The organism is Myxococcus sp. CA023 (assembly GCF_010998615.1).
Classification (GTDB): Bacteria; Myxococcota; Myxococcia; order Myxococcales; family Myxococcaceae; genus Myxococcus.
On the sequence record NZ_JAAEAH010000036.1, the window covers coordinates 1 to 57,019 of the forward strand.

Genomic DNA, 57,019 nt, shown 5'->3' on the forward strand with positions numbered 1-57,019 from the left:
ATGTGTATAAGAGACAGGTCCCGGTCCCCCCACCGAAAACCTGCGCGGCTTCGTGTACCTCCCCCTCGCCATGGAGGACCTGATGAGCGAACTGCGCTTCATCGGCTTCCAGGAGACCATCGACCTGGAGGTGTACGACGGGACGGAGGTCCGCGACGACGCGCTCCTCTACGCGTCCAGCCTCCCGGCATCGCGGGGTGCTCCCGTCCTCCAGCAGGACGTGAAGATACCCGTGGCCGGCCAGACCTGGACGCTGCGGTTCAACGCGCGCCAGGCCTTCATCGCCGCCAGCACCACCGAGCAGCCTGGCACCATCGTGGGCGCCGGGCTGCTGGTGACGCTGCTGCTGTTCTTCATCACCCGCTCGCAGGTCCGCGCCCGGACCGCGGCCGAGGCCGCCAACACGGAGCAACAGCGGCTGACCGGCGAGGCCCGCGACGCCGTACAAGTGCGCGACGACTTCCTCAGCATCGCCGCGCACGAGCTGCGCACGCCCCTCACCAACCTCAAGCTCCAGCTCCAGTTGCTGTACCGCCAGCTTCGCGGCGAGGAGCCCCTGGACGTGGAGAAGCTCGCGCAGCGGGTGCTGTCCTGCGAGCGTCAGACCTCGCGCCTGGCGACCCTGGTGGACAGCCTGCTCGACGTGTCCCGGCTGGCGCGCGGCCGCATGGAGCTGAACCTGGAGCCCGTGGACCTGGACGAACTGGTGCGCGAGGCCGTCCGCCGCTTCGAGACGGAAGCCAGGACCGCGGGGGTCCAGGTGACGGTGGACTCGCCGGCCCCCGTGACGGGCCAGTGGGACCGGATGCGGCTGGAGCAGGTGCTCACCAACCTGCTGTCCAACGCGCTCAAATACGGCCACGGAGCCCCCGTGGACGTGCGCGTGCGCTCGGATGAAACACAGGCGATGGTGGAGGTGGAGGACCACGGCATCGGCCTTCCGCCGGAGGACGCGCAGCGCATCTTCGGCCGCTTCGAACGCGCCGTCTCCAGCCGTCACTATGGCGGGCTGGGTCTGGGCCTCTTCATCACCCGCCAACTCGTGGAGGCACTGGGAGGCCACATCAGCGTGGCCAGCACCCCGGGCCAGGGCGCCACGTTCACCGTCGTGCTGCCCTTGAGCGGCCCACCGGCCGTGGCTTGACGCACCCTGCTTTGCGGAGAAGCACGGCAAAGCCCTTCAATGACAGGCAGGAGGAGGAATCCGGGACGCGCGCAATGTGCTCGACAGCCACGGACACCACCGCTGAGCCTCGCGGGCCTCCCGTCTGCTTCTTGACTTTTCATGAATTCCGCCTAAACAACTCCTGAAATTGAGAATGCGTATCGTTTTCACAGCAACCCACAACTTGGCTCCGGGTGAAACGGCGCCCCACTCCACTTCCAGGAAGGCCGCCTTCATGAAGCATCTGTTTGCCCGCTCGGGTTTCCGACTCTCCGCCGCTGCGCTCGCGCTGTCCCTGATGGGCGGCTGCGACGACTCCGGCGACGACTACACCGGCCCGCTGTACGCCATCACCACGCAGGACCTCAACGCCGACCCGGCGGCGAGCTACGTGGTGGTGACGCGTGAGGCGGAGCAGACCGCGCAGCTGTCGCTGGACGGCGCCATCAAGGTGTCCGGCCGTGCGCTGGGCGTGGGCATCCGCAAGTCGGGCAAGGTCTACGTGGTGTCGGATGACAGCCCCGTCGTGACGCGCTACTCGCTCACCGAGGACGGCGGCCTGGAGCAGTCGGGCACGGTGAGCTTCGCCAGCCTGGGCGTGATGTCGCTGGGCGAGTACCAGGCGAACTTCCAGTTCGTGTCGGCGACGAAGGCGTACTTCTTCGACGGCATCACCGCGCAGGCGGTCATCTGGAATCCCACGGAGATGACCGTCACCGGCAACATCGCGCTGGGCGACCTGGAACTCGAAGGCACGGAGATGGCCTTCTCGGGCTCGGTCGTCTCGGACAACGGGCAGCTCATCATTCCCGTGGGCTGGCGTCCCGTGGCCGGCGTGGGCATCACCCCGAGGACGGGCGTGGTGGCCGTCGACACGGCGACGGACACGGCGACCCTCGTCACGGATGAGCGGTGCGGCTATGCGCACGACGCCGTGCTCGGCCCCGACCGCAAGGTCTACGTCGCGACGGAGGCCTACGGCGCGGCGGTGCACCGGGTGTCGGCCGACGCGGCGCCGGAGCCGTGCCTGCTGCGGTTCGACCTGCAGACGCGCACCTTCGACGCGGGCTTCCACCGCTCGCTGTCGGAGCTCGTGGGCGGCGGCACCGCGGGCTCGCTCGTCCCCGGCCCGTCGGGCACGGCGTACCTGCGCGTGCTCGATGAGAGCGTCGCCCCGGTGCAGGAGGGCGCGCACCCCCGCGGCATCGCGAGCGGCGCCGGCTGGCAGTGGTGGGCGCTGAATCTCAACACGCTGACGGCGACGCGGAACACCCAGTTCCCGGCCACCTCGGGCAGCAGCTTCCTCTTCCACACCGAGAACCAGACGCTCTACACCGAGTTCGGCGCGGGCTCCGCGTCCACGACGCTGCACGTGCTGGGCGACAACGGCCGGCCCACGCTGACGACGCGGGGCCTGTCCTTCTCCCTGCTCCAGCTGCGCTAAGCACCGACGCCAGCGGAAGTCCCCGGGGCTCCGCTCACGCGGGGCCCCGGCTGTAGCACCACCGGGTTTCACCCATCTTCTGGAGTGTCCATGCGTCTTCCATTCCGCATCGCGGGCGTCGTCGTCGTGTCATCGCTGTGGTCCATTCCCGCCTTCGCCACCAGCACGGGCGTCACCGGCCAGACGGGCAAGGGAGGCCCCACGTGCAGCACCTGCCACCAGGGCGGGGAACTCCCCACCGTCGCGCTCGAAGGGCCCGCCACGCTCGCGCCGGGCGGCACCGGCCAGTACACCTTCATCATCCGGGGCGGTCCCGCCAGGACGGGCGGCGTGGGCATCGCCGTGGACAGCACGGCAGCCACGCTCCAACCCGGTGAGGGAATGAAGAAGCTCGGCGCCGAGCTGACCCATTCGCAGCCCCAGCCCTTCGCGAACAACGAGCTGCGCTTCAACTTCAGCCTCGTCGCCCCCGCGACGGACGTCACCCTCACCCTCTTCGGCGCTGGCAACTCCTCCAACGCGGACCTCCATACCGACGGAGACCGGGCCGCCGCCACGAAGCTGAGCGTGAAGGTGGGCCAGGGCACGCCGGGCATGGAGCCGGATGACAAGGGCGAGGAGAGCGGAGGCTGCGCCGCCGCGGGCAGCGCGCCGCTGTGGGCCCTGCTGATGGCCGCCTCGCCCATGGCCCTGCTGCGCCGCCGCCGGCGCTGAGACACCCCGCCACGCCTCATCCATCGTGGAGGTGAAGATGCGCCAGGCCCCATGCGCCTCTTCACCCGGCTCCAATCACTATGCAAACTGCGGAGGTTTACATTCCAAAGCCGGGAGTCTCCGTGCCCACCCACCCCACGAAGCCCAGCCTCCACCCGATTACCGAGGAGGAGCGGGCCCGGGCGCATCCAGCGCGACGGCCGACCCGATGGCCGTAAGGAAGCCGCCGAGGAATTCGCCCGCCTCATCACCGAGGCCAGCCAGAACCGCGACGAGGCGGAGCCTGGCGACGAGCGGTTCTTTTCCTCCGGGCTGGAGGCCCATGAGCTCGGAGCGGCCACTCCCGCTGTGACGACCGAGCCCTGACGCCCCCTATCGGGTCAGCGCGCGGGCCATCGTGACGAGCGCCTCCAGCTTCGCATCGTCCAACTCACGCGCCAACGTCACCAGCCGGCGCAGCAGCGGCGGCTCCTTCTCCAGCTCACGCCGCTCGTCCTTGCCGGGCCGGGCCAGCCCCAGCAGCTCATCCGTGGAGATGCGGAGGACCATGCTGAGGCGGCGCAGCATGCCCGCGCTGGGGACCATCTTTCCGCGCTCCACTCGGCTGTAGACCATGGGGTGCATATCCACCAAGGCCGCCACCTCCACCTGGGTCAACCCCAGGCGCGCACGCGCCTCCCGCGCCGCCTTTCCCACCATCATGCCCAGTTGTTCGTCCATGCGCGGGAGAACGTAGCGCATCCGGAGGAGATGGCTGGAGTGGAAGCCACGGCCCGGCGCCTGGCGAAGCGAAGGGCAAGACTCTACCTTCGGGGTTCTGGGGAAGATAAATTCCCACTTCCGCCCAGTGGCCCGCCTTACATCCATTCCGCCACGCCCCGTCCCTCCAGAGACAAGCCCCATGCGACAGGGAAGCGATGACCTTGACAGGAGGAGCTCGCGGCGGAGCGGGCCCCCAGGGGGGCGTATGAAGGCCCAGCGCCTTCGGGGAGACGTGGCCATCGGCACCCAGGTGGGGGGCTTCGTCGTGGAGGGCTTGCTCGGGATGGGCGGCTGCGGCGCCGTCTTCCGCGCCCGGCAAGGCGACGCGTGCTTCGCGCTGAAGCTCCAGTCGATCTCCGCGCTGGGCGGTTGGGCCCAGCGGGAGGTGGACATCCTCCGGAGGATGAACCACCCCAATGTCGTGCGATTCCACGCGTGCGGCCTGTGGCTGGACACCGCCCCCGAGTGGTTCTACCTGGCCATGGAGCTGGTGGAGGGGCGACCGCTGAACCGGTGGGTGGACGAGGAGAACCCCAGCTCGCGGCAGGCGGCGGCGCTGGCGCTGGGGTTGGCCCGAGGGCTCGCGGCGGCGCACGCGAAAGGCGTCCTCCACCAGGGCCTCAAAGAGTCCAACATCATGGTGCGGGATGCCACCGGGGCGCCCGTGCCGGTGGACTTCGGCGTGGGCTCCTATCCCGGCGCGCCTCGCCTCACCCGGGGGGTGCTTCCCCCCGGGCACACCGCAGTACCGCAGCCCGGAGGCGCTGGCTGCCCGGGCCTTGACCAGCTCCGCGCGCTGGACGTGCGTGAAGGCCCGAGTGCGCACCATCAACGTGCCCTGACTCCGCAGCGCCAGCTCGCGGGCGAGGACATGGCGGCGCCGCATGGGGCTGGTTTCCAGCGCCTCCACCAGGACGCTGCCATTGAAGGGGCGGCCGAGAAGGTACCTCGTCCCCTTCGCGAAGCGCTTCTTCTCCGCGTCCCACCAGCCCCGGACGGCGGCCACGTTCGGCCAGGGCAAGTCGTCCTCGGGCCTGGGCACCAGGTCCGCGTCCAGGTCCTCCTGCAACTCCGGCGGCGGCGGAGCACCCTCGGGCCTTTCGCCAGGGAGCAGGGCGTAGGGCGCCTCCAGCCGAAGGCCTGTCATGGCCGAGAAGGCTTCCCCGGCCAGTTGTGCCACCGCGGGCACCTCCAGGTGCGCGACGCACGCCTCCATGGCCGCCACCCGGCCGCTGAAGCCCAGGGCCCAGAGTGCATGGGGTCGGAGTTGCTCCGCGTCCAGCAGCCCCAGTAGCAAGGAAATGTCCGTCTCACTGCCGCCCATGGCGAGCAGCACCATGGCCTCAAGGCTGTGTGCATCGCGGGCGCGCACGGCAGCGCGGCACGTCTCCCAGGCTGGCCTCACGCCAGACGCAAGTCCCGCCCCCATCGCCGCCGCGCGAATGCTGGGGTGGGGGGAGTCCAGCAGACTGGGAAGCAGCCCTCGCGCAGCGTCTTCCGGCAAGGGCAGGGCGGCACGCAGGGCCGTAACCCGCACCCGCTGCTCGTCATGGGTGAAGAAGTGCGCCAGCACCTCCGGAGGTGCCTCCTGGCGAAACGCCAGCGCCTCCAGCACCTCGGCCTGCGGCACGGTGTCCTCCCGCTTCAACACGTCGAGTAGGCGGGTGCCCATCCCTGGGGCCTCGCTGAGCTCCAAGGCCCGTCGAATGGCTGCACGCGCTTCGGGCTCGGCCTCGCGGAGTCGCAGCAGGACTTCGTCCACCTCGCCGAGGGCCAGCAGCGAAAAGGCCGCCGCGCAGATGCGGAAGGCGTCCTCCGTCGCGAAGGCGGGGCGCAGCACGGATTCAACCGAGGTGGATGCACCCACCACCGCCCGTCCAGATGCGCGAGGAGAAGCGCCTCCAACCTCGCAATCTCACTCAGTGAAATGTCTGGCGCCCCCAGCGCCTTCTCCCACTGCAGCCACCGGAACTCGGCCTCGTCGAGGTGCTCCTCCAGCACGTCTACCAACACCATGGTGCCCGCTCCCCCTCGGCTCAGCGAAGCGCCGCTGCAAGGGCTGACATGAACGCGCGAAGGATTTCTTGCTTCGCTTGCGGCTGACGCGTGAGAGCCATTGCTTTGAATGCAGTGGCGATGACGAGCATTAAGTGGAGAACGCGAGGCCGGGACAACGCGTGCCAAACCCCGTACGGCAAGTCGCCGTCAGCCTGTGAACGGAACGGGCGGTGGCGTGGCTTGATTGGAGCAACGCCCGTCAATGACATCGCCCTTCGGGGCAACGCAACTCACTGTCCAATGCCGCCCAGGGCACCAGCCCGTGGCCGACGTCTTTCGGCCCGGACTGGGGAGTGCAAGTCGACGGACGCGGGCGCGAAGCCGTCGCTCGTCGCCTGGGAGATTGAGCGACCGTTCTCCCAGCCCCACCCGCACGCGGGAGCCTCCGTCCAGGCAGGGGCACAGCGGGCACCTGTCGTGTTCCACCGAACCATGGGCCCCTCCCCCTGCCTCCACTGAGGACTGGTGGACACCGCGACCGCGGGCCGACATCAACGTTCGACAGTGGCCACGTCCACGTCTTATGTCCCAGGACATGACCCCCGCACCCACGGAGGTGCTGCTGTTCACCCTGAACGGCCAGCGCTACGGACTGCCCGCCCCCGACGTCCGCGAGCTGGTACGCGCCGCGCGCCTGACGCCCCTGCCCCGCGCGCCCGCCGTGGTGGAGGGCCTGCTGGACCTTCGGGGGGAGCTACTGCCGGTGCTGGACCTGCGCCTGCGCTTCCGCCACCCGCCCCGCCCGCTGTCCCCCATGGACCACTTCATCGTGGCCTCCGCGGGCTCGCGCAGCGTCGTGCTGCGCGTGGATCGCGCCGAGGGCCTGCGCGTCCTCACGCCGGATGAGTGGGACGCCACGCCGCGCCAGCTGCCGGGCGTGGGCTATGTGGCGGGCGCCGTGAAGCTCAAGGACGGGCTCGTCCTGGTCCATGACCTGCGCACCTTCCTGTCCGAGGCCGAGTCCCTGGAGCTGGATGCCGCCCTGGCCGCGCCGCAGGAGCCGGAGCCCGCGTGAATTGGGGTCCCTGGAGCCACCCGGGTTATGCGGCGGTGCTCGCGCTCGTGGAAGAGCGCGCCGGGCTGGTGCCACCCAGCTGCCCCGCGTCCGCCGAGGAAGGCATCGCCCGCGCCATGGAACGGGCCGGGCTGAAGGACTTCGACGCCTACCGCGTGCGGCTCACGGAAGACCCCTCCGCGCTGGATGACCTGCTCATCGAGCTCACCGTCGGAGAGACGTATTTCTTCCGCACGCCCGAGCACTTCGAGCACCTGCGGAGCGTCGTGCTTCCGGAGCTGCGCGAGCGCCATGGCCCGGACCACACCGCGCGGATGTGGAGCGCCGCGTGTTCGTCCGGCGAGGAGCCCTACTCCATCGCCGCGCTGCTGCTAGGCGAAGGCTGGAACGAGCACATGGCCGTGTACGCCACGGACGTGTCGCGCGGCGCGCTCGCCCGGGCCCGGAAGGCCCACTACGGCGACTGGTCCCTGCGCGGCGGATGGGCGGACCGGATGCGCACCCACCTGCGCGCCGAGGGACGCCGGTACGTGCTGTCACCCGAGGTGCGGAAGGGCGTGCGCTTCAGCTACCTCAACCTCGCGCTCGACACCTGGCCGTCGGCGGACAGCGGCATCTGGAAGCTGGACGTCATCTTCTGCCGCAACGTCCTCATCTACTTCAACCGGCCCACCATCGAAGCTGTCGCGCGCCGGCTCCATGACGCGCTGGATGAGGGCGGCTACCTCTTCACCGGCCCGTCGGACCCGCCGCTCGGTGGGCTGGCGCCGCTGGAGTCCATCCTCACCGAATGGGGCGTGCTGTACCGCCGGCCCCTTCCTGGAGCCACCCTCTCCCTGCCCGTCCCGGCCGAGTGGAGCCCATCCTCCACCGGCGTACCCGGTACCGCGACGGGCACCACGTCCCTGGGCACCACCGCGCCGGGCCTGCCCTCCGGTTCCGACTCCTCCACGGGGACCGCGCTCCCGGGTGCATCCGCTCCGGGCCGTCCAGGTGGATTCGCGGCCAGAACGACGGCACCCGCCTGGAGTCCCCCCGGAGCGGGCGGGACCTCCGCCCAGGCGGAAGGAACGCGCGCGGCGGGCCAGCCCCAGGCCGGCGCGGGGCCCGTCCTCGGGAACACAGCGGGCACCGGTGCGCCCGCCTTGCGAAGCGGCGTCCTCCCCGGGGCCGAGACACCGACACACGCCCCCAGCGCGGCGGCCATGCACGCAGCCCAGCAGGCCCTGGCGCGGGGCCACTGGCGCGAGGCGGCCCAGCACTTAGGGGCATTGGATTCAGACGCGGACACCTCCGCCCTGGCGGTGCGCGCGCTGGCGAACCTGGACGCCGCCGCCGCCGTCTACGCCTGCACCGAAGCGGCCGCCCGGCACCCCTTGGTGGCGGGGCTGCGCTACCTGGAATCCCTGCTGCTGCTGGGCCAGGGGCGCGCGGTGGACGCGGAGCGCGCTGTCCGGCAGGCGCTGTACCTGGAGCCCACACTCATCGTGGCGTGGCTCATCCTCGGGCGCGTGCTACGCAGGCACGGCGACACGTCCGGTGCCCTGAAGGCTTGGCGCGAGGCGGAGCACCTGTGCAACGCCCTGCCTCCGGACGCGCCCGTGCTCCACGCGGACGGCGAGAGCGCCAGCAGGCTGGCGGAGGTGGCGCGTGGAGAGCGGTCACGCATGGAGGCAGCCCTGGCTGCCGGTGAGGAGCTGAGCTGATGCCGGGTTCCGGCAAAGTCGACTGGGAAGCCACGCGCGCGCGGCTGGCGCGGCTGGCCAACCTGGTGAAGGAACAGGGCACCTTGTCGCCCGAGGAGGCCACGGCGCTGCTGGAGGCCCGCGCCCGGGCACTCTCGCGCGAGCCCCGTCCCCAGGTCGACCCCGGCACTCTGCGCGAGGTGGTCCGCTTCAAGGCCGCCGGCCAGCGCTATGCCCTGGAGTCCCGCTTCGTGCTGGAGGTGGTGCGCGCGCCGGAGTTGGTGACGCTGCCGGGCGCGCCCCCCGCGCTGCGCGGCCTCACCCTGATGCATGGCGAGGTGCTCCCCGTGGTGGAGCTGGCGCCGCTCTTCGGACGCGCGCCTTCGGACGCCGCGGGCCCGCTGCTCGTGGTGGGCGTGGGGCGGGCGGAGTTGGGCGTGCGCACCGAGGAAGTGGAGGAAGTCACCGTGCTGGCGGGCAGTGAGTTGCTGGCGCCGCCCACCTCCCTGAACGACGCCGCCGGACACCTCGTGTCCGCGGCCGACAGGGAAGGCACCCTGGTGCTGGAGGGAGAGGCGCTCCTGGGTGACAGTCGCCTCATGTTCGATATGTCCGGCGAAGGAGCAGCATGAGCATCGGGAACCGCATCGCACTCGGATTCGGACTGTCGCTACTGATGTTGCTCATCGTGGCGGGTGTGGCCTTCCTGGGCGCCAATCAGCTCACGACGAGCACGGCGGGCCTGCTGAAAGCCCATGAGAACTTCCGCGTCATCCGCGAGGTCCGCGCGCTGCTGATGGACGCCGAGTCCGGCCAGCGCGGCTTCATCCTCACGGGGGATGAGTCCTACCTGGTGTCCTACCGGGAAGCGGCGGTGGCGCTCCAGAATGACCTGTCCCGCCTGCGCGACGCCATGACGGACCACCCCCACCAGCGGGCGCGCCTGAACCGGCTGGAGCCCATCGTCACCCAGCGGGTGAACCGGCTGGAGGAAGGCATCCGCCTGCGCCGCCAGGAGGGCCTGGAAGCCGGAGCGAAGTTCATCCAGGCCGGCCACGGCCGGGAGGCCATGCTCCAGGTCAAGCAGGTCATCGACGAGATGCTGGTGGCGGAGCAGGAGCGCTGGGACGAGCACGCCACCGCCGCCCGGGACATGGCCCAGCGCATCCTCTGGGTGCTGGGCATCGGCACGCTGCTGGGCGTGGTCATCGTCGGCGGAGGCAGCTACATCATCACCCGCGGCATCACCACGCCGCTGCGCGCGCTCATGGTGGGCGCCGAGCAGTTGGGGCGCGGGAAGCTGGAGCACCGCATCGACGTGAAGGGCCAGGACGAGACGGCCCAGCTGGCGCGCGCGTTCAACGACATGGCGGAGAAGCGCCAGCAGAACGAGGTCCAGTTGGAGAAGGAATCCGAGCAGCGCGAGCACACGCTCCGCACCGTGGCGGAGTTCGTCAACCAGCTCGCCGGCGCCAGCGCGGAAATCCTCTCCAGCACCACCGAGCAGGTGGCCGGCGCCCAGGAGCAGGGCAGCGCGGTGACGGAGACGGTGAGCACCATCGAGGAAATCACCAAGACGTCCGAGGAGGCCGCGGGCCGCGCCCGCGCGGTGAGCGACTCCGCCCGCCACGCCGAGGACGTGGGCCGCAGCGGCCGCCGCGCCGTGGAGGAGGCCGTGGGCGCCATGGGCGCGGTGCGTGAGCAGGTGGAGTCCATCGCCTCGCGCATCCTCGCCCTGGCCGAGCAGGCCCAGGCCATTGGCGACATCATCACCACCGTCAACGACATCTCCGAGCAGACGCACATGCTGGCGCTCAATGCCTCCATCGAAGCCAGCCGCGCCGGCGAGCACGGCCGCGGCTTCGCGGTGGTGGCCTCCGAGGTGAAGGCCCTGGCGGACCAGTCCAAGAAGGCCACCGGCCAGGTGCGCCAGATTCTGGGGCAAATCCAGAAGGCCACCCACGGCGCGGTGATGACCACCGAGGAAGGCACCAAGAGCGTGGCCACCGCCACCCGCGTGGTGTCCGAGGCGGGCTCCAACATCCAGACGCTGTCGGACCTGCTGGCCCAGGCCTCGCTGACGGCGGCGCAGATTGCCGCCTCCGCCAACCAGCAGGCCACCGGCATCGGTCAGATTCGTCAGGCCATGCATGACGTGAATCAGGCCACGCAACAGGCCCTCATCTCGTCGCGGCAGACCGAGCGCGCCATGCAGGACCTCAACGGCATGGGCCAGAAGCTCAAGGGGCTGTTGGGAGAGTACGGGCGCTGATGGACCGCGACCGGTTGGCCCAAGCGCTGCTGGCCACGTTCCTCGAGGAGCTCGAGGGCCACGTCGCCTCGCTCAACCGCGAGTTGCTGGCCCTGGAGCGCGAAACCGTGCCCGCGCGCCTGGCGGAGCTCGTGGCGTCCCTGCTGCGCACGCTGCACAGCGTGAAGGGAGCTGCGCGCGCGGCCAGCGCCACGCTGGTGGAGACGGCCTGCCACCGCATGGAGGAGCTGCTGGAGCAGGTGCGGGACGCGGGCGCCGGCACGCCCGACGTGTACGAGCTGTGCTTCACCACCGTGGACGCGCTCGACGACGCGGGCCGGCGTCTGGCCGCGCGGGTGGACCTGACGGGCTCGCCCCTGGAGAGGCTGCTGCCCCAGTTGGAGCGCGCCGCCGGACGCCGGGCCGGCGCGCCCGCCCCCACGCGCGGCGCGCCGCCACCGTCGCCTCCGCCCATGCTGACGGACGCGGTGCCGTCACCACCGGCCGCCCCGGCCAGTGTGGAGCCGCATCCAAGCGGCGGCGCGTCTGCCGGAGCCGAAGCGCTGCCCGTGCGCGTCTCCGCGCAGAAGCTGGACGCGCTGCTGGCACGCAGCGGTGAGCTGCGCGTGGCGACGCTCCGGCTGGAAGGCCGCGCGGACGCACTGGAGTCGGTGCGCGAGGCGCTGGCGCAGGCCCGCGAGGCGGTGCTCGGCACGCCCGGCGAACAGGCACTGCTGCGCGCGGAGACGGAGCTGGCGCGGGTGACGCTGGAGCTGGCGGCGGACCGCCGGACGCTGGGCGGCGTGGCCACGGGCCTGGACGACGAGGTCCGCCGCGCGCGCACCCTGTCCTTCGAGGAAGGCTGCGAGGGCCTGGAGCGCGCCGCGCGCGACGTGGCGCGCAGCCTGGGCCGGCAGGTGCGGCTGGAGATTCATGGCGGCGCGTTGGAGCTGGACCGCTCGCTGTTGCAGGGGCTGCGCGAGCCACTGCTGCACCTGGTGCGCAACGCGGTGGCTCACGGCCTGGAGAGCCCCGAGGAACGCCAGCGACTGGGCAAGCCCGCCGAGGGACGCCTCACCCTCAACGCGCGCCTCAAGGGCAGCCGCGTCGAGGTGACGGTGGATGACGACGGGCGCGGCCTGGACCTGGGGGCGCTGCGGGAGCAGGCGCGCGCCCGGAGCCTGCGAGTGCCTGAAAGTGACGAGGAGGCCGCGCGGCTGGTGTTCCTGGCCGGCCTGTCCACCGCGACGAAGGTGACCCAGGTGGCTGGCCGTGGCGTGGGCCTGGACGTGGTGCGCATGCACGTGGAGGGGCTGCGCGGCAACGTGGAGGTGACGACCCGGCCAGGTCAGGGCACCCGCTTCGTCGTGGACGTCCCCCTCACGCTGAGCACGCTGCGGGTGCTGCTGGTATCGGCGGGCGGGCAGACGCTGGCGCTGGCCAGTGAGAGCGTGGCGCGGCTGGTGCGCCTGGCGCCCGACGAGGTGCGCGACGTGGAGGGCCGCCCCGCGTGGGCCTCCGGTGACGCGCTGGTGCCGTTGGCCTCGCTGGCGGAAGTGCTGGGGCTGCCGCCCGGCCCGCCTCGCGCGCGCCGGGGCGCGGTGGCGCTGGCCGCGGGCAGCGCGCGCGCCGTGGTGGTGGTGGATGAAGTGCTCGCCGAACAGGAGGCGCTGGTGCGCTCCCTGGGCCACCGCGTGCGCCGGGCCCGGCACGTGTCCGCGGCGGCGGTGCTGCCGGACGGACGGCTGTCGCTTCTGCTCAACCCCGTGTCCCTGGTCCGCGCGGCGGGTGGCCGCCCGGCGGCCTCGCTCTTCCCCGCCCCCGCCACCCAGCGGACGCGGCAGAGGGTGGTGCTGGCGGACGACTCGCCCACCACGCGTGCGCTGGAGCAGAGCATCCTGGAGAGCGCGGGCTATGAAGTGGTGGCCTGCGTGGACGGCGCGGACGCCTGGGAGCGGCTCCAGTCGGGCGGCGCGGATGCGCTGGTGCTGGACGTGGAGATGCCGCGCATGGACGGCTTCGCCCTCACCGAGGCGGTGCGGGCCTCGCCGCGCTTCTCCCGGTTGCCGGTGGTGCTCGTCACCGCCCGTGGCAAGCCAGAGGACAAGGCGCGCGGCCTGCAAGCCGGCGCCAGTGCCTATCTGGTGAAGAGCGCGTTCGACCCGACGAGCCTGCTGGAGACGCTGAGACGACTGCTATGAAGAACGATCCGTTGCGCATCCTGGTGGCCGAGGACTCGCCCACCGCCCGACGCCTGCTGGTGGAAATCGTCCGCGCCGACCCCGCTCTGACGGTGGTGGGCGAGGCCAGGGACGGTGTGGAAGCGGTGGAGCTGGCCCAGCGCCTGCGGCCCAGCCTGGTGACCATGGACATCCAGATGCCGCGGATGGACGGCCTGGAGGCCACCCGCCGCATCATGACGGAGGTGCCCACGCCGGTGGTGGTGGTATCCACCCTGGTGGAGCGCGACATCCAGACGTCCATGGCCGCGCTGCGCGCCGGCGCGCTCGCGGTGCTCCAGAAGCCCCTGGGCCCGGAGTCCCCGGACTTCGACGCGGACAGCCGCCGCCTGCGCGACACCCTCAAGGCCATGGCCGAGGTGAAGGTGGTGCGCCGCTGGCCGGACCGCACCGCCCCCCACACGCCCGTGCCCACCCCGCCCGCGCCGCCCGTGTCGCCCACACGCCCCGGCGTGGTGGCCCTGGCCGCCTCCACGGGCGGTCCGGCGGCGCTCTTCCGCCTTCTGTCCGAGCTGCCCGCCAGCTTCCCCGTCCCCCTGCTGGTGGTGCAGCACATCGCCATTGGCTTCAGCGAGGGCCTGGCGCAGTGGCTGCGCACCGCGGGGCCCTTGCCCGTGAAGGTGGCGGAGGATGGCGAGCCCCTGCTCCCCGGGCATGTGTATCTGGCGCCGGATGATCGCCACCTGGGCGTGCGAGGCGAGGGCCGGGCGGAGGTCTCCCGGGCCGCGCCGGTGAATGGCTTCCGGCCGTCCGCGACGTGGATGTTCCGCTCGGTGGCCCGCGCCTACGGGCCCGCGTCGCTCGCCGTCATCCTCACCGGCATGGGCCAGGACGGACTGGAAGGCGTGCGTGACCTCCACGGCACCGGAGGCCGCATCCTGGCCCAGGACGAGCAGTCCTCCGTCGTCTACGGCATGCCCGGCGTGGTGGTGGGCGCCAACCTGGCCCACGAAGTCGTCGCCCTGCCCGACCTGGCGAGCCGGCTCACCTCGGCGTTCCGGGGTAACGGGGGCGTCTGAGTTACACGCTGCAGAACATTGGATTTTGAAACATCCACAGGATTCTCCCGGTGCCGGGATGGTCCGGCGCCCGGGCGGTGTCATGATGGGGGCCCCTTCCAGCCAGTCCCCTTTCATGGCAGCTCGACTCCCCGCATCCCTCGCCACTGTCTTCGCCGCGCTCCCCGACCCGTCCTACGTCCTGGATGATACGGGGCGGGTCCTGGTGTGTAGCCAAGCGGGCGCGAGGACGGTGGGCCGGCTCCCCGAGGAGCTGGTGGGCAGACACTGGGGGGAGCTGGGCTTCCCGCCCGAGGAGCTGGCGCGGCTGGAGACGGCGCGCGCGCGGGTGATGCGCATCCAAGACACCTGCGAACTGGAAGCACCCTGGGCCACGCAGACGGGCCCCCGGCGTCACGCGCTGATGCTCAGTCCGCTGCCCTCGGAGGATGGGGGGCCTTGCTGCGTGCTGGTGACGGCGCGCCCCCTCACCGACGCGGAGGCCGTGTTCTCCCGCGCCATGGAGCTGGAGCTGACCGCGCGGGCGGAGGTGGAGCAGGCCGAGCGCCGCCGCTCCTTCCTCTACCAGGCGATGACGACGCTCTTCACCCACCCGCCGGACCCGCAGGGCATGTACACGCTGCTGGCACACCTGGCGGTGCCCGACGTGGCGGACTGGTGCCTGGTGGACGCGCTGGAGCAGGGCCCCTGGGTGACGCGCGTGGCGGCGGCCTGCCTGGACCCGACACAGCAGGAGCGCTCGGGCGCGCTGCCCACCCGCACCGAGCTGCGGGACGACGCCGCCGTGGGCCTCTTGCGCGTGCTGCGCACCGGAGAGCCGGAGCTGGTGCCGGCGGTGACGGATTCCCTGCTGCGCGCCGCCGCGGCCGAGCCCGCGCACCCCGCGCTGCTGCGGCTGCTCCAGGCGCGCTCGTACATGATTGTGCCCCTGCGCGCGCGCGGCCACACGCTGGGCGCCGTCACCTTCGTGTCCTCGGGCTCCGGGCGGCGCTACGGCCCGGACGACCTGGCGCTGGCGGAGGACTTGTGCCTGCGCGCCAGCCTCGCCATCGACAATGCGCGGCTGGTGGGTGAGTCGCGGCGCGCGGCGCGAGCCCGCGAGGATTTGCTGGCCGTGGTGTCGCACGACTTGAAGAACCCGCTGGGCGTGGTGCAGCTGGGCGCGGCGCTGCTGCTGCGCGGCGCGGGGGCGAAGCCGGGCGGCGAAAGCGTGGCCAAGCAGGCCACCCGCATCCAGGACGCCACCGAGCGCATGTCGCGCCTCATCTCCGACCTGCTCGACTGGGGCCGGCTGGAGGCGGGCGGCCTGCCGCTGGAATGGGGCGAACACGGCGTGGCGGGGCTGCTCACCGAAGCAATGGACTCCGTCCGTCCGCTGGCGGAGGCCAAGGGCCTGCACCTGTCCGTGGAGCTCCCCGCCGCGGACGTGCGCGTGCGCTGCGACAAGGTGCGGGTGCTCCAGGTGCTGGGCAACCTGCTGGGCAACGCGGTGAAGTTCACCACCGCGGGGGGCGACCTGATGCTGGGTGCCCGGGCGCGCGGCGGTGAGGTGTCCGTCCACGTGCGCGACACCGGCTCCGGCATCGCTCCGGACGCGCTGCCCCACATCTTCGACCGCTACTGGCAGGCCCGCGACGCGGCCAGCCGCGGCACCGGACTGGGCCTGGCCATCGCCAAGGGGCTCGTCGAAGCCCACGGCGGTGGCATCCAGGCGGAGAGCACCCTGGGCGAAGGCAGTGTGTTCACCTTCACCCTGCCCTCCGCGGGTGCCTCGGCGTCCCACGCTGGACACCCGCCGCTCGCACGCAGGGCCACGGACGCCTGAGCCCGCGGGGCCCCGCGCCCGCGCCGAATTGCCGCCACGCGGACGTCCGTGCAAGGAAGCCGCATGTCCTTCCTGCAGCAGGCGCTCGTGTTCCTCGCGGCGGCGGTGCTGGCGGTTCCTCTCTCGCGGCGGCTCGGACTGGGCTCCGTGCTGGGCTACCTGGCGGCGGGCGCGGTCATCGGCCCCTGGGGACTGAAGCTCATCAGCGACGTGGAGCACATCTTCCATGTGGCGGAGCTGGGCGTGGTGCTGCTGCTGTTCGTCATCGGCCTGGAGCTGCAGCCCAGCCGGCTGTGGGCGCTGCGCCGCTCCGTCTTCGGCCTGGGCGGCGCGCAGGTGCTGCTCACCGGCGCGCTGCTGGCCGGCGTGGGCCTGCTGTGTGGCCTGACGCGAGGCGCGGCTATCGTCACGGGCTTTGGCCTGTCGCTGTCCTCCACCGCCTTCGCGCTGCAACTGCTGGCCGAGCGCAACCGGCTCACCACGCCGTATGGCCAGCTGGCCTTCGGCATCCTCCTCTTCCAGGACCTGGCCGTGGTGCCGCTGCTGGCCCTGCTGCCGATGCTGGGTGACGGCGGCGCGCCCACCCCGGGGCCGGTGTGGCTCCTGCTCTTGAAAGACGTGGGCGTGCTGCTGGCGGTGGTGCTGGGCGGCCGCTACCTGGTGCGCCCGGTGTTCCGCGCCGTGGCCGCCACCCACAGCCAGGAGCTGTTCACCGCCACCGCGCTGCTGCTGGTGGTGGGCACCGCGTCGCTGGTCAACGCGGTGGGCCTGTCCATGGCGCTGGGGGCCTTCCTCGCGGGCGTGCTGCTGGCGGACTCCGAGTACCGCCACGAGCTGGAAGCGGACCTGGCGCCCTTCAAGGGCCTGCTGATGGGCCTGTTCTTCATCAGCGTGGGCATGTCCGTGAATCTGAGCCTCATCCTCCAGAAGCCGCTGCTCGTCTTCGGACTGGTGCTGGGGTTGGTGGCCCTCAAGGGCGCGGTGCTCTACGGGCTGGGGCGGATGGCCCTGAGGCAGCGTGAGTCGGCGCTTGACCTGGCCGTCGTCATCTCCCAGGGCGGTGAGTTCGCCTTCGTGCTCTTCTCGCTCGCCACCGCCCAGCACGTCATGGAGCGCTCGCTGTCAGAGCTGCTCGTGGTGGTGGTGGGCCTGTCCATGGCCACCACGCCGGTGCTGTATGCCGCGCACGAGCGCTGGGTGCGCCCGCGCTTCAAGCCGAAGGCCTCGGGGCGCGAGTTCGACGTGGCGCCCACGGAGGACAAACCCGTCATCATCGCCGGCTTCGGCCGCGTGGGGCAGGTGGTGGGCCGCCTGCTGCGCGCCAAGCGCATCGGCTTCACCGCGATTGACGCCAGCCCGGAGCAGATTGACTTCATGAAGCGCTTCGGCAGCCAGGTCTTCTACGGGGACGCATCACGTCTGGACCTGCTGCGCGCGGCCCGCGCGGACAAGGCGAAGGTGTTCGTGCTCGCCATCGACGACATCGAGGCGTCGCTGCGCACCGCGCGGGCCGTGCAGCAACACTTCCCCCACCTCAAGCTGTTCGCCCGCGCGCGCAACCGCGTGCATGCCTACGAGCTGCTGGACATGGGAATCGAACGGGTGATGCGTGAGACGTTCCTCGACAGCCTGGAGATGGGCACCGGGGTGCTCCAGGAGCTGGGCCTCACGTATTCGGAGAGCCGGCGCGCCCAGGAACGTATGATGGAACACGACGAGCGCCTCCTGCGCGAAACGGCCCGGTTCCACCGCGACGAGCAAAAGCTCGTGGAGTTGGCCGACAAGGCCCGCCAGGAACTGGAGAGCCTCTTCGAGAAGGACGAAGCGGAACACCCCGACAGAAGCGCGTGAGCCACCGCGTGCCTGACTTTCTCCACCCTCCCTCGAAAGTGACTTCCTGAAATTCTTGTTTCACCCAGGGCTGCATCCACCCGGGTCGCATTCCTCTGTCACGGGTGCACCCTGGAAGCGGGGGTCGCCTCCCTTCCAGGCAACGGGGGCGACACACCGTGCGCTGATGCCTGCCTGGCATCGCGCGGGGCGGAGAGCGGGGTATGGTTCCATCTCCACCGCTGAAACAGAAGAGGCATGCCCCCCACCCCCGCCAAGAAGCGCCAGCGTCCTCTGCCCGAGCCTTCCGCCGAGGCCCCCTCCCCCGAGCTGCTGCAAACGCTCCTGGAGGCGCTCCCGGACGCCTTCTTCCTGCTCGATGCGCGGTGGTGTCTGGCATACGTGAATCCAGACATGGCCCGGCTGCTCGGCGGCGCGGCGCGGTTGCAGGACGACGTGCGCCGGGTGTGCCCGGAGCTGCTGGAGCTGAGCCGTCACCTGAACTTCGAACAACCCGTATCCGAGCAGCCCTCCGTCCGCTACGAGCACGCCTGGCCGGATGCGGAGACCTGCCTCGACGTGCGCGTGCGCCCGGTGGAGGGCGGCCTGCTGGTGCACTGCCGTGACATCACCGAGGAGCGCAAGGGGCGCGAGGCGCTGCGCCGCAACGGCGAGGTGTTCCGCGCCATCCTCGAAGGCACCACGGACGCCGTCTACACGAAGGACCTGGACGGCCGCTTCACGATGATGAACGCGGCGGGCGCGAAGGCCGTGGGCTACCGCTCCGAGGACGTGGTGGGGCGCACGGACCTCGAGCTGTTCGACCCGGCGGTGGCGCGCACCAACGCGGCGAACGACCGCGAGGTGTTCGCCTTCGGCCGCACCGTCACCTACGAGGACGCGCAGCCGGGCGTGGACGGGCCGCGCGTGTGGCTGTCCACCAAGGGCGTGCTGCGTGACGCCGAGGGCAAGGTGTTCGGCCTGTTCGGCATCAGCCGCGACATCACCCAGCGCAAGTGGGCGGAAGAGGAGGCCCGGCGACACTCCGAGTTCCAGGAGCAGCTCATGGGCATCGTCACCCATGACATCCGCAGCCCGCTGGGCGCCATCATGAACTGGTCGCGCGTGCTCGCCGCGGGCGGCACCGATGAGGATGCGCAGCGCACCAGCCAGCGCATCGCCACCGCGGCGGTGCGCATCGAACGGCTCACCCGGCTGCTGCTGGACTTCACGCGCACGCGGCTGATGGGCGGCGTGGCCATCGAGCCCCGGCCGGTGGACCTGAAGGATTTGGTGGCCAAGGTGGCCCACGAGTTCGGCGTGGCCTTCCCCCAGCGCACCGTCGAGGTGGACCCCAAGGGCAACACCCAGGGCGTGTGGGACCCGGACCGGCTGGCGCAGGTGACGTCCAACCTGGTGGAGAACGCGCTCAAGTACAGCCCGCCGGAGACGCCGGTGCGGCTGACGGCGCGCGGGCTGCGCACCCGGGTGGTACTGGAGGTCCACAACGCCGGCCGCCCCATTCCGGACAACCTGCTGCCCCACCTCTTCGAGCCCTTCCGCGGCGGGCCCCAGAGCTCGCGCACGCTGAAGATGAGCTACGGGCTGGGGCTCTTCATCGTCCGGGAAATCGTCCAGGCGCACGGCGGCACCATCGAGGTCCGCTCCGATGAGGCGGAAGGCACCACCTTCACTGTGACGCTGCCGCGCCGCTCCATGCCGGCCCGGCCGCCCCTGCCTCCCACCGGAAGCCCGCGCGACTAATCCAGGTAGCGCCGCAGCAGGGCCACCAGCGCGGCGCCGTCGAAGGGCTTGGCCACGAAGTCGTTGCAGCCGCTGTTGAAGCACGCGCGCACGCTGCGCGCCTCGGCGCGGGCACTACAGAGGATGATGGGCGTGCGCCGCGTCGGCTCCCGGCCGCGCAACATCCGGCACGTCTCCAGTCCGTCCAGGTGCGGCATCAGCACGTCGAGGAAGACGAGGTCCGGCCGCTCCTGCTCCGCGCGCGCCAGCGCCTCCAGCCCGTCCCGCGCGACGATGGCGTCGTGGCCCAGCTCCGCCAGCAGCATCCGCTGGAGCAACAGAACGGTGTCCGAGTCATCCACCAGCAGGACCTTCTTGCGCCTCGGTGCGCCTTGCGCTGTCACGGGCGCACCTCCGCCTGGCACAGCTGGCGCAGTTGCATGAGGCGCGGTGGGCCCATGCCCAGGAAGCGCACGCCCATGCCGTAGGGGTGGGACACGCCGTTGCGAGGCGCGTAGGCGTGGGCCCAGGCCACCACGCCGTGTGTCTCCAGGCGTTCGCCCAGGGTGGGCAGCAGGATGTGCAGCTCCACCGCCGTCCCCGCCTTCGCCGGCACCAGCGTGCGCACCAGGAGGCCGCCCGGGCTCAGCGCGCTGGACACGCCGGAGCGCCACTCCGCGCCGCGCTGCCCCGCCTCGCCGAAGGACACCGGACAGCAGAAACGCACCCGCGCCTCGACACGCAGCGAGGCGTCCTCCCGTCCCAGCAGCGCGTGGAGGCGGGGCAGCAACGAGGCCGGACGCACCGGCGCGTCCGCGTCCAGCGTGAGCGACGGCACCCCGGCCAGCAGCGGCTGCGAGCGTGGAGAGGGCGGGCCCCTGGGCACACCTGGCGCGCCTTCCCGCGACAACACCAGGTCGGGCCGCTCACCATGTTCGGCCACGCGCGCGGCGCCACCGCCCACGGTGGCGCTGTAGAGGATGCGATGACCACACGCCTCCAGCAGGGCGCCCAGCCCGCTCCACGCCAGGGGGCCACTGGCGCCGGCCAGCAGCAGCAGGCGCGAACGCACACGGGATGCACGCACCGGCGCGGCCGGGACGCCGTCACCCGCCAGCATCGCCAACCGCGCGCGCAACTCGTGCGTGCGCAGGGGCGACAGCAGGCAGTCCTCGACGCCCTCCGCGTCGCCCACCTCGAGCACCTCGGCGGGCGTCTCCGGCTCCGCCACCAGCACCACCGGCGGACCATCCCCCCCCAGGCGCAGCCTCAGCGCGCGCAGGCCCATGCCCGCGCCGGCCACCAACTGCCGCCAGTGCACCAGCACCAGGGAAGGCCGCGTGTGCTGCACCTCCAGGAAGGCGGACTCCAGGGAAGGCACCTGCAAGGCCACGCAGCGCAATGGACGCAGGGCTCGTGACAGCGCCAACCAGGATTCGCTCGTGGCCCCTACACACAGCACCCGCGGCGTTGCTTCCACCGGCCCTGGTGAAGGACGCACGCGTCCTGGAGCCGTCATCATGCGGAGCCTCCCTTGTCTTCGTCCCCCCCGGCCCGCCCACCGCGCTCATCCTGCGACTTCGAAGTATGAGTATGAGAAACGGCCACTCAGAGAAAATCCCCCTGGGCCAGATTCCAATGACAGATGGGAAATAAAGGACACCAGCCTCCGACTGGGGCCGCAGCCGGTGTCCACGGCGCCACGAAGGAGCGTCAGACGCGGGCGACGTTGACGCCCGAGTCGACGGCCTGCAGGTCGTCCCCGAAGCGCACGTCCAGCGCGACACCCGCGGGCGGCTCATAGGGCGCGCGCCCCACCTGCGCCGTTCCGAAGCGGGGCAGGAAGGGTGCCACCACGTACGAGCGGAAGCACCAGGCGAAGAAGCTCACCGGCTTGAGGGCCGGGTCCATGGCGGCCTCGATTTTCGCGTGCGCCTGGGGCAGCAGACTCCAGTGCAGGCCCGGCGTCTCATGGTGCACGGCGTGGAGGCCGTTGTTGAAGAGGAAGAAGTTGATGAGGCGGCCGGTGAAGCTGCGGCTGTGGTCGTGCTCGCTCCAGGGGTCCGTGTGGACGTGCTGGATGTAGTTGAAGAACATGATGGTCCACAGCGAGAAGAGCGCGGGCACCAGGAAGGCGAACGCCCAGATGCGCGCGCCGCCGGCCACGCCGTGCATCGCCATGGCCAGCCCCAGCAGCGCCGCGTGCGTGCCGCCCCAGACGGCGTACTGGGTGAGAATCTGGCGGTACAGCGGACGGTTGCGCTCGCGCGCCTTGTCGATGAACGCCTTCGTCGGCTCCTGCTGCCAGTACGTGGAGACGAAGGGGAAGAGGAAGGCCACCAGGAAATTGTGCTTCTTCGAGTAGCGCCAGGTGATGGTGGCGTCGCCCGCCTTGTTCACGAACTTGTGGTGGTTGAGGTTGTGCGTCGGAATCCAGACGAAGGTGGGGTACCCGTAGAAGAGCGACAGCCACATGCCCATGGCCTCGTTCAGCTTCCGGTCGCGGAAGGTGGGGCAGTGGTTGTGGTTGTGCGCGATGACGCCTGCCGACAGCGCCAGGTAGCACGCCAGGGGGCAGAGATAGGGAATCCACCCGGGGGCCACGTACATCGACAGGGCCACCACGGGCATGGCCAGACACCACAGCATCGTCCGGCGGTCAGCGGCGTATCGGAGCATGCCGGCCATCCTGACCCAGCCGACGCTCCGGGACCATCACCCGCCCGTCCTTAGGAAAGGTCGGCCTTCAGCGCACATGACGCCGCAGCAGCGCCAGCATGCCCTCCAGCGGAGCGCTGGCGGTGGCCAGCCCGGCTTCCTTCACGGCGCGCGGCATGCCGTACACCACGCAGGAGGACTCGCTCTCCGTGAGGACGGTGCCTCCGGCCTCGCGGATGGCCCGGGCGCCCGCGACGCCGTCGTCCCCCATGCCAGTGAGCACCAGGCCCACCACGTCCGAGCCCCAGCTTCGCGCGGCGCTTTCGAAGAGGACGTCCACGCTGGGGTGGTGCGCCGTGCGCAGCGGCTCCCGGTCCAGCCGAGCGAGCGTCACCGACCCATGGCGCTCCAGCTTGAGGTGCTGCCCGGAGCGCGCCAACACCACGCGGCCGGGGCGCAGCTCCAGCCCGTCCACCGCCTCGAACACCTCCAGCGCGCAGTGCGCGTTCAGGCGCCGGGCCACCGCCTCCGTGTAGCCCGTGGGGATGTGGAGCGCGAGCGCCAACGGCGCGGGGAAGTCCACGGGCAGCTCGGACAGCAGCCGGGTGAGCGCCTGCGGCCCGCCGGTGGAGGTGCCCACCACCACCAGGCTCTTCGCGACCGCGCGAGCCACCGGCGCGGAGGAGGCCTCCGGCGAGGGTGCCGGCTCCGGCGGCGCGCGAGCCACCGCGCCCGCGGCCGTGCGGACCTTCGCCACCAGCTCTCCGCCCAGCTCATACAGCCGCTCGGTGGCGAGCGCGGTGGGCTTGTTCACCAGCTCCACCGCGCCGGCCTGGAGCGCGGCCACCGCCAGTTCGCTCTCCTCGCCCGCGCTGCTCACCACCACCACGCGGGGCGCGGCGGCACTGGAGGCGAGCGCGCGCAGCACGCCCAGCCCGTCCAGGCCCGGCATCACCAGGTCCAGCGTGAGCACGTCCGGAGAGAGCTCGGCCACCTTCTCCAGCGCGTCCAGGCCGTCGCGCGCGACGCCCACCACTTCCAAGCCCTCCGCGCTGGAGAGCACCTGCCGCAGCACCTTGCGGGCGAAGGCGGAGTCATCCACCACCAGCACGCGAATGGGAGACACCGCCGTCATGGCCCTGCCTTGGTATAGAAGAAGGCGCCGCGCCGCTCCTCGCAGGCGAGCGCGGTGCCGAAGCGCATCAGGGACTCAGAGGTCCCCACCAGCAGGCGTCCCTCCGGAGCGAGCGCGCGCGTCAGGGACGACACCACGCCGCGCGCGGTGTCGTCCTGGAAGTAGATGAGGACGTTGCGGCAGAGGATGGCGTCGAAGGTGCCCAGCTGCGCCACCGCGCTGGCATCCACCAGGTTGACGCGCCGCCAGTCCACCGCGCCCACCAACTCCGGCCGGACGCGTGGGCGCCCCTCGCGCGTCTCCAGCCACCGGCCCTCCACGCCCGGAGGCAGCGCGCGCAGGGAGCGCAGGTTGTGCTCGCCGGTGCGGGCCCGCTCCAGCGCGCGGGCGCTCAGGTCGCTGGCCAGCAGTTCCACCTCGTCGAGCACGCCCAGCTCCGCGAGAATCATCGCCAGCGTGAGGGGCTCCTCTCCGGTGGAGCAGGCCGCGCTCCACACCCGGGGCCGCCGTCCGGCGCGCACGGCGGGCACCAGCAGGTCCTCGGCCAGCACCCGCAGCGGCAGAGCCTCCCGGAAGAAGTACGTCTCGTGGACCAGCAGCGAGTCCACCAGCGCGTCCAGCGCCTCGGAGCCCGCCGGGTCGTAGCGGAGGAAGTAGTAGTAGTCGAGCAGCGAATCGAAGCCCGCGTCCAGCGCGCGGGGCACCACCTTGTCGGCGAGCAACTCCCGGTCCTCGGGGGCGTAGTGCACCCCGGAGCGCTGCTCGATGAGCGCGGCCAGGATGGCGAACACCTGGGGAGACATGGGCAGTGAGAACATGGCGGGGCGTCAGCGGCTCAGCACCAGCCGGCAGGCCCGCCGGACCTCGGGGTCCTCGTCCTGATTGGAGGCGCGCTCCAGCGCCTCGCGTGCCTCCAACGTCCCCAATGCCGCCACCGCGGGCACCGCGGCGCGACGGCCCGCCGGACTGGCGGACGCCAGGAGCTGCATCAGCGCGGCGCGCGCGTCCGCCCGTCGCATCCGGGCCAGGGCCGCCACCAGCAGCGGCGCCGTGACTTCGTCCGCCGCCTCCAGCGCGGCCAGCAGTCCCGGCAACCGTCCCTCCAGGGGCAACGCCAAGGCGCTCACCACCCGCTCGCGCAGCGTCATGTCCCCCAGCAGGGACACCAGGGCCTGCGTGGCCGGGACACCGGGGCGCGTGGCGATGAAGCCCACCGCGGCGCTGCGCACGCTGTCGTCGCCGTCACCCGCGGCATGCAGCAGCGCGGGCAGCGTCTCCGGCGCCTCGTATTCGGCCACCGCGGACAGCGCGACGAGCCGCGTGGCCGCGTCCTCCGACTTCGCCGCCTCCAGCAGCACGGGCAGCGCGTCCGGCCGCCGGCCCACGCCCAGCCCCAGCAGGGCGGCGCGCCGCACATCCGCGTCCGCGCTGGCCGCCGCGCGCTGGAGCGCCGACATCGCGCTCTCCGTGTGCATGTGCGCCAGCGCGTCCACCACCGCCACGCGCACCTGGCCCGCGGCGTCGTCCGCCAGCGCGACGATGGCGTCCGCGGCGGCCTCCTCGTTCAGCTTCCCCAGCGCCTGGCACGCGTAGTAGCGCACCCAGGGGTCGCGGTCGTTGAGGCCCCGCAGCAGCGTGGAGGTGATGCGCGCCTCCTTCTCCGTCTGCCCCAGCGCGCGCATGGCCGCCGCGCGCGTGCGCTCCGACTCGTGATTGGCGGCCGTCAGCAGCGCGTCCACCGCGCGCGGGTCCTCGATGAAGGGCAGGCCGTAGATGGCCGCGTCGCGCAGGCGCTCATCCGGGTCCCGCATGGCCTGGAGCAGCACTTCCAGTCCCTTGGAATAGCCGAAGTAGGAGATGATGCGCAGCGCCGCGCGGCGCAGGCGCACGTCGGGGGAACGGGCCGCCTGCAACGCCAGCTTCTCTGTGGTGTCGCTGCCCAGGGACTGGATGGCCCCCACCGCGGCCTGCACCACGCGCAGGTCCTCGTCCACCAACCGCTCGAACAGGGCCGGCACCGCGGCCGGGCTGCCAATGCGGGACAACGTGTCCGCCGCCAGGGCGCGCACCGACGCATCCCGGTCCTCCAGGCACGACATGACGTCCGGCACCGCCGCGGCCCTGCGGCCCACCAGCGGTAACAGCACGCGGCGCCGGAGGCTGTCGCCCTCGCGCAGCGCCTGGAGAATCTGGGTGTCCGCGTCCGCGCCCAGCTCCGACAGCGCGCCGGCTGCCGCGCGCGCCACCGACGGGTCCGGCCCGTCCAGGAGCTTCAGCAGCCCGAATGCGGCGTCCTGCCCCCCACCCAGCCCAGCAGGCGTGAGAGGGCCGTCTTCTCCGTCGTGTCCGCGCTCGAGACACACTGCGACAGCCGCCGTCCCAGCACCGCCGACTCCGGCCCCCGCACCGCGGTGTGCACGGTGCGCGAGCCGCCGAAGCGCTGCACCTGGGCCTCGTGGATGTCCACCAGCGCCACCGCCGCCGCGCGCACCGACGCGTCATTGCCCTTGCGCAGCAGCCCCACCAGCGAGGGCACCGCGGCTTCCTGACCGGTGCGCCCCAGCGCGCGTGTCGCCTCCAGGGTGTAGAAGGGGTCTGGCAGCAGGCCCAGTAGCGCGGGCACCACCACGGGGTCTCCACACCGGCCCAGCACGTCGATGGCGGGGAAGATGCGGAAGAAGTTCCCGCTGCCCAGCGCCGCCAGCAGCGCGTCCACCGCCGCGCCGCCGCCCACGCGGCCCAGCGCCTCGATGGCCGCCACCGCCACGTTGTCGTCCGGGTGCACGGTGAGCCGGGCCAAGAGCGGCACCGAGCGCCGGCTGCGGCGCCGGCCCAGCACCTGGGCGACGTCACAGACGATGGCGGGGTTGGCGTCTTCCCCCAGCGCCTCCAGCGTGCCCTCGACATCACCGGTGGAGGCCACCAACGCCTCCACGGCGGCCGCCAGTCGCGCCTCACTGTCGCGGCGGTGGAGCAGCACGTCGCGCAGCGGCGCCACCGCGGGCGTCCCCAGCTTCGCCAGCGCGCCCACCACGGCGCGCCGCACCGCCCAGCTCTGGGCATCCAGCCCGCCCACCAGCAGCGCCAGGCTGGCGGTGCCGCGCCGGGCGAGCTGCTCCACCTCATCCACCTGGGAGCGGTCCTCCGCCGACAGCGTCAGCGGGTGCACCGACGTCGAGGACGCGACCGTCATGCCCGCTGCTCCCGCGGCGAGGCCGCCGCGGCCTCCGGGCTGTCCTTCACGCCACCCAGCGCGCCTCGCAGCCGCGAAAGGCTCTCCGACTGCGCGCCTTGCAGCCGCGTGAGGTGGGCCAGCCGACCCGCCACCTCCTGCACCTCCGTGGCGGTGGTGGCCGTCGCGCGCGCCTGCTGCGCGGTGGCGGTGGTGATGTCCCGCGCCCGGAGGCGAATCTCCTCCACGCTCTTGGCCAGGCCCTCCATCACCGCCGTCGCCTCCGCGCTGGCGCGTGCCACCACGGCCACGCCCGTGGCCTGGCGGCTGGCGGAGGCCGTGAGCGTACCGAGCGCCTCCGTCTGCTCGTCCAGCGCGCGCGACGTCTGCCGCGCCACGCGCCGCACCTCGTCCGCCTCCCGCACCAGCCCGCTGAGCGCCTTCGACTGCTCTTCGGCGGCCCGCGTCACCGACGCGGCCAGCTTCGCCACCTGGCGGCTGGCCGTCTCACTCTGCTTGAGGGCGCGGGCCTGCTCCGTCATGCCGCGCGCGGACTGGGCCACCTGCTTGCGCGTCTCCTCCATGGCCCGCGTCACCTCCTGGGCGGCCGTGGCCTGCTCGGCCAGCCCCACCAGGGTGCGCTGGGTGGACGCCGCCGCCTCCTGCGCCAACGTGCCCACGCCCGCCACGTCCCGGCTCTGGGTGGTCACCGCCACGCTCACGCCCTGGACGAGCTGGCGCATCTGGGATGTGCCCTTGGCCAGGTCGGCCGCCGCCAGCGCCTGCTCCTGCACGGCGCGCGACACCTTCTGTGCCGCCTCCGCGAGCTGACCGTTGGAGCGCACCACGTCGCGCAGCGCGCGCGCCTGCTCGGAGGTGGCCTGCATCGTCTGCCGCGCCATACGCCGCATCTCCGCGCCGCCCTGCGCCAGCGACTGGGACGCCTGCGCCTGCTCCGCCGCGGACGTGGCGATGGCCCGCCCCTGTTCGCTCACCTTCGCGGTGCCCTGAACCAGCGCCTGCGTGGCCTGCACCTGCTCGCTGGAGGCGCGCGACACCTCGCGCACGTTGTTCCCCAGGTCCTCCACCCCCTTGAGGATGGTGGACAGCGCGCGCTCTGCGTCCCCAGCCAGCGCCGCGCCCTCGTCCGCCGCCCGCACGCCTTCGCCCGAAGCGGTGGCCGCCTCGCGCGCCGTCGTCTGCAGGCCCCGGACGATTTTCGCCACGTCCGCGCTGGCCGCCGCCGCGCGGTCCGCCAGCGCGCGAATCTCCTCCGCCACCACTGCGAAGCCCCTGCCGTGCTCACCGGCGCGCGCCGCCTCGATACTGGCGTTGAGGGACAAGAGATTCGTGCGGTCCGCGATGAGGTTGATGGTCTGCACGATGTCGCCAATCTCCTCGGCGCGTCGCCCCATCTCCTTCATCACTCCGGCCGACCCGACAATGGACTCGCGGATACGGCCGAAGCCGGCGATGGAGCGCGTCACCGTGGCGCCCCCCTCCCGCGCGGTGCTCCCCACGCGCTCGGCGGTGGTGCGCGCCTCCTCCATCATCTGCGCCACCCGCCGCGTGGACGCCTCCAGTTGCGCGGAGGCGGTGGCGCTGCCAGCCGCCAGGGAATTGATTTGCTCGGAGGCCTTCGCCACCGTCTGCGCGGAGCGGGCGAGCTGCTCGATGGTGGCCGCGTTGGCCTCCACTGTCGCCGCGTTCTTCTCCGCCGTGGCGGCCACCTCCTCCACGCTGGCGGCCACCTCCTCCACGGTGGACGCGGTGGTGGCGGAGTGGGCCTCCAGCGCCCGGGCGTTCTCCGCCACACCCTTCACGCTGCGCGCCAGCTCCTCCACCGTGGCCGCCGTGTCCTCCACGCTGGAGGCCATGGACGTGGCGTCCCGGGACGACTCGCCCAGGGAGCGGACCATTCCCGCCACCGCCTGCGTCACCTGCGCCACGCGCTCGCCCACGCCCTGCGAATCCGTGGACAGCCGGACAATGCCCTTGGCCATCTCCTCGGCGGTGGCGGCCACCTGCTCGGTGGCGGCGGCGCTGGACTGGTTGCGCGCCACCAGGTCCGCCACGGTGGCGTTCATCTCCGTCATGGAGGCCAGCAGCTCCTCGCTGGAGGCGGCCAGCTCCTCCGCGTTGGCGCTCACGCCCTTCACCGAGCGCGACACCTCCTCCAGCGCCCCCGCCGTGGTGTCCGCCGAGGCCGCCAGGTGCGCGGCGTCCTTGCGCACGCCCGCCACGGAGGCGTTCACCTCCTGGAGGGTGCCCGCGGTGGCCTCGGCCTCCTGCACCTGGGCCCGCGCGGAGTCGCTCACCGTGCGCTGCGAGCGCACCAGCTCATGGATGGACTGGCCCGTCTCCTCCACGTGCGCGGCCACCGATTCGATGGCGGCGCGCACCTGCTCGGAGGCCGCGGCCTGCTCGTTGCCGCCGGCCGCCAGCCGCGTCGCGAGCCCCTCCACCGCCTGCACCAACCCCACGCTCTCCTGGACACTGCGTCGCGCGTCTTCGGCCAGGGTACGGGCCTCTTCCAGCGCCACCCCTGCGTTACCGCTGTCCGTCGCCATCCAACGTCTCCTCCCCGATGACCCGAGGGAAATCGATGAGCATCACCAGGCGCGGGCCCACCTGGGCCACGGCCTTCACGAAACCGCGCGCTCCCTCCACGACCAGCGGAGGGGGCGGCTTGAGCTGCTGGGGGTCCAGCTTCAGCACCTCGCGGGCGCTGTCCACCACGAGCCCGACGACACGGCTGCCGAGCTGCGCCACCACCACCCGGGAGTCGAGCGTGCGCTCCAGGGGAGGCAGGCCGAAACGCAGGCGGGCATCCACCACCGGGATGACGCGACCGCGCACCTGCACCAGCCCGGCGACGTGCGGCGCGGCGCCCGGTACGGGCGTGGCCCCCGTGAAGGACTCCATCTGGAGCACGTCCGCCGCGGGCAGCACGTACTCGGCTCCGTCTACCTTGAACACGACATGCAGCACGCTCATGCGAGGCGCCCCTCTTCCCGGACGGAAGCCCTGCGTCGGTGCGGCGCGCCGCCACCGCGCGCCAGCCCGAGCGCGGCCAGGTCCAGCACCAGCGTGGGCCGCCCATCCCCCAGGTCCGTGGCGCCCACCACGCCGGGCACGCGCACCAAGGGGTCCTCCAGCGGACGCAGGACGATTTCCTGCTGCCCCACCAACCGGTCCACGCCGTACGCGACGAGCTCACCGCGCTGACGCACGAGGAGCGCCTTGGCCACCGAGCCTCCACGGCCGTCCGCTTCCCCGCGCCCCAGCAACCGGGCCAGCCCCATCAGCGGCACCGAGTTCCCCCGGCGCTCCAGCAGGGCCACGCCCCCCGCGCCCGCGGGCCACACCAGCCGCGCGGCGTCCACCTCGATGAGCTCCTCCACGGAGCCCACCGCCACGGCGTAGCGAAGCCCGGCGCACTCGAAGACGAGCGCGTCCAGCAGCGTAATCGTGAGCGGCACGCGGAGCCGAAAGGTGGTGCCGGCGCCGGGCCGCGTCTCCATCCCCAGCTCGCCGCCCAGATGGTCCACGATGATGCGGTGGACGATGTCCATGCCCATGCCCCGCCCGCTGGTCGCGTTGGCGGCATCCCGGGTGGAGAAGCCGGGCCGGCAGAGCACCTCCAGCAGCGCGTCCGGCGTCGGAGGCACGGGCACGCCCGCGCGCGCGGCCACCGCCCGCGCATCCACGCCGCGTCCGTCATCCGCCACGGTGAGGTCCAGCAGCCCACCCGCCCGGCCATGGCTGGCCACGCGCACCACGCCTTCCTCCGGCTTGCCCGCGGCGCGGCGCGCTTCCGGCGACTCCAGCGCATGGTCCACCGCGTTGCGCACCAGGTGCACCAGCGCGGGCAGCAGCCGGTCCGCCACGGCCTTGTCCAGCTCCGCGTCCCCGACGTCCAGCTCCAGCCGCACCGACTTGCCCGTGCTGCGGCGCAGGCCGCGCACCAACAGCGGCAGCCGCTCCAGCACATCCCCCACCCGCACCATGCGCAAGCGGAGGATGGCCGTGCGCATGTCGCGAAGCTGGCGGGCGTTCTCCTGGAGAATGGCCTGCAGCTCGCGCGTGGGCGCGCCGGCCGCCGTCAGCGCCGCCACCGCGCGGGTCAGCCGCGAACGGTTGACCACGAGCGCCGCCAGCCGCTCCAGCGCCTCGTCCAGGCGCGACACGTCCACCCGCAGGGAGCCGCCGCCACGCCGCGCCTCCTCGGGCTCCTCGTCCGCCAGCGCCGACTCGGGCAAGGGCGCCAGAGCGGGTGTCCGCGGGGCTACGACGGCCAGCGGGCGCACCGACGCGGGCGGTCCCCCCGCGGCTTCCAGCAGCGCGGCGTCGGAGGCCTCGGTGAGCAGCAGCAGCACGAAGGTGAGCGCCCCACCGCCCACGGTGGGCCCCGACAGGGGCAGCACCTTCACCGTCTCGCCCAGCGGGGCCACGCGCTCGCGCACGCTGTTGATGGTGATGCCGTTGGCGGCGCGGTCCGCGCCGGGGATGAAGTCCAGCCGCACCGCGCGGCGGCCATCGGTGGCGCCCGTGGTGAGCTGCTCCCGCTCCGCCGCGGAGAGCCGGGAGGCCACGGCCTCCTCCAGCGCCAGCGCGGCGGGCGCGGCCTTCGCGGCGCTCACACCCGGAGCGCCTTCGGCATCCAGCGCCTCCAGCCGAGACAGCAGGCCCGGGGGCACCGGCGAGGCCTGCTTGCCCGCGGCGAGTTGGCGGACGCGCTGTTCGATTTCGCGCAGCCCCTCCATCAGCGGCTCCACGCTGGCCTCGGGCAGGCGGCCCCCCGCCCGGTCGGCGTGGCGCAGGCACGTCTCCATCCAATGGGCGATGTCGACGATGGGCTCCACATCCACCATGGCCGACAGGCCCTTGATGGTGTGCACGGCGCGGAAGAGCTCGCGCACTGCGCGCGGGTGCGGCAGCCCTCGCCGGATGCTGGCCTCCATGGCCAGCAACTGGCGGTGCCCCATCCCCAGCAACTCCTCCGCCTCCGCCAGATAGGCGGGAAGGAAGTCCGCGAGGTCCACGGACGCGCTCAAGCGCGCCTCCCCTCCAGCAGCCCACGCACCTCCGACAGGATGGCGTCCGGCGTGAAGGGCTTCGTCATGAAACGGCTGGCCCCCGCCGCCAACGCCCGCGTCCGCGAGGCCTCGTCCCCACGCGTGGTGACGATGATGATGGGCAGCTCGCGCAGCCGGTCCTGCCCACGCACGAACTCCACCACCTCGATGCCGCCGATGTCCGGCATGTTCAGGTCCAGCACCAGCAAGTCATACGGCTGGAGCGACAGCCGCTCGATGGCCTCCAAGCCACTGGAAGCATGCGTGAAGGTGAGGCCCGGATAGGGCCGCAAGCACGCGACCACCATGTCGCGCATCACCTTGCTGTCATCAACGACGAGCACATCTGCCATGGCGTCCCCTGGAAACGGCCACCGAACCTAGAGCGATTCCGCGAAGTTGAAAGACATGGCCGGACATGGCGCTGCCACAGCGCACACTGGCAGACAGTCCACAGCAGCGACGTGCCCCGCCTGGGACCCCCGGTATCAGTCCCGACGCGCCTGCAGTGCGGACGCCGTCGGCCCGGGCGTCCTCACGCGAGGCGTTCCGCAGGTTGTCGCCGGAGGAGCGGGACGCACTCGTCACCTCCCGGGACTCACTCGAGTCAGCGACAGGGACGCCGTCAGTCCCTCACCGCGGGCGGGCCCTCGCGCGGCAGACGGACGCGGAACGTGGCGCCCTCTCCGGGGGTGCTGTCCACGGACACGCCGCCCCCATGCGCCTCCACGATGCGGCGCAGCCGGTACAGGCCCAGGCCCAACCCGCCGTAGTGCCGCACCGGCACGGCGCGCTCGAAGCGGCGGAAGAGGCTCTCCAGCCGCCCGGGCGCGATGCCGATGCCATGGTCCTTCACCATCAGCGTCGCCACGTCCCGCCCGGACTCCAGCGCCACCTCCACCGGCTTGCCCGGCCCGAACTTCATCGCGTTGGACAACAGGTGCGTCATCACCTGGGACAGGCGCGCCGCGTCCCACCGTCCCGGCGTGGGCTCCAGCGGGCTGAGCACCAGCAGACAGCCCGCGCGCGCCGCCGCATCCTCCGAACGTGACACCGCCTCGCGCACCACCAGCGCCAGGTCCACGTCCTCCAGGTGCAGCCGGGGCGCGCCGCCCTGGAGCTGCGACACGTCCAGCAGCGACTCCACCAGGTCCGACAGGCGCTGCACCTGCCGGTCCGCCGAATCCAGCGCGCGCTCCAGCCGCTCCGTCCCGCTGCTCAGGCCCGCGCGCAGCACGCCCTGGGCGCCCTGCACGCGCAGCCGCAACGCCGCCAGCGGGGTGCGCAGCTCGTGGGCCGCCACGCTGAGGAAGTCGTCGCGCGCGCGCACCGCCTCCTGCGTCTCGCGGTAGAGGCGCAGCTGCTCCGTCACGTCGCCAATGATGCCGGCCATCCGCACCGGGCGGCCCTGCGCGTCCCGCAGCGCCCGGCCACGGCTCACGCACGAACGCCAGGTGCCGGTGACGTGCCGCAGCCGCAAGGACACGTCATAGGGCGTGCCCCGCTCCAGGTGCGCGGACAGCGCGGCCATGACGTCCGGCCGGTCCTCCGGGTGAATCAGCTCCAGGAAAGCGGAGAACGTCCCGCCGAAGTCCCCCGGCCCCAGGCCCAGCATGTCCAGCAGCGGCGGACTCCAGTAGCAGGCCTGACCGCGCAAATCCCAGTCCCAGATGCCGTCGTAGGAGCCGCTCACCACCAGGCGGTAGCGCGCTTCGCTCTCCCGGGCGGTGCGCTCGGCCTGCTCCAGCAGCCCCACCCGCCGCTCCAGCTGGCGCACCATCCGGTACAGGTGGTCCTCGGTGCTCAGGTCCGCGGGTGGCGACGTGTAGGAAGGCCCGCCGGCGCGCAGCTCACGCAGCAGCGCGCCCACCAGTTCGTCGCCCTCTTGCGTCCTGCGCACGAAGCCGTTGGCCCCCACGTTGTGGGCCATGCGCAAGTCCAGCTCGTCGGGCGCGATGGTGTGCGTGAGGATGACGGGCACCCGGGCCAGCCTGGGGTCCTGCCGAAACCCCAGGCACAGCTTGAAGCCGTCCATGCCCGGCATCAGCGCGTCCGCCAGCACCACGTCCGGACCGCGGCGCCGCGCCAGGTCCAGCGCCGTGGCGCCATCCGCCGCCAGCACCACCTCGAAACGGAAGGGCGCCAGGTGCAGTTGCGCCAGCTTGCGGGAGACCGGGTCGTCATCCGCCACCAGCACGCGGGGCCTCCGTGCCTCCGGCCCCCCGGCCGCCTCCACCGGGAAGGCCTGCCGCGCCCCCTCCACCAGCGCCCCCAGCGACAGGGGCCGGCTCAGGTAGCGCTCCACCGACAGGTCGAGCGGGCGCAGTGCCTCCCGCTCTGCGGGGAAGGCGCTGATTTGCAACAGAGCGCCCGCCAGCGACAGTGCGTGCCGCAGTGACTCCAGGTGCGTCCCATCCGATATCAACAGGCCGGCCGCCGCCACCACCACCTGCACCGACTGCGTCTGCAGCAGCGTCAGCGCGCCCGGAACGTCCGCGGAAACCCAGACCCGCCAGCCCTGACTTTCCAGGGCAAGCACCTGGAGCTCCCGGGAGGCACCAGGGTCTTCGATGAGCAGGAGGGAAGGCGTCATCACGACGAATCGAAGGCGGGCGTGCGGCCAGGGCGTCCGGACACCCCAGATGAAGGAAAGAGTCGCAGTCTGGGCACCGGACGCAGCGAGTCAAGCAGTCGGGCGGCAAGTGTTCTCCGGTGCAAATGACCGCCAGTCGGTCGCCGGCCCTCGGCATCCCCCTCTAGGAACGCACTTGCGTGGCGGATGCATCCACGACGGCAGCGGTATCCCGTCAACAATCGCATCCGGGCAGGCAGGGGCCACCTGTGGCCAGCCCGCCCCCTCCGAGGTCTTTCCCTGTGACATGCCGCGCGGCTTCCGGAGCTCCAACTTCCCGCATCATCCCCGCCGTCGGGTGACGCCGGACACGCCAGCCACCAGGCACCAGGCGGGGTCCTTGGACTCACGGCTCACCCGATCACGGCGGCAACGACGATTCTTCTGCATCCTGATTGCATTGGAAGCAGATACAACACCGGGAGCACGCGCGGAGAGTCGGGGGAGACCCGCTGGGATGCATGACGCGGAGCGTGAGGACTCAACGCTCCAGGTCTCAGCAGGGTGAAAGTGGCCGTCAAATCGGTTATCGAAAGGGCATCATGGGAGCAAAGAGAAGTGCCGTGCAGCCGAAGCTCACCGAGTTTCAGGACCGGATTCGTTCCGCGGGCCTGCGCAGCACCGCGCCCCGTGTGGCGGTGTTGCGGGAGCTGGAGGACGCCACGTCCCCGATGAGCCACGCCGACCTGGTGGACGCGCTGGGTGACGAGGGCTACGACCGGGTGACCATCTACCGCAACCTGACGGACCTCACCGAGGCCGGGCTCGTGGTGCGGGCGGACCTGGGCGACCACGTCTGGCGCTTCGAACTGAAGCGCGCGGGCGGGGGGCACAGCGGCAGCCACCCGCACTTCACCTGCACCGACTGCGGCACCGTGGCCTGCCTCCCGGAGGAGTCGGTCCGCATCGCGTCCTCGAAGGGCGTGCCCCGCGCGGTGTCCCAGCGCTCGGTGGAAGTGCAGCTTCGCGGTCTCTGCGACGGCTGCAACTGAGTGACGGGGCCACCGTGGCCCCAGGAGCGCGCACCGCGCCCCGCCCTCGGAAGATGATCGGAGAGCGGCCTGGCATGCGTCGGGGGTTGAGCATTTTCCCGCCCCCTGGCTTGCCACGCGCTTCCGCCTTCAGGGAGGCGGACACATCGTGGCGACGGCGTCGCGGGGGAGACTGCCCCGCCTTCGCCGGAGGCTTTGGTGCAACCGCTCCAGACACTGCTGGTCATCGATGACGACCTCGACATTCGTGACGCGCTCCAGGACGTATTCGAGCTGGAAGGCTACGCCCTCCTGCTCGCGGCGGATGGCCTGGAGGCGCTTACACAGCTCCGCCAGGTCGAATCCATGCCGGACCTCATCCTGCTCGACCTGATGATGCCGCGCATGGACGGCTTCGCCTTCCGAGAGGCGCTGCGTCACGACACGGGCTTCAACCGCATCCCCGTGCTGGTGGCCAGCGCGGACATGGACGTGAGGGGCGCGGCGGAAGGCCTGGGCGTCGCCGGCTGGCTGCGCAAGCCGCTGGACCTGCGCGAACTGCTCAACGCGGTGAAGCGGCTCAGTCAGCTGCCCAACTGAGCGCGGGCGCCTACTCGCTTGCCCTGCGGCCAGGGCCGTCCCTGGGGCACTCGGCCTGGATTGGCGAGAGCAGGAAGCGGCCCCACCCTTGCTCCCAGCAGTCGGTCCAACCGAACTGAACCCAGGGAGAGGGATGATGAAGAAGCTCATCGCCGCAGTCGCATTGTGCGTGGGAAGCGCCGCGTTCGCGCAGCAGCAGCCGTCGCAAACGCAGGTACCCCGCCCCGGTACGGAGAAGAGCACCGGCGTGGACGCCACCGAAGTGGGGCCCGCCATCGGCAAGGCCGCCAAGGACGTGACGGGCATCCAGACGGAGGATGAAGGCACCTTCAAGATGGACAAGGCCATGAGCCTGCAAGGCACCCTCAAGGATGCCACCGCGGACGGCGTGAGCCTGTCCCGCCCGGGCCTGCCCGACGCGGACCTGGACGTGCGCGACAAGACGGTGCTGATGCTGGACGGCAAGAAGGTCGCCAAGACGGATGAGATTCCGGAAGGCGCCTCGGTGCGCGCGAAGTTCCAGTTGGAGGGCGATGAGGTCGTCGCGCTGGAGCTGCGCGCCACCAGCCCCAAGGGTGCCAAGAAGAAGCAGCCGGGCACCGGCGGCGCTGGCACGCAGCCGCATGAGTCCGTCGACAAGGAGCTCGACGGCACGCCGACGCGGTAGTCCTGGCGACACGCGCATCGTGCCTCGGAACGGGCCCGCTTCCACACCGGAGGCGGGCCCGTTCGTTTTTCGTCACCGCGAGGCCCTCTTCTTCTCCAGACAGGGAAACGTTTTGCCCACGCTGACCCTGTTTCCCAGGCGGCCAGGCGTCCAAGGCCCGGTATGCGAATTGCTGTGCGTCCCCGGGAGGAGGAAGCGGTGAATCGACGACTGTGGGGCGGGTGTCTCGGGGCAGTGGTGATGACGGCATGGGCATGCGGTGGCTCGAACGAGCCCACGTTCCCCACGACGGGCAACGATATCGACAACATTCCACCGGTGACGCGGCCAGAGCCCGACGCCGGCACGCAGCCGGACGCGGGCTCGGAGCCACAGCCGGACGCGGGCAGCGGTCCTGTTGAAGGACCGTGGCCGACGGACGCGGTGACGAACTACTCGTCCCGCTACAACATCTCCCGGGCGCAGGCGGTGGGCGTGGATGCCGCGCACAACATCTGGCTGCTGGATGGCGACCGGATTGGCGTGCTGCGCGCGGACTCGCGGCAGGTCGTCTGGACGCGCTCGCCCATTGGCCAGGCCCAGGGCGGTTTCGGTCTAGACCGGGCGGCCACCGGCTCCACCGTCATCTGTGGTGGCCGCGCGGGCCGCGCCTACGTGGGCTACGCCACGACCGACCTGCGCACGGACCCGGACTTCCCGGGCCTGCAGACCAACTACATCGTCAGCCCCAACGAGTGCTACCAGCCCGACCCGACGCAGCCGTGCTTCCCGTACAGCCACCGCCGGCTCCAGTACTACAAGCAGGGTGACGTGGACGTGGTGCGCCTGGACGGCAGCGGGCAGATTGTCCTCGAGGAGCACCTGCACCAGTCGGTGCGCAACACGACGGACGCGAACGGCAATCCCCGCGTGCAGACAGGCCCGCGCCGGCTGGATGACGTGCACAACCTGGGCATCCGCAACAGCAACGACCACCACTTCGACGAGGACCGCAGCATCCTGAGCTGCGTGACGGTGATGCACGGCCGTGACGAGGGCGACGTCTACGTGGGCTCCAACCACGGCGTCACTCGCATCCGCGGCCTGGAGTACAGCTCCCACCGGCACCCCGTATGGCTCAACGAGAAGGGCAGCCAGATGGCGGGCTACACCTACGGGCTCGGCATCGCGCAGGACGGGGACGTCCTCATCGCTAACGAGTGGATGTTCGGCATCGTCACGCCGACGCCCCACCACGGCGACTGGGACAACATGGACAAGCGCGTCAACCGGATGAAGGTGGAGTCCTCCTACCTGCCCCAGCTCAACGGCATCAGTGAGCTCGACAGCTGGCGCGGCTTCCAGCAGACGACCGACGGCCGCTACTACCTGGGCAGCAAGGGCCACGGCCTGTGGGAGATGACGATTGTGTGGGCCACCAATCAGGCCCAGACGGGCACCCGGCTGACCGGCGCCAACGCGGAGCAGAACGCCGCGCTCCAGAACATCAACGCGCTGGCGGCCACGGGGGACGGCTCGCTCTACATCGGCACGGACCGCTCGGGCCTGTGGCGCCTCACGCCGCTGAAGACGCTGGAGAAGGTGGCGGACGTGAGCGACTCCCAGGTGCGGCAGCTCATCTACGACCCGCGGGTGACGCCGGCGGCGCTGTACGTCCTCACCGACAGAGGCCTGACGGTCCTCCGCGGCAACTGAAGCGCGGGGGAGCCCCCGGGGTGCCACGCACGGGCGCCCCGGGGGTTCGCGTCTTGAATCTACCGCGAACCCGCGGCGGCCTTGGTGGGCACCGGGGGCCGCGTGGGCAGGCGGAGGATGAACGTGGAGCCTTTTCCCTGCGCGGAGCGCACGGTGATGCTGCCGCCCATGGCCTCCACGATTTGACGGGTGATGAAGAGGCCCAGGCCCAGGCCCCCATAGTGCCGCTCCGACACCGCGCGCTCGAACTTGCCGAACAGGCGCGCCATGCCGTCCTCGGAGATGCCGATGCCCTGGTCCTTCACGGCGAGCACCGCCGTGGGGCCCTCGCGGGCCAGCGACACCTCCACCGGCTGGCCTCCGCCGTACTTCACGGCGTTGGAGAGCAGGTTCACCAGCACCTGCTCCAGGCGCAGCGAATCCCATTCACCCAGCAGCGGTCCGTCCACGTGCAGCGACAACGTGCTCCCGGCGCGGTTGAACTCCTCGGAGAAGGCCTCCGCCATCTGCCGCACCATCTGCGCCAGGTCCAGCTCCCGGGGCTCCAGCGACAGCCGGCCCGCAGCCAGCCGCGACACGTCCAGCAGCGTGTTGACCAGCCCCACCAGCCGCGACAACTGGCGGTCCAGCACGCGGGCCCTGGGCGCCAGCTCCGCGGGCGGCTCCTGGTTCGAGCCGCCCACCTGGCGCAGCAGCAGCTGCAGGTGCAGGCGCAGGCTGGTGAGGGGCGTGCGCAGCTCGTGGGCCGCCACGCTGAGGAACTCATCCCGGGCGCGCACGGCCTCCTGCGTCTCACGCAGGGCCTGCTCGCGCACCGAGCGCTCCCGGGCCGCGCCCGCGTCGCGCTGGGCCTCCACGCGGCGGCGCTCCGTCATGTCCTCCACGTAGATGCACGCGGCGACGATGGCGCCATCACGGCGCACGGGGTGGTAGCTGGCGCGATAGACGCGGGTGCGCTCGCCGTGGGCGCCCGACTCGCGGTGGATGATTTCCACGCCCTCCAGCGCCACGCCCGTCTCCAGCACGCGGCGGACGCGGCGCACGACATCGGCCGCGGAGGGTTCGGCGCGCAGCACCTCCACCATGGGCTGGCCCAGGTGGGCCTCGCGCGACACGCCATGCATGGCGGCCATGGCGTCGCTCACCTCGACGAAGCGCAGCTCGCGGTCGATGATGGCCATGCCCAGCGGCACCGTGGACATGAGCTCGGCCAGCTCCACCGGCCGCGAACCGCCGCCGGAAGGGGGCGCGGCGCTTCCTCCACCTTCTGTAGCAATCCCAACGGTCACCGTCACTGCACGCCCCCCGGACGTCTGTCCAATGATGGAAGGATGCCTGAGGACGCTGTGGAATCTTCCTGAAATCGCGCGGGTTTTCTCCGCACCCCGAGCGCCGGCCGCTGGCTGGGCAGGCGTGCGAGGGACACCTGCTTCAACCCACCTCGCCTGGCTCGCTACAATCGAGCCCTCACGCCGTCCCCGGCACCGAAAGGAACCGAACCGCATGCGCCTGAGACGTCTCGCCCGTCGTGACGCCCCCCTGTCAGCTCCGGCCAACAGCTTCCGGCGGAACATGCAGGAGGACGGGCGCAATGCGCTGGTCGCGCGCAGCGGTGCCGACCCCTTCCGCACGGAGCGGCGCCTGCGCTGGCGGGACCACTTCTCCCTTTCGGAGAACGTGCTGATGGTCCAGCACATGCACGCCGAGCATGACGGCCTGCGCATCGCGCAGCTGTCGGACGTGCACGTGGGGCAGGCCACCTCGGCGCTGCGCATCCGCCGCGCGGTGGAGGCGGTCAACGAGGAGAAGCCGGACCTGGTGTTCCTCACCGGCGACTACGTCACGCACAGCCCCAAGCCGTTGCCGCGCGTGCGCGAGCTGCTGGCCGGCATCGAGGGCCCCGTCTACGTGGTGATGGGCAACCATGACCACTGGGTGAACGCGCCGTACCTGCGCGAGTCCTTCGAACGGATGGGCTACACGGTGCTGCAGAATGAGCACCGGCAGGTGCACGTGAAGGGCGCGCCGGTGACGGTGCTGGGCATCGACGACGGGCTCACCGGCCGGGACGACGTGGAGGCCACCTTCCGGGGTGCGCCGGTGTCCGGCACGCGGCTGGTGCTGGCCCACACGCCGCCCACGGCGGAGAAGCTGCCGGCGCACGCGGGGCTGGTGCAGTTCTCCGGGCACACGCACGGCGGCCAGTTCGTGGTGCGCGGCCTGACGGAGGCCCTCTTCCGCCGCGCGGGCCAGCCGTACATCCGCGGCCACTACCACGTGAATGGCAACCAGTTGTACGTGAACCGGGGCCTGGGCTTCGGCTTCGGCGGCCCCTATCTGCGCCGGGGCAGCGAGCCGGAGGTGGCCTTCTTCACGCTGCGACATGCCTCCGTCAGCGCGGGGTAGCACACGCCAGCCTGGCTTGCGAGCCCGCCGCGCATCTCCTAAGCAGGGGGCATGCACCCGAAGCGCTGGTGGCCTGCATTCCTGCTCCTCGTGTGCCTTGCTTGTGAAAGCGCTCCTCGCAAGGCACACGAGACGGAGCACTACGGCTTCATCAGCGACGACTCGGACTATGTCTGGGCGCGGGGGCCATGGTCTGGCGTCGAGCCATCCCGGGACGTGGATGACGTCATCGACCGCCTGTGCCCCGCCATCATGAAGCTCCCGGGCGCGACCGACAGGGATTACGGACAGGAGTACTGCGGCCTCATCTACTCCCGAGGCGACGGCATCTACCGCGTCAGCCATCCTTCTCCCCTCGGCCGATGGCAACTGCGTAGGGAAGCGACGAAGAAGTCCTGCTTTCCCGTTCGCAAGGTCATCGACCCCGAGGCCCGGTCCCTCTCCATCCTCGCCGACTACCACAGTCATCCCTGGCACCCTTCGCCGCTATCCGAGCCGGACCGGCGCGCAGCCAATCAACTCTGGCTCATCAAGATTCAGTTCGATTCGGCGTGCCACATCCAGAAGCTGATCCCCCACCTGGATGATGTAGACAGGCCCGGCGAGGTCTACTCGCGTCGAGGGAAGCAGTGGGTCCGCATCGGGCTCATCAAGCCCGCAGACAAACCGTTCGGCTTCATCACCCCCGTCGGACGCGAGGACTGACAGGAGACATCATGCCAAAGTGGTTGCCCCTGATGTGCCTGTGCACGCTCCCGGCATGCGCCCTCTTCAAGAAGCCGCCTCGTCCTGTCCATGCGCCCGTGGAGGAAGCCTCGAGGTTCGAGTTCCCCGTTGGAATGCCGGAAGAGGGACGCGTCATCATCCGGCGCCCCCTGGCCCAGGCTGTCCAGCTCGCCATGGAGGATTACCTGCCATGGGACCTGAAGCTCCCGCCGGGCGACCGGCCCGGAGGGGAGTGCCTCTATCGGCGAGAGTCCTACGACGTGACAGCGGCTCCGTACGAAGGCGGAATCATCCTCGTGAGCATCTCGCTGGACCCCGACGCATGCGAGAGAAAGGGTGCCCCCTACGACATGGGGGCGCGGTATGCGATCGACTCGAAGACTTGGCGAATCCTTGCGGTCCAGCGCTGAGGATTCCCAACTCAGATGGTGCCGCGGGCCGGGGCGGGTAACATGCGCCGCATGCGCAAATCACTGCTCCGGTGTGCCGTGCTCCTGCTGCCGCTCGTAGGCTGCGTTCCGTCTCACCTCGACTACGTCAAGCTGCCTAAAGCGGGGGGATTCGCCATCATCAACATCGACGGTCGGCGCGCCTATCTCATCGACCCGCGAGCGGAGAGCTGTTTCCTGATCATATCGAGTGGTGCCGTGGGGAACGTCCCCTGCGACAAGCTGAAGAAGAACCTGCCCGAGGCCGCCGCCTTCATCACCTGGGTTCCCGACAGCGCGGAAGCCCCGGCCGTCAGCGCCCCCACGCCCTGAGCCTCAAGGCCGCAGCGGAACGCCCAGCCTCCCGCTCCCCAGCCCTTCCGCCTTCTTGCGCCGCAGGCTGAAGGGCCCGGACCCGAAGTAGACGATGAACAGCGCGCCACCCGCCATGGAGAGGTTCTTCATGAAGTGGATGAGCTGGTCCTGCGCCTGCACCGGGTCCGTCACCAGCCAGAACCTGTGGACCATGAAGGCGGCGGACAGCAGGAAGATGGCGATGGCCGCCGCGCCCAGGCGGGCGAACACGCCCAGCAGCACGGACAAGCCGCCCACCACCAGCGCCACGCCGGACCCCAGCACCGCCATGCGCGGCTCCGGCACCCCGGACGCCTGGGCCACGCCCGTCAGCGCCTCCAACTGGAAGAAGTGGTTCAGGCCGCTGGTGATGAAGATGGCCGAAAAGAGCAGCCGGCCAATCGGCGCTAGCACGCCCATGAATCCTCCCTGTCGTCCCTCCTCCCAGCCCCACAACGCTGGCAGGACGTCGTCATTCTCAAAGTGAGCATCGATTCCTGCGTGACACCGGCCGCTCGCCTGCCCGCTCGCCCTGCGCCGCCAGCCCTTCCAGGCCATGTCACGCTGCGACAACACGCCACACGCGGGCCTCCAGGCCAGCACGTATGGTGCGCGGGCCGTGAAGAACGCCCTGACCGTCACCCTCCTGTTGTCCAGCGCCCTGCTGCTCGTCCCCACCTCGAGCGCCTGGGCCTGCGCCACCTGCGCTTGTGGCGACCCCACGCTCATGTCCATGGGCACCGAGCAGCCGTTCTCCGGCCGCCTGCGCGTGTCCTCCACCGTCCGGGGCTGGGGCCACACGGTCGGTGAGGAAGGGGTGGACGCCCTGCGCCTGCGCGAGGCGCGCATGGACCTGGCGGTGGCCTACGCGCCGCTCCCCTGGCTGTTCCTCTCCGCCACCCTGCCCCTGCAGGCCCGCGAGGTGCGGCACGTCAGCCTCGCCCGGGACCGCGGCTGGGGCATTGGCGACGTGGAGGTCGCCGCGAAGGTGTTCCTCTTCCAGGACAAGGCCTTCTCCGCGGACCACCTGTTCAGCGTGTTGGGCGGCGTGAAGCTCCCCACCGCGCCCGTGCTGCGCGGTCCGGACGGCGCCCAGTTGGCCCTGGACAGTCAGTTGGGCAGCGGTTCAGTGGATCCACTGGCCGGCCTCGCCTATCAGCACTTCCGCGGCAGTTGGTCCTTCCTGGCCAGCGCGACCGGCTTCTTCCCTACGCGCGGCATCCAAGGCTTCCGTGCGGGTGCCTCCCTCCGCACCACGCTCGCCGCGCAATACCAGCCATCGGCCCGCTGGGCCCTGCGCCTGGGCTTCGACAGCCGCCTGGAAGCGCCGGCCGACTCGGAAGGCGAGCACCAGGGCCACACGGACAGCGAGCGCCATGAGCACACGGGCGGATTCATCGGCTACGCGTCTCCCGACGTGATCTTCAGCCCGGGCATGGACGTCGTCGTCGCGGCGGGCGTGCGCGTGCCCTTCATCAACCAACTGCGTGGCCGCGTTGTCCCCACGCCCATCGCGATGTTGTCCGTCGCCTACGACCTCTGAACCATGCGCTCCTTCCTCAAGCCCGTCACCGTGGGCGCCGCCGCGCTCCTGTCTCTCGCCGGCTGCGGCGGCACCAACGTCCAGGACGGCATGACGCTCGACCTCGCGCTCATCACCGCCCGGGCGCGGCCCATCTCGGGCGCGGCCGGCGCGCGCGAGCTCATGAACGACCAGGGCACCCGCGCCGTCCTCACCAGCGGCTTCGTCACGCTGGGCAGCGTGGAGCTACTCCCCTGCGCAGAGGTCGGCTGGAAACGCTTCCTGCGTCAGCTGTCCCCCGTGGGCACGGCGTGGGCCCACCACACGGTGACTCACCCCACACGGCTGGACTCCGCGCACGTGGTGAACCTGGACGGCGAGGATGGGACGGTCATTCCGCTGGGCGCGGTGCACCCGCCGCCGGGCCGCTACTGCCACGCGCGCCTCAACTTCGAGCCTGCGGGCAACGACGCGCAAGGCTTGGCCGCCGCCGCCCAGGGCGACGCGCCGGTGGACATGGTGGGCCGCAGCCTGCACCTGCGTGGCACCCTGAGCACCGGACAGGACAGCGAGCCCCAGCCCTTCGAGGTGAGCTTCCAGACGCGTGCCTCGGTGGACGTGCTACTGGAGTGGGTGACGCTCTCGGAAGCCAATCCTCACACGCAGCTCGTCTTTGCGCTCTCGTGGGATACGTGGCTGGATGGCGTCAGCGCCGAGCAGCCACCCGCCAACGTGGACCTGGTGGGCAACGTGGCCCGCTCGGTGGTGCCTCCCTCCTCCGTCGCACCATGACGCCTCCGCCCCAAGCCGCCCCACCGCTCCCAGAGCCCGACTCCCGGGCTCGCATCAACCTGGAGTGGCTGCTGCGCTTGCGATGGGGCCTGCTGCTGGGCCAGATGCTCGTCATCGGCGTGGCCGCCTTCGGGTTGGAGCTGGCGCTGCCCGTGTCGGTGTTGTTCGCGCTGCTGGGCCTGGAGGCGCTGACCAACGTGTCGGTGCGGGCGTGGCTGGCGCGCGGCCTCCGGGTGACGGAGGGCACCCTTGGCAAGCTGATGCTGTGGGACACGCTGGTGCTCACCGGCTTGCTGGCCCTCAGCGGCGGCACGCACAACCCCTTCACCACGCTCTACCTGGTGAACGTGGCGCTGGGCACCGTGCTGCTGCCCTCGCGGTGGATGTGGGGTCTGCTCGGCTTCACGCTGACGGCCTTCGGCTCGCTGTTCGTGTTGCAGGACGTGGAGCTGCCAGCGGGCCTGTCGCGGCCGGACCACGCGGAGCTGATGCGGCTGCACATCAACGGCATGTGGGTGGCCTTCGCCGTGGCCGCGGGCTTCATTGTCTACTTCGTCCAGCGCGTCACGCGGGCGCTCGGGGCGCGGGAGCAGGAGCTGGCGCAGGCGCGCGCGCTGCACGCGCGGCGGGAGAAGGTGGCCTCGCTGGCGACGCTGGCCGCGGGCGCCGCGCACGAGCTGTCCACGCCGCTGTCCACCATCGCCGTGGTGACCAAGGAGGTGGAGCGCGCGCTGGCCACCGCGGGCACCTCCGAGTCCGTTCGCGAGGACCTGCGCCTCATCCGCCAGCAGGTGGACCGCTGCCGCGACGTCTTGGTGCAGATGTCCGCGGACGCCGGGCAGACGACGGGTGAGCCCTTCCACCCCGTGCCCCTGGGCCGGCTGGTGGAGGACATGCTGGCGGAGCTTCCCGGCGCGGAGCGGGTGACTGTCGAACTGCCCACCGAGGCCCGCGACTGGCGCGTCCACGGCCCGCCTCGGGCACTGGCCCGGGTGCTGCGCGGGCTGGTGAAGAACGCGCTCCAGGCGTCCCAGGTGTCACGTCCCGTGGAGCTGCGCGTGCGAGCGCGCGGCGAAGGTGCCCTGCTGGAGGTGCGCGACGCGGGCACGGGGATGGCGGCGGACGTGTTGTCCCGGGCGGGCGAGCCCTTCTTCACCACCAAGCCACCGGGCGAAGGAATGGGCCTGGGGCTCTTCCTGGCGCGCACGCTGGTGGAGCAGTTGGGCGGCTCCCTGGAACTGCGCTCGACGCCGGGCCGAGGCACCACGGCGAGCCTCTCGCTGCCGGTGACGGAGGGCGCGCCATGAGCATCGCGAGCGCGGGCACGGAGCAGCGGCCCAGCCTGTTGCTGGTGGATGACGACTCCACCCTGCGCGAGCGGCTGGCCCGCGCCTTCCGTGAGCGCGGCTGGGACGTCACCACCGCGAGGGACTACGACGAGGCCCTGGCCGCCGCGCGCCGCGACTCACCCGAGTACGCAGTGGTGGACCTGCGCATGCCGGGCCGCAACGGCCTGGAGGTGGTGAGGGATTTGCTCGCGGTGGATGCCTCCACGCGCGTCGTCGTCCTCACGGGTTACGGAAGCATCGCCACCACGGTGGATGCCATCCGGCTGGGCGCGGTGAACTACCTTCCGAAGCCCGCGGACGCGGATGACCTGCTCGCGGCCTTCGCGCGTGCGTCCGGCGAGCCCTCCGTCGCGACATCGGAGAGCTTCGAGGCCCCGTCCCTGGCGCGCGCCGAGTGGGAGCACATCAACCGCGTGCTGGCGGACTGCGGCGGCAACATCTCCGAGGCGGCGCGCAAGCTGGGCATCCACCGGCGCTCGCTCCAGCGCAAGCTACAGAAGTACCCGCCTTCCCGTTGAAGCGCTCACGCCTCGCTGGAATTACCGGGTTCGCAATGAGCGAGTGCCCCGTGCCAGTCACTGGCGACCTTTGCTATGGGTGCCGGAATGTCGACCGCACTCCAGACCCGTCCTCCCAGCCACCTCGCCCCCGGCCGCTTCGGCCAGACGCGCTACATGATTCGCCGCAAGTTCTTCAAGCTGTTCGGCGACGCGTTCCACATCTACGACGAGGCGGGCAACCTCGCCTTCTACTCGAAGCTGAAGGCCTTCAAGTTGAAGGAGGACATCCGCATCTACAGCAACGAGGAGATGCGTGAAGAGCTGCTCACCATCAAGGCGCGCGGCATCCTCGACTTCGGCATGACGTACGACGTGACGGATGCCACCACGGGCGAGCGCGTGGGCGCGCTGCGCCGCAAGGGCCTGCGCTCCATCCTCCGCGACCAGTGGCTGGTGCTGGACGCGAATGACCAGGAGGTGGGGAAGATTGAAGAGGACAGCATGATGATGGCGCTGGTGCGCCGCTTCCTGACCGCGCTGATTCCCCAGTCCTTCACCGGGACGATGGGCCTCAACCAGGTGCTCGCCTTCCACCAGCGCTTCAACCCGTTCATCCAGAAGATTGATTTGGACTTCTCCATGGACACCAACCGCCAGTTGGACCGGCGGCTCGGCATCGCGGCGGCGGTGCTCATGTGCGCCATCGAGGGCCGGCAGCAGTAGTCCCCGAACCCTCTCCCAGACTGGTGACGGCGGCTTTCAGGGAGCCGCCCGTCACGTCACGCCGAGAGGGCCTCAGTGGGAGCGCGAGCTTCGACCCGCCAGCAAGCGGCGGTGAACCGCACCTCGTCGCCGTGCACATAGGGGTTGAAGGCGGCGCGGACGGTTTCGATGACGTGAGTCCGGGTCCTCGCGTCGGCTTCGTGAAGAACGCGGCCGAGGGGCCCAAGCCGGGTCACGTACTGGACCAACCCCTGCTCGGGCAGGGTGCATGTGGCATCAATGGGGTGGATGTCGATGTCCATCCAGCCGCTCTGCTCCAGGATGCGATGGACCCGGTCCCCGTCCGCGAAGGCGAACTGGCCCGGCGCGTTCGGCTGGCGGGCGGGCATGTTTGGAAGGAGGGGCGCCGCGGCCCGCTCGGCGGTCGTCATGAACGGGTTCTCCGAGGGGCTTCGCCAGGCGATGAAGCTCAGCCTGGCATTCTCCCTTGCGGAACGTCTCAGGTTCACGAAGGCCTGGACGGCATCGTCGAAGAACATCACGCCGAAGCGTGAAATCACCATGTCGAAGCGCCCTCGCTCGAAGGCGTGATGCTCCGCGTTGGCCTCGATGAAGCTGGCGGCCACATGCTCCGCTTCGGCCCGAGCCCGCGCCGCCGCGAGCATGGGCGCGGAGATGTCGATGCCGACGCAGTGTCCCTGGGCACCGAGCCGCCGCGCGACGGCGAGCGTCGTGCTGCCCGTCCCACAGCCCACGTCGAGCACCTGACGCGCGCCGCGGGCTTGGACGGCTTCGACGAGCAGGTCCTCGAACGGCTTGAACATCCCTTCGAGCAGGTCCCGACTATCGACCCAGGCCTGTCCCGCGGGGCCATTCCAAAGCGCTGCCTGCCCCTCCGGGGGCTGGTGACCAGATGCCATCGCGCGTCTCCCTTCACATGCCTTCAAGAGAAGTGAAGGCCGTACAGTGCCAGTTCAAGTCGACTTGAGGTCAACAGGGTGAGAGACCTGGACATCACCGAGGTAGCCCGGCGCACGGGCGTTCCTGCCTCGACGCTGCGTTTCTATGAGGCAAAGGGCCTGCTCTCCTCGACGGGCAGGCGAGGCCTGCGCCGCCTGTTCAATCCCGACGTGCTGGAGCGGCTCGCACTCATCGCCTTGGGACGCGAAGCCGGCTTCTCACTGGATGAGCTGGCTCGGATGTTCGCGCCGGACGGACAACCGCGCATTGACCGGGAGATGCTAACCGCGAAGGCGGAGGAACTCGACAACACCATCCGGCGGCTGAGCGCCATGCGCGACGGTTTGCGGCACGCCGCGAACTGTCCCGCGCCGAGCCACATGGCATGTCCCAGGTTTCGCCAACTCCTCGCGGTTGCCGCTGCCTCCAGACAAACGCGGGCGCACGAGTCGCACGGGAGCGAAAGCGGGCGCACGCGCCGCCGGAAGCAAGCCCCATCACGTCCGGCGCACGAATAGGTGGCGCCGTCCGTGGGTTCGCGGGCAGGGGGACTCGCGAGCGGCTGAGGCACGAAGCACAAGGAGCAGGCGTCAGGCGGATGGCTCGCATGGACGCTCGCCCAAGGGCGCGTAGGCGACTGAGCAAAACCATAATTGCCACTGCATTGCAAATACAATAAGAACTCATATAATCTTCGCCCACGAGGAAGAACGGGGATTCTTCCCGCTGCGTTCCTCCTGCATGCGAGACATCCCCCTGCTGCCCCCGAGGGCGTTACCAGGGCAGCAGACCCGGGCAAGGAGCGCATGCATGTTCCACGAGCCACCGCGCGGATGCGCCTTCTCCCCTCGCTCGCGATGACACAACTCGCTCAGACACCACTCCCTGCCTTCGCCGCCCCTTCCGCTACCTCGTCGCGTGAGACGGTGAGCACCAAGGGCCGCCGCATCGTCGGCATCGACGCCCTCCGAGGGCTGGTCATGGCGCTGATGATTGTCGACCACGTGCGGGAGTACTTCTACCTGCACGCGCAGGTGAGCGACCCGGTGGTGATATCCACCACGCCGCCCAGCCTCTTCTTCACGCGGTTCGCCGCGCACCTCTGCGCGCCCGTGTTCGTCATCCTGACGGGCGTGGCTGCCTGGCTCTACGGCCAGCGGCACGGAGGGCGCAAAGCGGCCTCCAGCTTCCTGTTCAAGCGCGGCCTCTTCCTGCTCGTACTGGAGCTGACCGTCATCAACTTCGCCTGGACCTTCACGCTCCTGCCCCGGACCTATTACTTCCAGGTCATCGGCGCGATTGGCCTGTCGATGATGGTGCTGTCCGCCCTGCTCTACCTGCCACGACCCGCGCTGCTCACCTTCGCGCTGCTCGTGATTTTCGGCCACAACGTGCTCGACCCGATTCACTTCGAAGCGGGCCAGCCGGGACAGGCTCTGTGGGCGCTGCTGCATGACCGGGGCTTCATCGCCCTTCCGTGGGGCGCGCAGCTCAAGACGTCCTACCCCGTCCTGCCATGGATGGGCGTCATCGCGCTGGGCTTCGTGGTGGGACCGTGGTTCTCGTCCCAGGTCGCCCCAGCGGTGAGGCGCCGCCGCCTGCTTCTGGCGTCCGCCTCATCGGTGGGCCTCTTCGTGCTGCTCCGCCTCATCAACGTCTACGGCGAGCCCCTGCCGTGGTCGCCCGGCGCTACGCCGATGGAAACGGTCATGTCCTTCGTCAATCTGACGAAGTACCCGCCGTCGCTCGACTTCCTGCTGCTGACGCTCGGCGTGGGCGCGGGCCTGCTGGCGCTGCTGGACAAAGCGCCTGCGTCACTGACATCCACCCTGGCGGTGTTCGGCGCCGCGCCGCTGTTCTTCTACGTCGTCCACCTGTACCTGCTGCACGCGATGAACAAGCTCGCGCTGCTCACCTTCGGTCCCAACCAGGGTGCGCTGTTCAGCCTGCCGAATGTCAGCGCACTCTGGCTCGTGGCGCTGCTGACGACGGTGCCCATGTGGTTCGCCTGCCGCGCCTTCGCCGCGCTGAAGGCCCGCTCCTCCAGTCCCTGGATGAGCTACCTCTGACAATCGGCCCCGGGCTCAGGTCCGCGCCATGACGGGAAAGAGGTTCGCCTCACGTGGGGACGTCAGTCCCCGCACGAACAGGTCGGCCTCCATGTCCTCGCCCGCCTCCACCGCGCCGGGCCACCAGCGCTCCGGCGTGAAGCCGAACTGGATGGAGGAAATCGGCCGGTCGATGAGCCGCGGCAGCGCCGCCCGTAAATCAAAGGGCGCACGCGCGAAGATGTCATCGATGAACAGCGTCTCGCCCTCCACCTCCGCGAACACCCAGGCATCGTCACTCAGGGCTCGCAGCGGCCGAGCGAACCCGTTCGCTGCATACCAACTGGCGGCCGTGCCCCGCGCGCCGAAGCGCTCCGTCACCGGCAGCCCCTCGTCCGAGAGCATCCGGAGCCGTGCCCGCACATCCGCCTCCGCCAGGTCGAGCCGCGGCGCCGTCGTCCCTCCCGGCCGCGCCACGTGCGAGGCGGAGAACAGCGTCTGGCGCCGAGGCTCGAAGCCGAAGCGCGGGTAGAACTCCAGCACGCTCTTGTTGGCGAACAGCAGCACGGGCGCGTCACCACAGTGCGCCAGCGCCGCGTTCATCACCTCGCGCGCCAGCCCCCGCCCGCGCTCGGCAGGCAGGCTCCCCACGGCGCCAAGCTGGTAGCCCGTCACCTCCCGCCCTTCGAGCAACAACCGCATCCGCATCACCGAGGCATTGGCCAGCACCCGGCCGTCCTCCACCACCGCGAACGCGCGGTAGTCGTCGTTCCATTCACCCCACTGCGTCCAACGCCGGAAGTCGGCGCGGGTGAAGACTCGCGGCACGTAGTCGCAGAACGCGGCCTGGAGCGCCGAGGTGCCGGGCCCGATTTCAGTGACGGTGGGAACGCGCTTCGAAGCCATCCATCCACCCTACGCGATTCCCACCAGCGGCCAACGGACGCGAGCCCGCACCGGGAATCCCTAACGCGCTGCGTATCATGAGCCTTCACCCGGAAGCCCACCAGTCGCCTGTTGTCACAATGCCAATAGGCAACTGAAGGGTTGCGCGCATGAGCGACCTACCCCCGTCCGCTCATCCCCTCGCCTCCCTGCCTTGCCCCCCAGCAGAATGGCGAAAGTCGAGTCTGAGCCTCGCTGAAGCGATGCGGCTCGTGAGGAAGAGAGGGAGCGGGCTCCCTCCCTTCCCTGGACTTCAGCGTCTACGGGCTGAACATGCCGGTGAGCACGCTGGCGCGGCCTCGAGGCAGCGAGCGCTTGAACGGGCTCGTCGCGAGGCTCGAGCCGGGCTGGTACCAGCTCTGGATTTCCGCGAAGTACGTCCCGCCCGCCCGCAGCACGTCCGGGGGCAGGTACACGCTCTGGAGATCCGTGTGCAGCATCGCCACGCGCGTCGCGGTGGTGGAGCCGTTGCTCGTGCCGAGCCGGTAGATGTTCACCACGTAGTTCGTGGCCGTGCCGATCAGCGGCTTCGACCAGCGCAGCGAGGCGTCGGTCCCCACGCCCGTGAGGTTCTGGAACGCGCCGCGCGTGTTCACCAGGGGCGCCTGCACCGGCCCGACGAGGGGCTCCACGGGCGCGGCGGTGAACGCGCTCGCCTCTTGCTCCACGCGGATGTCCACGCTCATGGTGTAGGGCGTCGCGGTTCCCAGCGCGTAGCTCTGCGTGAAGCCCGCGACGGCGGTCGCCACCTTCTGCCACGCCGCCGGGAGCGGGTTGTTGTAGGTCATGCTCCCCGTGACGATGTCGGTCCGCTGCGCGTCAGGATTGAGCTTCACGAGCAGTGGCGGCCCGCTGATGGACGCGAACGCCGAGCTCAGCGCGGCCGGCCGGGCGGACATCCAGATCTCGTTGTACGTGCTGACCGCGCCCGGGTTCACCTGGGTGCGCATGGCTTCGAAGGCCGAGCGTCTCCAGTCCACCTCGAAGGTGCCTGTCGCGACGGGCTGGGTGAAGGTTCCGTTGACGGTGGTGGGCTGGCCCTCCACCTGCGTCATGCTCGCGTTGAGCACCTTGTGCATCGCGCGGTAGGACACTCCATTCGCGCTCGTCTGCAACCGCATCTGCGCGAGCGAGAACACATCCCCGCGGCTGCTGTCGAGCAGCACCGGGTTGAGCATGTGGGCGTAATCGAAGCTCAGCCCGGAGAGCGACGTGGCGCCCGCCAGGGGGCGCCCCGTGGCGGCGCCGCCCATGTAGCCGAACGCGCCCGCGTTCAACGAATACATGTCCAGGAAGTCCCCCGGATGCCAGGGGGACAAGCCGGTGGCGGACACCGTCACGGGAGTGGGCAGCGAGGCGAAGGTGCCATCGCGGCCCCACTCCGTGGAGCCCAGATCGAACGCGCGGCCGGTGCTCACCAGGTAGCGCGAGCCCAGCTTCAGGTAGATGCGGCCGGAAGGGACGTTCGGCACGGAGATGGTGCCGTCCGCAGAGCCCGTGCCCGGATAGGCCGTGAACGCCCCGGTCGATGAGTCCCGCAGGTATGCCACCACCGACGTGGCGGACTGGTCGTAAGGCTTCGTCTCGTTGCCCGACGTGGCGACGAAGGTGACCGGGCTGGTACCGGTGACATGGGTGACCAGGCCTTGGGTGACCTGGGAGGTCGCGTCCGTCGATACAGAGGATTCCACCGCCTCGGCCTCGTCGAGCCCCGCGCAGCCGACCCCTGTCATGCCGACCAAAAGCCCGAGGGAAATCAATGACATATTCATTGTGAAGGAAACCCTTTCGGCGACGGCCCGAATAGCGCCGTGCAGGGAGATTCATACCGGGTCGGTCTGACTTTTCCGGGAGCGCTTCGACTCCAAATTTCCCTCGGGGATATGAAAGCAAACGCGCTTGTCGGCAGGTGAGCCCGGCAACGGACTCTGTGATGACTGGCGCCATTCGCCTGGTGACTGCGGTCACCGCCGGGGGCCTGGAGCGCGTTGCGTGGTGCCATCCCCTCGCCTCCCTGCCTTGCTCCCCGCAGAATGGCGAAAGTCGAGTCTGAGCGCGGGCGCCGGCCTCCTGGAGAACCCGCCAGGAGGCCGCGGCCTTCGCGTCACAGGAAGCGTTTGAAGAGGTCCAGCTTCCCCGTGTAGGGCGGGTAGCGCAGCTTCAGGTCGAGCAGGAAGGGCCGCTTCACCACACCCTTGCGGTGGCTGAAGGCGTCGAAGCTGGCCTGACCGTGGTAGCCGCCGGTGCCGGACTCCCCCACGCCTCCGAAAGACAGGCCCTTCGCCGCGAAGTGGACGCACACGTCGTTGGCCACCGCGCCGCCGCTCGACGTCTCCGTGAGGACGCGCTCGTTCACCGCCGCGTCCTTGGAGAAGGTGTAGAGCGCCAGCGGCTTCGGCCTCGCGCGGACGAAGCGGATGGCCTCGTCGATGCTCGGACAGTCCACCAGCGGCAGCAGGGGCCCGAAAATCTCCTCCTGCATCAGCGGGCTGGACAGCGGCGCGTCGGTGATGACGGTGGGCGCGAAGAAGCGGCTGTCCGCGTCCCGCTCACCGCCAAAGGCCACTGTCCCGTCCTGCGCCAGCTTCGAGACGCGCTCGAAGTGCCGCGAATTGATGATGCGGCCATAGTCGCGGCTCTCACGCGCGTTCGCGCCGTAGAAGCCGGTGACGGCCTTCTGGACCAGCTCCGTGAAGCGGCCCTTGAGCTCGGGTGGAATGAGCACGTAGTCCGGGGCGATGCAGGTCTGCCCGGCGTTGAGGTACTTGCCCCAGGCGATGCGGCGCGCGGTGACTTCCAGGTCCGCGCTCTTGTCGATGATGCATGGGCTCTTGCCGCCCAGCTCCAGCACGGTGGGCGTCAGGTGCTTCGCCGCGGCCTCCGCCACCACCCGGCCCACCTGGGGACCGCCGGTGAAGAAGATGAGGTCCCAGCGCTCGTCGAGCAGGGCGCGGCTCTCCTCCGCGCCGCCTTCCACGACGGCGACGACGTCCTCGGGGAAGGCTTCTTTCAGCATCCGCGCGAGCACGGCGGACGTCGCCGGTGACAGCTCGCTGGGCTTCAGCACGGCGGTACAGCCCGCGGCGAGCGCCCCGATGAGCGGAGCAATCGCCAACTGATAGGGGTAGTTCCACGGGGCGATGATGAGCGTCACGCCCAGCGGGTCCGAGTACTGCCAGACGCGCGCGGGTTGGATGGCGAGCGGCGCCGCCCCCTTGCGCGGCGCCATCCACGCCTTCACGTTCTTCAGCGCGTCCTTCAGCTCCCCGTAGATGCTGCCCACCTCCGTGAGGTAGGCCTCCTCGGGGCTCTTGGAGAGGTCCGACTGCAGGGCGGCGAGAATCTCCGCCTCGTACTTGCGTGCCGCCCGTTCGAGCACCTGCAACTGCTCCCGTCGCCACGCCAGCGGCAGCGTGGCACGGGTCTCGAAACGGGCCCGCTGCTTCTCGACGAGCGCCTTCGCATCGAACGAAGGTGGAACGGCAGCGAGACGACTGGAGCCCTGCGTCATCGGACCTCTCCTTGTGTGAGCTGCTACTTCAAGAGTTCGCCTCTTTCGGCCTTCTCGACGAGCGACGCCGGCGGCTCGAAGTGCGCACCGTAGCGCTGCGCGAGCTCACGCGCGCGGGCAATGAAGCCCCGCGGCCCGTTGCCCGTCCGGCCCTCATAGCCGTTGATGAACTGCGCCACGCCGCCCGTCCACGCCGGGAAGCCGATGCCGAGGATGGAGCCGATGTTCGCGTCCGCGGCGGAGCGCAGCACGCCTTCGTCGAAGCAGCGCACCGTGTCGATGGCCTCGGCGAACAGCATCCGCTCCTTCATGTCCTCGAAGGGGATGCTGTGGCCGGGCTTGGTGAAGTGCTGCGCCAGCCCCGCCCACAGGCCCGTGCGCTTGCCGTCCACGTAGTCGTAGAACCCGCCGCCGGTGGAGCGGCCCTTGCGCTGGTGCTGGTCAACCATCGCGTCCATCACGGCGTAGCTGCTGTGCTCCGCCCAGGGCTTGCCCTCCGCCAGGATGGCCGCCTTCGTCTCCTGACGAATCTTGCGCGGCAGCGTCAGCGTGAGTTCGTCCACCAACTGGAGCGGGGCGGCGGGGTAGCCCGCCTGGAGGCCGGCCTGCTCGATGGAGGCGGGCGAGATGCCCTCGCCCACCATGGCGATGGCCTCGTTGAGGAAGGTGCCGATGACGCGGCTGGTGAAGAAGCCCCGGCTGTCGTTGACGACGATGGGCGTCTTCCCAATCTGCACCGCGATGTCGATGGCCTTCGCGAGCGTGGCGTCGCTCGTCTTCTTGCCCGCGATGAGCTCCAGCAGCGGCATCTTGTCCACGGGCGAGAAGAAGTGCATGCCCACGAAGTCCTCCGTCCGCTTCACGCCCTCGGCGAGCACGGAGATGGGCAGCGTGGACGTGTTGGACCCGAGCACCGCGTCCGTGGCGACCACGTCCTGCACTTCCTGGAAGACCTGGTGCTTGAGCTTCACGTCCTCGAATACGGCCTCGATGACGAGGTCACACCCCTTGAGGTCGGCGGCGTCCGTGGTGGGGTGGATTCGCGCCAGCAGCGCGTCCCCCTTCTCCTTCGTGGACTTGCCCTTCTGAATGGCCTTCTCCACCAGCTTGACGGAGTACTGCTTGCCCTTCTCCGCCGACGCGAGGCTCACGTCCTTGAGCACCACGTCGATGCCGGCCTTGGCGCAGACGTAGGCGATGCCCGCGCCCATCATCCCCGCGCCCAGCACGCCCACCTTCTTCGCGGTGTGCTGCGGGTAGTCCTTGGGACGGCCGCCACCGGAGTTGATGTGCTGCATGTCGAAGAAGAACGCCTGAATCATGTTCTTCGCGACCTGCCCGGTGACGAGCTCCGTGAAGTAGCGCGACTCCACGGTGAACGCGGTGTCCACGTCCACCTGCGTGCTCTCCACGGCCGTGGCCATGATGGCGCGGGGCGCCGGCATGTTCGCGCCCTTGAGCTGCTTGCGCAGGTTCGCGGGGAACGCGGGCAGGTTCGCCGCCAGGCCCGGAGACGACGGCGTTCCGCCCGGAATCTTGTAGCCCTTCTGGTCCCACGGCTGCTGCGCGGTGGGATGGGCCTTCACCCACGCCTTGGCCGCGGGTAGCAGCGCCTCCACGGAGTCCACCACGTCATGGACCAGGCCGACCTCCTTCGCCTCCTGCGGGCGGTAGCGCTGGCCCTGGAGCAGCACCTTCATCAGCGCGTCCACGATGCCCAGCATCCGCACCGTGCGCACAACGCCGCCGCCACCGGGCAAGAGGCCCAGCGTGACTTCCGGCAGACCCACCTGGGCGCCCTTCACGTCCGCGATGATGCGGTGGTGGCAGGCGAGCGCGATCTCCAGCCCGCCGCCCAGCGCCGCGCCGTTGATGGCCGCGACCACGGGCTTGCCCAGCGTCTCCAGCGTGCGCAGCTGCGCCTTGATTTCCTGCCCCAGCTCGAAGGCCTGCTTCGCGTCCTCCTTGCGCACCTTCTGCAGGTCCTTCAAATCACCACCGGCGAAGAAGGTCTTCTTCGCGGAGGTGAGGATGACACCGGTGACGGTGTCATTCTCCTTGACCAACCGGTCCACCGTCGCGCGCATGGACTTCAGGTACGCGGCGTTCATGGTGTTCGCGGACTGGTTCGGGTCATCCAACGTCAAGACGACGATGCCGTCGGCGTCCTTGTCCCAGCGGATGGTGTTCTGCTCGCTCATGGGGTTCGCTCGAATCCTGTCGAAGTGTTGGAAGAGAAGCTCAGACGCGCTCGATGAGGGTGGCCACGCCCATGCCACCACCGACGCACAAGGTGATGACCGCGCGGCGCGCCTTGCGTCGCTCCAGCTCGTCCACCATCGTCCCCAGAATCATCGCGCCCGTGGCGCCCAGCGGGTGCCCCATGGCGATGGCGC

48 protein-coding genes and 2 pseudogenes (1 of these 50 cut by a window edge) are annotated in these 57,019 nt (G+C 70.7%); 28 read left to right on the forward strand and 22 right to left on the reverse strand.

Annotated elements, in window-relative coordinates:
• Positions 1-40 precede the first annotated feature (40 nt).
• From F8M74_RS17185 to F8M74_RS17195, 3 genes are all read left to right on the forward strand, one after another.
• Positions 41-1,144, forward strand: coding sequence for an ATP-binding protein (locus F8M74_RS17185; protein WP_305847177.1), 1,104 nt, complete (start codon positions 41-43; stop codon positions 1,142-1,144).
• A 256-nt stretch (positions 1,145-1,400) separates the two neighbouring features.
• Complete coding sequence (locus F8M74_RS17190) at positions 1,401-2,609, forward strand: MxcI protein (RefSeq protein WP_141258193.1); 1,209 nt, start codon at positions 1,401-1,403, stop codon at positions 2,607-2,609.
• Positions 2,610-2,699: 90 nt separating this feature from the next.
• Positions 2,700-3,323: an MXAN_6652 family MXYO-CTERM-anchored protein gene (locus F8M74_RS17195; RefSeq protein ID WP_141258194.1), complete on the forward strand. Its 624-nt coding sequence runs from the start codon at positions 2,700-2,702 to the stop codon at positions 3,321-3,323.
• Between the two features lie 372 nt (positions 3,324-3,695).
• On the opposite strand, the gene F8M74_RS17200 is transcribed toward F8M74_RS17195, so the two are convergent.
• Positions 3,696-4,043: a helix-turn-helix domain-containing protein gene (locus F8M74_RS17200; protein ID WP_240462294.1), complete on the reverse strand. Its 348-nt coding sequence runs from the start codon at positions 4,041-4,043 to the stop codon at positions 3,696-3,698.
• A gap of 247 nt (positions 4,044-4,290) precedes the next feature.
• Between F8M74_RS17200 and F8M74_RS37850 the strand changes: the two are divergent.
• Positions 4,291-4,761 (forward strand): annotated as a pseudogene (locus F8M74_RS37850) (protein kinase); the annotation flags it as partial.
• 171 nt (positions 4,762-4,932) lie between these two features.
• On the opposite strand, the pseudogene F8M74_RS17210 reads toward F8M74_RS37850, so the two are convergent.
• A pseudogene (locus tag F8M74_RS17210) lies at positions 4,933-5,955 on the reverse strand (TIGR02270 family protein); the annotation flags it as partial.
• Positions 5,956-6,678: 723 nt separating this feature from the next.
• Between F8M74_RS17210 and F8M74_RS17215 the strand changes: the two are divergent.
• The 9 genes from F8M74_RS17215 to F8M74_RS17255 all read left to right on the forward strand — a co-directional run bounded on the left by F8M74_RS17215 (position 6,679) and on the right by F8M74_RS17255 (position 19,772).
• Complete coding sequence (locus F8M74_RS17215; protein WP_141258197.1) at positions 6,679-7,158, forward strand: chemotaxis protein CheW; 480 nt, start codon at positions 6,679-6,681, stop codon at positions 7,156-7,158.
• On the forward strand, positions 7,155-8,864 hold the full coding sequence (locus tag F8M74_RS17220; RefSeq protein WP_141258198.1) for a protein-glutamate O-methyltransferase CheR: 1,710 nt from the start codon (positions 7,155-7,157) through the stop codon (positions 8,862-8,864). The genes F8M74_RS17215 and F8M74_RS17220 overlap by 4 nt, the downstream gene beginning before the upstream one ends.
• The gene (locus F8M74_RS17225; protein ID WP_141258199.1) at positions 8,864-9,475 is read left to right on the forward strand and encodes a chemotaxis protein CheW; all 612 of its coding nucleotides are present in this window, start codon (positions 8,864-8,866) and stop codon (positions 9,473-9,475) included. Before F8M74_RS17220 ends, F8M74_RS17225 begins: the two co-directional genes overlap by 1 nt.
• Positions 9,472-11,115 carry a methyl-accepting chemotaxis protein gene (locus F8M74_RS17230; protein WP_141258200.1) on the forward strand — a complete coding sequence of 548 codons (1,644 nt, stop codon included), beginning with the start codon at positions 9,472-9,474 and terminating at the stop codon, positions 11,113-11,115. Before F8M74_RS17225 ends, F8M74_RS17230 begins: the two co-directional genes overlap by 4 nt.
• A complete protein-coding gene (locus F8M74_RS17235) occupies positions 11,115-13,295 on the forward strand; it encodes a response regulator (protein ID WP_141258201.1) in 2,181 nt (726 codons plus the stop codon). The genes F8M74_RS17230 and F8M74_RS17235 overlap by 1 nt, the downstream gene beginning before the upstream one ends.
• On the forward strand, positions 13,292-14,353 hold the full coding sequence (gene cheB, locus F8M74_RS17240) for a chemotaxis-specific protein-glutamate methyltransferase CheB (RefSeq protein WP_163884461.1): 1,062 nt from the start codon (positions 13,292-13,294) through the stop codon (positions 14,351-14,353). Before F8M74_RS17235 ends, cheB (F8M74_RS17240) begins: the two co-directional genes overlap by 4 nt.
• A gap of 115 nt (positions 14,354-14,468) precedes the next feature.
• Complete coding sequence (locus F8M74_RS17245) at positions 14,469-16,178, forward strand: ATP-binding protein (RefSeq protein ID WP_228560857.1); 1,710 nt, start codon at positions 14,469-14,471, stop codon at positions 16,176-16,178.
• A 63-nt stretch (positions 16,179-16,241) separates the two neighbouring features.
• Positions 16,242-18,029: a monovalent cation:proton antiporter-2 (CPA2) family protein gene (locus tag F8M74_RS17250; protein ID WP_141258203.1), complete on the forward strand. Its 1,788-nt coding sequence runs from the start codon at positions 16,242-16,244 to the stop codon at positions 18,027-18,029.
• 237 nt (positions 18,030-18,266) lie between these two features.
• Positions 18,267-19,772: an ATP-binding protein gene (locus F8M74_RS17255; protein ID WP_141279439.1), complete on the forward strand. Its 1,506-nt coding sequence runs from the start codon at positions 18,267-18,269 to the stop codon at positions 19,770-19,772.
• Here F8M74_RS17255 and F8M74_RS17260 read toward each other — a convergent pair.
• The 12 genes from F8M74_RS17260 to F8M74_RS17310 all read right to left on the reverse strand — a co-directional run bounded on the left by F8M74_RS17260 (position 19,769) and on the right by F8M74_RS17310 (position 34,387).
• The gene (locus tag F8M74_RS17260) at positions 19,769-20,155 is read right to left on the reverse strand and encodes a response regulator (RefSeq protein WP_140800298.1); all 387 of its coding nucleotides are present in this window, start codon (positions 20,153-20,155) and stop codon (positions 19,769-19,771) included. The genes F8M74_RS17255 and F8M74_RS17260 overlap by 4 nt on opposite strands.
• On the reverse strand, positions 20,152-21,273 hold the full coding sequence (locus F8M74_RS17265; RefSeq protein WP_141254185.1) for a PilZ domain-containing protein: 1,122 nt from the start codon (positions 21,271-21,273) through the stop codon (positions 20,152-20,154). The genes F8M74_RS17260 and F8M74_RS17265 overlap by 4 nt, the downstream gene beginning before the upstream one ends.
• 191 nt (positions 21,274-21,464) lie before the next feature.
• Entirely contained in the window at positions 21,465-22,439 is a 975-nt protein-coding gene (locus F8M74_RS17270; protein ID WP_141254187.1) for a fatty acid desaturase, read from the reverse strand.
• Between the two features lie 58 nt (positions 22,440-22,497).
• The gene (gene cheB, locus F8M74_RS17275; protein WP_141254189.1) at positions 22,498-23,544 is read right to left on the reverse strand and encodes a chemotaxis-specific protein-glutamate methyltransferase CheB; all 1,047 of its coding nucleotides are present in this window, start codon (positions 23,542-23,544) and stop codon (positions 22,498-22,500) included.
• On the reverse strand, positions 23,541-24,362 hold the full coding sequence (locus F8M74_RS17280; RefSeq protein ID WP_141254190.1) for a protein-glutamate O-methyltransferase CheR: 822 nt from the start codon (positions 24,360-24,362) through the stop codon (positions 23,541-23,543). The genes cheB (F8M74_RS17275) and F8M74_RS17280 overlap by 4 nt, the downstream gene beginning before the upstream one ends.
• Before the next feature lie 9 nt (positions 24,363-24,371).
• Positions 24,372-25,790, reverse strand: coding sequence for a HEAT repeat domain-containing protein (locus F8M74_RS38540; RefSeq protein WP_305847175.1), 1,419 nt, complete (start codon positions 25,788-25,790; stop codon positions 24,372-24,374).
• Between the two features lie 26 nt (positions 25,791-25,816).
• Positions 25,817-26,737: a HEAT repeat domain-containing protein gene (locus F8M74_RS38545; protein ID WP_305847176.1), complete on the reverse strand. Its 921-nt coding sequence runs from the start codon at positions 26,735-26,737 to the stop codon at positions 25,817-25,819.
• Positions 26,734-29,286: a methyl-accepting chemotaxis protein gene (locus F8M74_RS17290; RefSeq protein WP_141254193.1), complete on the reverse strand. Its 2,553-nt coding sequence runs from the start codon at positions 29,284-29,286 to the stop codon at positions 26,734-26,736. The genes F8M74_RS38545 and F8M74_RS17290 overlap by 4 nt, the downstream gene beginning before the upstream one ends.
• Positions 29,267-29,713, reverse strand: coding sequence for a chemotaxis protein CheW (locus tag F8M74_RS17295; protein ID WP_141254195.1), 447 nt, complete (start codon positions 29,711-29,713; stop codon positions 29,267-29,269). The genes F8M74_RS17290 and F8M74_RS17295 overlap by 20 nt, the downstream gene beginning before the upstream one ends.
• A complete protein-coding gene (locus F8M74_RS17300) occupies positions 29,710-31,773 on the reverse strand; it encodes a chemotaxis protein CheA (protein WP_141254197.1) in 2,064 nt (687 codons plus the stop codon). The genes F8M74_RS17295 and F8M74_RS17300 overlap by 4 nt, the downstream gene beginning before the upstream one ends.
• The gene (locus F8M74_RS17305) at positions 31,770-32,147 is read right to left on the reverse strand and encodes a response regulator (RefSeq protein WP_090487211.1); all 378 of its coding nucleotides are present in this window, start codon (positions 32,145-32,147) and stop codon (positions 31,770-31,772) included. Before F8M74_RS17305 ends, F8M74_RS17300 begins: the two co-directional genes overlap by 4 nt.
• 272 nt (positions 32,148-32,419) lie before the next feature.
• Positions 32,420-34,387 carry an ATP-binding protein gene (locus F8M74_RS17310; protein ID WP_216619676.1) on the reverse strand — a complete coding sequence of 656 codons (1,968 nt, stop codon included), beginning with the start codon at positions 34,385-34,387 and terminating at the stop codon, positions 32,420-32,422.
• A gap of 581 nt (positions 34,388-34,968) precedes the next feature.
• Here F8M74_RS17310 and F8M74_RS17315 point away from each other — a divergent pair.
• From F8M74_RS17315 to F8M74_RS17330, 4 genes are all read left to right on the forward strand, one after another.
• Entirely contained in the window at positions 34,969-35,418 is a 450-nt protein-coding gene (locus tag F8M74_RS17315; protein ID WP_011556888.1) for a Fur family transcriptional regulator, read from the forward strand.
• Positions 35,419-35,616: 198 nt separating this feature from the next.
• On the forward strand, positions 35,617-35,997 hold the full coding sequence (locus tag F8M74_RS17320; protein ID WP_163884463.1) for a response regulator: 381 nt from the start codon (positions 35,617-35,619) through the stop codon (positions 35,995-35,997).
• A gap of 133 nt (positions 35,998-36,130) precedes the next feature.
• Positions 36,131-36,664 carry a hypothetical protein gene (locus F8M74_RS17325; RefSeq protein ID WP_141254202.1) on the forward strand — a complete coding sequence of 178 codons (534 nt, stop codon included), beginning with the start codon at positions 36,131-36,133 and terminating at the stop codon, positions 36,662-36,664.
• Positions 36,665-36,862: 198 nt separating this feature from the next.
• On the forward strand, positions 36,863-38,359 hold the full coding sequence (locus F8M74_RS17330) for a hypothetical protein (RefSeq protein WP_228559424.1): 1,497 nt from the start codon (positions 36,863-36,865) through the stop codon (positions 38,357-38,359).
• Between the two features lie 59 nt (positions 38,360-38,418).
• On the opposite strand, the gene F8M74_RS17335 is transcribed toward F8M74_RS17330, so the two are convergent.
• Positions 38,419-39,579: a PAS domain-containing sensor histidine kinase gene (locus F8M74_RS17335; RefSeq protein WP_141254271.1), complete on the reverse strand. Its 1,161-nt coding sequence runs from the start codon at positions 39,577-39,579 to the stop codon at positions 38,419-38,421.
• 283 nt (positions 39,580-39,862) lie between these two features.
• Here F8M74_RS17335 and F8M74_RS17340 point away from each other — a divergent pair, with 283 nt between their 5' ends.
• The 4 genes from F8M74_RS17340 to F8M74_RS17355 are packed head-to-tail and all read left to right on the forward strand — an operon-like array spanning position 39,863 to position 42,252.
• On the forward strand, positions 39,863-40,765 hold the full coding sequence (locus F8M74_RS17340; protein WP_141254204.1) for a metallophosphoesterase: 903 nt from the start codon (positions 39,863-39,865) through the stop codon (positions 40,763-40,765).
• A gap of 51 nt (positions 40,766-40,816) precedes the next feature.
• Positions 40,817-41,470, forward strand: a complete 654-nt coding sequence (locus F8M74_RS17345) for a Mov34/MPN/PAD-1 family protein (RefSeq protein ID WP_141254206.1) — start codon at positions 40,817-40,819, stop codon at positions 41,468-41,470.
• An 11-nt stretch (positions 41,471-41,481) separates the two neighbouring features.
• Positions 41,482-41,901 carry a hypothetical protein gene (locus F8M74_RS17350; protein ID WP_141254207.1) on the forward strand — a complete coding sequence of 140 codons (420 nt, stop codon included), beginning with the start codon at positions 41,482-41,484 and terminating at the stop codon, positions 41,899-41,901.
• 42 nt (positions 41,902-41,943) lie between these two features.
• Positions 41,944-42,252, forward strand: coding sequence for a hypothetical protein (locus F8M74_RS17355; RefSeq protein ID WP_141254209.1), 309 nt, complete (start codon positions 41,944-41,946; stop codon positions 42,250-42,252).
• Between the two features lie 3 nt (positions 42,253-42,255).
• On the opposite strand, the gene F8M74_RS17360 is transcribed toward F8M74_RS17355, so the two are convergent.
• Positions 42,256-42,693 carry a DoxX family protein gene (locus F8M74_RS17360; protein ID WP_141254211.1) on the reverse strand — a complete coding sequence of 146 codons (438 nt, stop codon included), beginning with the start codon at positions 42,691-42,693 and terminating at the stop codon, positions 42,256-42,258.
• Positions 42,694-42,892: 199 nt separating this feature from the next.
• Between F8M74_RS17360 and F8M74_RS17365 the strand changes: the two genes are divergently transcribed.
• From F8M74_RS17365 to F8M74_RS17385, 5 genes are all read left to right on the forward strand, one after another.
• Entirely contained in the window at positions 42,893-43,816 is a 924-nt protein-coding gene (locus F8M74_RS17365) for a transporter (RefSeq protein WP_171410100.1), read from the forward strand.
• Between the two features lie 3 nt (positions 43,817-43,819).
• Positions 43,820-44,587, forward strand: coding sequence for a hypothetical protein (locus tag F8M74_RS17370; protein ID WP_141254214.1), 768 nt, complete (start codon positions 43,820-43,822; stop codon positions 44,585-44,587).
• Positions 44,584-45,894, forward strand: coding sequence for an ATP-binding protein (locus F8M74_RS17375; RefSeq protein WP_141254216.1), 1,311 nt, complete (start codon positions 44,584-44,586; stop codon positions 45,892-45,894). Before F8M74_RS17370 ends, F8M74_RS17375 begins: the two co-directional genes overlap by 4 nt.
• Entirely contained in the window at positions 45,891-46,454 is a 564-nt protein-coding gene (locus F8M74_RS17380) for a response regulator transcription factor (protein WP_141254218.1), read from the forward strand. The genes F8M74_RS17375 and F8M74_RS17380 overlap by 4 nt, the downstream gene beginning before the upstream one ends.
• 87 nt (positions 46,455-46,541) lie before the next feature.
• Positions 46,542-47,159 carry a hypothetical protein gene (locus F8M74_RS17385; RefSeq protein ID WP_163884464.1) on the forward strand — a complete coding sequence of 206 codons (618 nt, stop codon included), beginning with the start codon at positions 46,542-46,544 and terminating at the stop codon, positions 47,157-47,159.
• Positions 47,160-47,215: 56 nt separating this feature from the next.
• On the opposite strand, the gene F8M74_RS17390 is transcribed toward F8M74_RS17385, so the two are convergent.
• Positions 47,216-48,079, reverse strand: a complete 864-nt coding sequence (locus tag F8M74_RS17390) for a class I SAM-dependent methyltransferase (protein ID WP_141254222.1) — start codon at positions 48,077-48,079, stop codon at positions 47,216-47,218.
• Positions 48,080-48,157: 78 nt separating this feature from the next.
• Between F8M74_RS17390 and F8M74_RS17395 the strand changes: the two genes are divergently transcribed.
• Together F8M74_RS17395 and F8M74_RS17400 are read left to right on the forward strand one after the other, a co-directional pair.
• On the forward strand, positions 48,158-48,637 hold the full coding sequence (locus F8M74_RS17395; protein WP_141254223.1) for a helix-turn-helix domain-containing protein: 480 nt from the start codon (positions 48,158-48,160) through the stop codon (positions 48,635-48,637).
• Between the two features lie 288 nt (positions 48,638-48,925).
• Entirely contained in the window at positions 48,926-50,188 is a 1,263-nt protein-coding gene (locus tag F8M74_RS17400) for a DUF1624 domain-containing protein (RefSeq protein ID WP_228559426.1), read from the forward strand.
• 15 nt (positions 50,189-50,203) lie between these two features.
• Here F8M74_RS17400 and F8M74_RS17405 read toward each other — a convergent pair whose 3' ends face one another.
• The 5 genes from F8M74_RS17405 to F8M74_RS17425 form a co-directional block, all read right to left on the reverse strand.
• The gene (locus F8M74_RS17405; protein WP_141254225.1) at positions 50,204-51,073 is read right to left on the reverse strand and encodes a GNAT family N-acetyltransferase; all 870 of its coding nucleotides are present in this window, start codon (positions 51,071-51,073) and stop codon (positions 50,204-50,206) included.
• A gap of 299 nt (positions 51,074-51,372) precedes the next feature.
• Complete coding sequence (locus F8M74_RS17410) at positions 51,373-52,884, reverse strand: ABC transporter substrate-binding protein (protein WP_141254227.1); 1,512 nt, start codon at positions 52,882-52,884, stop codon at positions 51,373-51,375.
• A 332-nt stretch (positions 52,885-53,216) separates the two neighbouring features.
• Positions 53,217-54,623 (reverse strand): aldehyde dehydrogenase family protein, encoded by a 1,407-nt coding sequence (locus F8M74_RS17415; RefSeq protein ID WP_141254229.1) that lies wholly within the window; start codon positions 54,621-54,623, stop codon positions 53,217-53,219.
• A 23-nt stretch (positions 54,624-54,646) separates the two neighbouring features.
• Positions 54,647-56,824, reverse strand: coding sequence for a 3-hydroxyacyl-CoA dehydrogenase NAD-binding domain-containing protein (locus F8M74_RS17420; RefSeq protein ID WP_141254231.1), 2,178 nt, complete (start codon positions 56,822-56,824; stop codon positions 54,647-54,649).
• Positions 56,825-56,864: 40 nt separating this feature from the next.
• Positions 56,865-57,019 carry the end of an acetyl-CoA C-acetyltransferase gene (locus tag F8M74_RS17425; protein ID WP_141254233.1) on the reverse strand. It continues 1,057 nt past the right edge of the window, so 155 of the gene's 1,212 nt are visible here — the last part of the coding sequence; its start codon lies beyond the right edge, outside the window — the gene reads right to left on this strand; its stop codon occupies positions 56,865-56,867.

What these genes read in the sequence shown, in the direction of transcription:
- F8M74_RS17290 (WP_141254193.1), bottom strand. Translation starts at nt 29,286, where the DNA reads ATGGCGACGGACAGCGGTAACGCAGGGGTGGCGCTGGAAGAGGCCCGT.
- F8M74_RS17200 (WP_240462294.1), bottom strand. Translation starts at nt 4,043, where the DNA reads ATGGACGAACAACTGGGCATGATGGTGGGAAAGGCGGCGCGGGAGGCG.
- F8M74_RS38545 (WP_305847176.1), bottom strand. Translation starts at nt 26,737, where the DNA reads ATGACGGTCGCGTCCTCGACGTCGGTGCACCCGCTGACGCTGTCGGCG.
- F8M74_RS17390 (WP_141254222.1), bottom strand. Translation starts at nt 48,079, where the DNA reads ATGGCATCTGGTCACCAGCCCCCGGAGGGGCAGGCAGCGCTTTGGAAT.
- F8M74_RS17350 (WP_141254207.1), top strand. Translation starts at nt 41,482, where the DNA reads ATGCCAAAGTGGTTGCCCCTGATGTGCCTGTGCACGCTCCCGGCATGC.
- cheB (WP_141254189.1), bottom strand. Translation starts at nt 23,544, where the DNA reads ATGACGGCGGTGTCTCCCATTCGCGTGCTGGTGGTGGATGACTCCGCC.
- F8M74_RS17325 (WP_141254202.1), top strand. Translation starts at nt 36,131, where the DNA reads ATGATGAAGAAGCTCATCGCCGCAGTCGCATTGTGCGTGGGAAGCGCC.
- F8M74_RS17355 (WP_141254209.1), top strand. Translation starts at nt 41,944, where the DNA reads ATGCGCCGCATGCGCAAATCACTGCTCCGGTGTGCCGTGCTCCTGCTG.
- F8M74_RS17295 (WP_141254195.1), bottom strand. Translation starts at nt 29,713, where the DNA reads ATGAGCGTGCTGCATGTCGTGTTCAAGGTAGACGGAGCCGAGTACGTG.
- F8M74_RS17250 (WP_141258203.1), top strand. Translation starts at nt 16,242, where the DNA reads ATGTCCTTCCTGCAGCAGGCGCTCGTGTTCCTCGCGGCGGCGGTGCTG.
- F8M74_RS17360 (WP_141254211.1), bottom strand. Translation starts at nt 42,693, where the DNA reads ATGGGCGTGCTAGCGCCGATTGGCCGGCTGCTCTTTTCGGCCATCTTC.
- F8M74_RS17370 (WP_141254214.1), top strand. Translation starts at nt 43,820, where the DNA reads ATGCGCTCCTTCCTCAAGCCCGTCACCGTGGGCGCCGCCGCGCTCCTG.
- F8M74_RS17270 (WP_141254187.1), bottom strand. Translation starts at nt 22,439, where the DNA reads ATGGCCGGCATGCTCCGATACGCCGCTGACCGCCGGACGATGCTGTGG.
- F8M74_RS17255 (WP_141279439.1), top strand. Translation starts at nt 18,267, where the DNA reads ATGCCCCCCACCCCCGCCAAGAAGCGCCAGCGTCCTCTGCCCGAGCCT.
- F8M74_RS17215 (WP_141258197.1), top strand. Translation starts at nt 6,679, where the DNA reads ATGACCCCCGCACCCACGGAGGTGCTGCTGTTCACCCTGAACGGCCAG.
- F8M74_RS17405 (WP_141254225.1), bottom strand. Translation starts at nt 51,073, where the DNA reads ATGGCTTCGAAGCGCGTTCCCACCGTCACTGAAATCGGGCCCGGCACC.
- F8M74_RS17310 (WP_216619676.1), bottom strand. Translation starts at nt 34,387, where the DNA reads ATGACGCCTTCCCTCCTGCTCATCGAAGACCCTGGTGCCTCCCGGGAG.
- F8M74_RS17385 (WP_163884464.1), top strand. Translation starts at nt 46,542, where the DNA reads ATGTCGACCGCACTCCAGACCCGTCCTCCCAGCCACCTCGCCCCCGGC.
- F8M74_RS17375 (WP_141254216.1), top strand. Translation starts at nt 44,584, where the DNA reads ATGACGCCTCCGCCCCAAGCCGCCCCACCGCTCCCAGAGCCCGACTCC.
- F8M74_RS17315 (WP_011556888.1), top strand. Translation starts at nt 34,969, where the DNA reads ATGGGAGCAAAGAGAAGTGCCGTGCAGCCGAAGCTCACCGAGTTTCAG.
- F8M74_RS17415 (WP_141254229.1), bottom strand. Translation starts at nt 54,623, where the DNA reads ATGACGCAGGGCTCCAGTCGTCTCGCTGCCGTTCCACCTTCGTTCGAT.
- F8M74_RS17190 (WP_141258193.1), top strand. Translation starts at nt 1,401, where the DNA reads ATGAAGCATCTGTTTGCCCGCTCGGGTTTCCGACTCTCCGCCGCTGCG.
- F8M74_RS17280 (WP_141254190.1), bottom strand. Translation starts at nt 24,362, where the DNA reads ATGTTCTCACTGCCCATGTCTCCCCAGGTGTTCGCCATCCTGGCCGCG.
- F8M74_RS17230 (WP_141258200.1), top strand. Translation starts at nt 9,472, where the DNA reads ATGAGCATCGGGAACCGCATCGCACTCGGATTCGGACTGTCGCTACTG.
- F8M74_RS17225 (WP_141258199.1), top strand. Translation starts at nt 8,864, where the DNA reads ATGCCGGGTTCCGGCAAAGTCGACTGGGAAGCCACGCGCGCGCGGCTG.
- F8M74_RS17195 (WP_141258194.1), top strand. Translation starts at nt 2,700, where the DNA reads ATGCGTCTTCCATTCCGCATCGCGGGCGTCGTCGTCGTGTCATCGCTG.
- F8M74_RS17380 (WP_141254218.1), top strand. Translation starts at nt 45,891, where the DNA reads ATGAGCATCGCGAGCGCGGGCACGGAGCAGCGGCCCAGCCTGTTGCTG.
- F8M74_RS17305 (WP_090487211.1), bottom strand. Translation starts at nt 32,147, where the DNA reads ATGGCAGATGTGCTCGTCGTTGATGACAGCAAGGTGATGCGCGACATG.
- F8M74_RS17420 (WP_141254231.1), bottom strand. Translation starts at nt 56,824, where the DNA reads ATGAGCGAGCAGAACACCATCCGCTGGGACAAGGACGCCGACGGCATC.
- cheB (WP_163884461.1), top strand. Translation starts at nt 13,292, where the DNA reads ATGAAGAACGATCCGTTGCGCATCCTGGTGGCCGAGGACTCGCCCACC.
- F8M74_RS17340 (WP_141254204.1), top strand. Translation starts at nt 39,863, where the DNA reads ATGCGCCTGAGACGTCTCGCCCGTCGTGACGCCCCCCTGTCAGCTCCG.
- F8M74_RS17410 (WP_141254227.1), bottom strand. Translation starts at nt 52,884, where the DNA reads ATGAATATGTCATTGATTTCCCTCGGGCTTTTGGTCGGCATGACAGGG.
- F8M74_RS17265 (WP_141254185.1), bottom strand. Translation starts at nt 21,273, where the DNA reads ATGATGACGGCTCCAGGACGCGTGCGTCCTTCACCAGGGCCGGTGGAA.
- F8M74_RS17345 (WP_141254206.1), top strand. Translation starts at nt 40,817, where the DNA reads ATGCACCCGAAGCGCTGGTGGCCTGCATTCCTGCTCCTCGTGTGCCTT.
- F8M74_RS17235 (WP_141258201.1), top strand. Translation starts at nt 11,115, where the DNA reads ATGGACCGCGACCGGTTGGCCCAAGCGCTGCTGGCCACGTTCCTCGAG.
- F8M74_RS17245 (WP_228560857.1), top strand. Translation starts at nt 14,469, where the DNA reads ATGGCAGCTCGACTCCCCGCATCCCTCGCCACTGTCTTCGCCGCGCTC.
- F8M74_RS17400 (WP_228559426.1), top strand. Translation starts at nt 48,926, where the DNA reads ATGCATGTTCCACGAGCCACCGCGCGGATGCGCCTTCTCCCCTCGCTC.